Source organism: Streptomyces sp. NPDC002785, from assembly GCF_040295565.1.
GTDB lineage: Bacteria > Actinomycetota > Actinomycetes > Streptomycetales > Streptomycetaceae > Streptomyces.
On sequence record NZ_JBEOVN010000037.1, the window covers coordinates 1 to 46503 of the forward strand.

Genomic DNA, 46503 nt, shown 5'->3' on the forward strand with positions numbered 1-46503 from the left:
GGTGTTGCGGCCTCGGGGACCGGCACACGTTTGGGGGGCCCCCCGACTCGGCGGGGGGGCCCCCCTCACTCTAACGGCCGAGACCCTGGACCGGCAAGCACATGGGGGGCGGCGTCCACCCCCCATGTGCCGGCCGGTCCTACTTCGACATGTTCGGTGGCGGGGTGATCGGTGTCGTGGCCAGGGACTGCGGCGAGGTGGCAGACGCGTACGCCGAGGGGGCGGCCATGGCGGCCGTCGGGTCGGCCGGCGAGGCTTCGTCCGCCTGGGCCGGGACGCCGCCGACCATGCGGATGCCCGCCTCGTCGAAGGACCGCTTGATCCGCCAGCGCAGCTCGCGCTCCACGCTCAGCGCCTTGCCCGGCATCGTCTTCGCGCTCACCCGGACCGTCATCGAGTCCAGGAACACGGAGTCCAGGCCCAGGACCTCCACGGGGCCCCACAGCCGCTCGTTCCACGGGTCTTCCTTGGCCATCGCCGCGGCGGCCTCGGAGATCACCGTACGGACCTTGTCCAGGTTCTCCGTGGGGCGCACCGTCACATCGACGCCGGCCGTCGACCAGCCCTGGCTGAGGTTGCCGATTCGCTTCACCTCACCGTTGCGGACGTACCAGATCTCACCGTTGTCCCCGCGCAGCTTGGTGACCCGCAGGCCGACCTCGATGACCTCGCCGGAGGCGACGCCCGCGTCGATGGTGTCGCCGACGCCGTACTGGTCCTCCAGGATCATGAAGACACCGGAGAGGAAGTCGGTGACCAGGTTGCGCGCACCGAAACCGAGCGCCACACCGGCCACACCGGCGGAGGCCAGCAGCGGCGCCAGATCGATCTGGAACGCGCCCAGGATCATCAGGGCGGCCGTGCCGAGGATCAGGAACGACGCGACCGAGCGGAGTACGGAACCGATCGCCTCGGAGCGCTGACGGCGGCGTTCCGTATTGACCAGCAGCCCGCCGAGGGCGGTGCCCTCCACCGCCTGGGCGCTGCGGTTCATCCGGTCTATGAGCTTGGTGAGAGCACGGCGGATCGCGATGCGCAACACGATCGCGATCGCGGCGATGAGCACGATGCGCAGACCGGTGTTCAGCCAGGTGGACCAATTCTCCTCCACCCAGCCCGCGGCGTTGCCGGCCTGCTCGGCGGCCTCGTCCAGCGAGCCGCCGGGCCCGGGCGACGGAGCTGCGGCCAACAGGGCGGACGGGAACACGGTGGAACCTCCAGATGGACGGTGGCAGGCCAACCACACTAACGGGGTATCGGGAGTGTTCCGTTGCCACGATCGGGGGAGAGCGCGTCACACAGGGGGCGCGCAGGCGGCGTGTGGCCGATCGCACATCGGTGCGCGGCCACTGCGGCAGCGGTCCCGAAGCACCTGTTCCGGCGTGCGGCGACGGTGCGGGAAGCAGGGAGCGCAGAAAAATCCTCCCGGCCCGTTACCCGCACGTGGTGGCGCTTTGACCAGGCGTGAGTAGAGACTGAGATCGGATCGTCCCGGCGCGAGCCACGCGCCGCCGACGTACAAGGAGGCATCCACCGTGCCGCATGTCCTGGTTCTCAACGCGTCGTACGAGCCGCTCGGCGTCGTACCGCTTCGCCGCGCGCTCGTCCTCGTGCTCGAAAACAAGGCCGTCTGCCTCGAGGAATCCGGCGCCTTCATGCACAGTGCCACCCGGGCCGTCCCGGCCCCCAGCGTCGTCCGCCTGAAACGGTTCGTACGGGTCCCTTACCGGGGACCCGTACCACTGACCCGCAGGGCGCTGTTCGCCCGCGACGGGGGCCGCTGCATGTACTGCGGCGCCACCGCGACCAGCGTCGACCACGTCATTCCGCGCAGCCGCGGCGGACAGCATGCCTGGGACAACGTGGTGGCCGCCTGCCGTCGCTGCAACCACGTCAAGGCGGACCGGCACCTGCCGGAGCTCGGCTGGCGGCTGCATCAGCAGCCCGCCCCGCCGACGGGTCTCGCCTGGCGCATCATCGGGACGGGACATCGCGACCCGCGCTGGCTGCCGTACTTGCAACCATTCGGCGCGGACGACGCGATGGCCCGGATCGACGGCATCTCAGCCTGAGAGATCCGGGCCTTTGTCGTCCCCGGGGCCGGACGGGGCCTTTGGGGACGACATACGCGCGACCGGGGCGTTACTCCTTTGCCGCCACGGCGTACGCCTCCACCGACCAGAGCGAGTAGCCGAACTCGGTGCCCCTGGCATCGCCTTGCACCCTGAGGAAGCGGGTGTCCTTCGCGTCCATCCGGACCGACTCGCGCCCGCCCTTGCCGTCCCGTACGGTCGCCGCCGTGCGCCAGCTGCGGCCGTCCGCGGAGACCTGGATGCGGTAGCGGGAGGCGTACGCGTCCTGCCAGTGCAGCACCACCTGGCCGACCCGGGCCGGCTGCGGCAGTTCCGCCTGCCACCAGGCGCCGTCCTCGGCCGGCGAGGACCAGCGGGTGCCCGGATCGCCGTCGGAGGCGGCCGTCGCCGGGAAGTCCGGGGTCTCGTCGCCGGACGAGGAGACGGTGGCGGTACGCATCAGGTCGGGGCCCGCGCTGCGCGGGTAGGCCCGGACGGTCAGCGTGCTGCGTTCGTCGCCGAAGCCGATCGGCACCTCGTACTCACCCGCCGGGGTGCCCGCCGGGACGGTGATCTCGACGGGGACGTCGGTACGCGAACCGCGCGGCACCCTCGTCCGCTTCGGGACGCTCACCTCGATGCCCTCGGGGGCCTGCGCGGTGAGCGCGCCCCGTACCTCGGCGGGGCGCCGGGCGGCCAGCCGCGCCTCGACCCGCTGCGGCTTGCCGCCGATCTCGGCATCCGTCTCGCCGCGTACGAGATCGAGCCGGGCGGCGGGCTCGTCGCCGAACCACGGCACGAGCGCGCGCACCTGCGGAGCCCGGCCCTGCGCACCCCCGGAGGCACCGGTTCCGATACTGCTTCCCGTCCGGCTTCCCGGGACGATCGGCGGCATCGTGCCGGTGATGACCGGCGGCGTCGACGGACCGCCCGTGGGCCAGCTGATCCGGATCGCGTCGGCCCGCAGACCCCTGGCCGGCATCTGGGTCCAGCCGGTCGCCGACACCGGGCCGAGGCTGCGCCAGCCCTCGCCGGGCACATGGGCCTCCAGCGTCGCACCGGCCACCGCACCGCCGCCGGGCACCGTCATCGCCGTCACGGTCTCCACCGGGCGGGAGCGGTTCAGCCGGACCGTATAGCTGCCCGGGGCCTCGGTCACCGTACCGGCGTCGCGGTCCGCGCCCGTCCAGGCGTCCGCCTCTCGGCGCACCCGGTCCAGGAACGGACCGAGGACACCCTTGCCGACCGTCGCACCGCTCGTCTTCGCGGCCTTGCGCACCGGCTCCAGCGCCAGCGACGCCTGCCACGCGGCAGCGCCGTCACCGCGCGACTGGGCCTGCAGCAGATCCACGGCCAGCTCGCCCGCCCGGCCGTACCGGGACAACTGCTCCGTCCATGGCCGCACTTCGCCGTCCAGGCGCCCGCCGGCCAGACCCTTCAGCCGCTGCGGTGTCTGCCGCATCACGGTGAACGCCTCCCGCAGCCTGCGCGCCGCATCGGCCTGCGCCGTGGCGTCGGTCGTCGTACGGGACTGCCAGAACGCGGCCAGCAGCGGCTGCAGATACGCCGACTCGTCACCGCCCAGCACGGACGTCGCACTGTTCCCGGCCAGCGCGCGCAGCGCGTCCCTGGTGCGGGCGTCGCCGCTCGCCAGATCGTCGATCGCCGCCTGCCAGGACTCCTGCGGCCGGTAGCCCTTCGGGTTCCAGGCGAAGTCGGCAGCCGTGAACAGCGGAATACGGGACGCGGACGGCTGCTCCATCGCATTGGCGAGCAGCGCCGCTGAACCCATCGCCACCGCCGGGTCCCGGCCGGTGTACGGGCCGAGGAAGATGCGGTCCTGCGCGTAGTCGTTGACCGGGTAGTTGTCCATCGTGACCAGCGGATGCCGGAACGCGGCGCGGGCACCGGCCAGTTCCCCGCCGGTGATGGTCCTCGGTACGACCCCGACACCGGTCCAGGCTATCTGGACCCGGTCGTCCAGCTCCTCGGCGAGAGCCCTGCGGTAGTCGGTCGACCCGTCCTGGTAGAACTCCGTCGGCATGACCGACAGCGGTTCCGCGTCCGGATAGCGGTCCGCGAGATGCTGCGCCACCTTGCTCGCCACCCGCGCCTGCGCCCTGGCCGCCGCCTCGGGGCCGCTGCCGAAGGTGTCGGCGTCGCTGTCGCAGTGCCACTCGCTGTAGCTGACGTCCTGGAACTGCAGCTGGAAGACGCGCACGCCCAGCGCCCACATCGCGTCGAGCTTCTTCGTCAGCGCCTTCACATCGTTGTCCGACGACAGGCACATGGCCTGTCCGGGGGCGACGGCCCAGCCGAGCGTCACATGCTCGGCGCGGGACCGCTCGGCCAGCGCCCGGAAGTCGGCGCGCCGGTCGGCGGGGTACGGATCGCGCCAACGGGCCTGCCGGTACGGGTCGTCGCCCGCCGCGTACAGATACCTGTTCTGCTTCGTACGCCCCATGAAGCCGATCTGCGCCAGCCGCTCCGCACGCGTCCACGGCTGCCCGTAGAAGCCCTCGGTCATCCCGCGGACGGCGGTGCCCGGCCAGTCCCTGACGGTGACCCCGGCGACGCTCTTGTCCCGGATCAGCTGACGCAGTGTCTGCACGCCGTGAAAAAGTCCGTCCTTGCCGACACCGTCCACGGCGACGGTGTCCCGGCCTGCGACCCGGCCCGCCGCGATCCGGTAGCCACCGGACGGCAGATCGTCGCGGCCGTCGGCGTGCAGCGTGCGCAGGGCGTCCTGGGCGCCGTTGCCGCCGAGCCGGATGACGGCTCCGCGGCCCGGCAACGCCTCGTGGACGGTCCGCACGCCCGCGTCCCGCAGGAGCTGCCGGAGTGCGTCGACGGCGTACGGATCCGCGTGCGCGTCGGCCACGAGGGTGACCTCGGCGGAGAGCGGTACGGACGGCCCGGACGCCTTGATGGACTGGGGCCGCGGCCACACGGCGGGCAGGGCGCCGTCGTCCGTGCGGTCGGTGGCGGTGACGGCGGAGGAGCCGGGCGCCAAAGGGGCCGCGACGGCAGCCGTCGTCCCTGTGGAGAGCAGCCCGCCGAGCACGGCGACCGCGACGGCCGTTGCCTGCTTTCTGCGCCTGAGCCGCATCGCTCTTCTCCCTCGCTCCCACCGGTGGGCTCCGAGCCCACCACCCGCACGCGAGGGTGTCAATGCGAGTGACTGGTGTGCCGCAAATGCCCGATGTGGGGTGTGTGGGGTGAGGGGTGGCCGGCTGTCTGCGGGCGACCACCCCTCAGGATGACGCCGGATGGCCGAAAACAGCGGACAACTTGGATCGGTCTTACGGAAAAACGGCCTCCGAGGAACGGAATGTGACCCAGAGCACGTTGAATTCGTTGTGATGATGCCTACGTCTGCGGTCGAGCCCGCTGGGTAGGTCTGCTGTGTCCTGTTCCTACACGGCCGGGAGGCCCCCATGCCCGCTGCCGCGCAGCTTCTGCTCTCCGCCCTCTCCGAACAGGCACCCGGCCCCGCCCCGCTGCCCGGTGCGCTCCCGGCCGCCGCGCCCGGCTCCGGTCCGCTGACGAGCGAGCCGCCGCTCGCCGATGCGATACCTCTCACCAGCGAGCCGCCGCTCGCCGACGCCACACCACTGACCAGCGAAGCCCCGCTCGCCGTCAACGCCCCGCTGACCAGCGAGCCGGCCACCTCCGGCGGCGCGTGGGGCATGGAGTCCCCAGGAGTCTGAATGGGCTTGTCCCGGCTCGCCGCACTGCACGGCGTCGCCACCTCCTACTCCCCGTCCGCCGATGTCACCGTGTCAGTTCCCGACGACACGGTCATCGCCGTGCTCGCCGCGCTCGGGGTGGACGCCGCCACGCCCGAAGCGGTGGCAGAAGCGCTTGCCGCCGCCGAGTCCTCGGCTCGCTCCCGGCTGCTTCCGCCGACGCTGGTGGTGTGGACGGGGGAGCCGCTGCCCCCGGCCCTGACCGCCCTGCCGCCCGGCACCACGCTCGACATCGGGCTCGAGGACGGCGGGTCGCCCCCGCCCCCGCGGATGCGCGTTCCGGTCGACCGACCGGATCCGGCCGATTCAGGACGGGGTGCCGCCGAAGCGGACACGGGTGCGGGCGCAGGCACCGGAACGGGCACGCTTCCGCCCCCCGACTGGTGGGCCGAGCCGCCGCTCGGGGTGCACCGATTGGTCGTACGCGCGCCGGGCGGCCGGTCCGAGACCGGCACGCTCGTCGTCGCCCCGCCCCGGGTGCCGCAGCCGCCCGCACGCAGTCACGGCTTCCTCGTCCAGCTCTACTCCCTGCTCTCCGCCCGCTCCTGGGGCATGGGCGACCTCGGGGACCTCGCCGACCTCGCCGCCTGGTCCGGGCGGACCCTCGGCGCCGGATTCGTCCAGGTGAACCCGCTCCATGCCGCCGTGCTCGGCAACCCCACCGACCCGTCCCCGTACCGCCCGTCGTCGCGGCGCTTCCCCGACCCCGTCCATCTGCACATCGAGTCCATCCCCGAGTACGGGCACGTACCGGACCGTGGCACCCTCGACGATCTGCGGCAGGATGCGGCGGCGCTCAGCGACACCGTCCTGAACAAGGGCGCCCTCATCGACCGGGACGCCGTCTGGGAACTCAAGCGCCAGGCCCTCGAACTCGTGACGAAGGTGCCTCTCACCCCGGGCCGCCGCGCCGCGTACTGCGACTTCCTGGCCGAGCAGGGACAGGCCCTGGAGGACCACGCCCTGTGGTGCGCCCTCGCCGAGGTCCACGGCTCCGACTGGCACACCTGGCCGGCCGCGCTCCGCGACCCCCGTTCCAAGGGGACCGCCCGCGCCCGCCGCGAACTGCTGAACCGCGTCGACTTCCACTGCCGGCTCGCCTGGCTGACCGACAGTCAGCTCGCCGCCGCCCAGCGCGCCGCCCTGGACGCCGCAATGGCCGTCGGTATCGTCCACGACCTCGCCGTCGGCGTGCACCCCGGCGGCGCCGACACCTGGGCCCAGCAGGATGCCTTCGCGCACGGCATGTCCGTCGGCGCGCCCCCGGACGCCTTCAACGCCCACGGCCAGGACTGGGGCCTGCCGCCCTGGCGCCCCGATGTCCTCGCCGCGTCCGGCTACGCCCCGTACCGCGGACTGCTGCGCGGACTCCTCGCCCACGCGGGCGCCCTGCGCATCGACCACGTCATGGGCCTGTTCCGGCTCTGGTGGGTGCCCGAGGGGCGCCCACCCACCGAGGGCACCTACGTCAGCCACGACGCCGAGGCGATGCTCGCCGTCCTCGTCCTGGAGGCGCACCGGGCCGGCGCGGTGGTCATGGGGGAGGACCTCGGCACCGTCGAGCCGGGGGTACGCGAGGCACTGGCCCGGCGCGGCGTGCTCGGCACGTCCGTGCTCTGGTTCGAACGGGACTGGGCGGGCACCGGCCGCCCGCTGGCCCCCGAGGAGTGGCGCAAGGGCTGCCTGGCCACCGTCACCACGCACGATCTGCCGTCCACCGCCGCCCGGCTGACCGGCGACCATGTGGCGCTGCGCCACCGGCTCGGCCTGCTCCCCCGCAGCCTCGCGGAGGAGCTGACCGCGGACGCGACCGACACCGCCGAGTGGCTGAGGTATCTGGCCAGGCTCGGCCTGCTTCCCGAGGGCGAGGGCGACGAGCAGGGCGCCGTCCGCGCCGTCCACCGCTTCCTGCTGCGCACCCCCGCCCGCATGGTCGGAGTCTGGCTTCCCGACACGCTCGGCGACCGCCGCCCGCAGAACCTCCCGGGCACCTGGGACCAGTACCCCAACTGGCGCCTGCCCGTCGCCGATGCGGAGGGCCACCCGGTCACCCTGGAGGAACTGGCGGCAGCGCCCCGTCTGCACCGACTGATGGAGGTCCTCAGACCCCGCGAGGACCGCCCGGAACCCCACCTGGAACCCCACCCCGGACCCCGTACGGCACCCCCGGGCGCGCGCCCGTCGTAGGCGTTCGCTACGTTTGCACCGTGGACAAGAAGAACGCAATGCGCGCCGGCGCCGTGGCGGCCGGTACGACGCTGATGATGCTGCTCATGTCGTCCCCCGCGCTTGCGCTGGTTCGTGACGACGGTGACGACCCGGGCCCCGGCCTGAGCGTGATGGAGACGATCGGTCTTTACGTCGTGGCACCCATCGCCCTGTACCTGGTCATCGCGGGCCTGGTCATGGTCTTCGACAGGTCCAAGAAGCAGGCCTAGCCACCCACACTCCTCCCGAGTGCGCCGCAGGTACCCCGTACCGTGCGGCGCACACGCATGTCCGGACCCGCATCCCCGGCCCGGATGCTTCGTCCCGGGCCCCGGATAGGTTGCGGCCATGATCGAGTGGGAGGCGCACAGCGCCTTTGGCTGGACGGCGATCCTGGCCATGGTCGAGGCGGGCATGGGCGTCGCCCTGATCCCGCGCATGGCATCGTCGGAACGGCACAGCCGGGGCGGCTGGTGATGCGCGCTCTCGACGCCGACCAGCCGCGGCGCCATGTGGTGGCGGCGGTGCGGCAGGGGGCCGAGCGAGGTCCGGCGGTGGCCCGGGTCCTCGCGGCGCTCACCGAAGCCGCCTCATCATTCACTTCACCTGAATAAGACCGACCGGCAAATGGGGGGCGGCGTCGCGGGGCTGAGTACGCACATCTGCCGCGTTGTCGTCAATCGCCATGGCTCCTTCCCCGAGCTCTCGGCTGCACTCGAGCAGGGGAGACCCCCATCTGCCTCAATCCTCCGCCTTGCAGCTGCACGCACCCAACCCCGCTCCTTCTCCCACCCCCCATGTGCCGGTCGGTCTAGATAATGCAAAAACTTTCGATGGACCTAATGGGTTGTCCGCGGCGACAGTAAGGACATGACCTTCGACCAGAATGAGAACCGGCACGAGGACCCCCACGCCAACGACGCGGCTCCGTACAGCGGCGGCGACCCGTACGCCGACTACCGCACCAACGACCTCCCCTTCACCGAACTCGTCGACCTCGCCGACCGCCGCCTCGGCGCGGGCGTGATCGCCGCCAACGACGAGTTCTTCGCCCAGCGCGAGAACCTCCTGGTCCGGGAGCGCGCGGTCTTCGACCCCGGGCACTTCGGCCACAAGGGCAAGATCATGGACGGCTGGGAGACCCGCCGCCGACGCGGCACGGACGCGGCCCACCCGTTCCCGGCCCCCGAGGAGCACGACTGGGCCCTCATCCGCCTCGGCGCCCCCGGAATCATCCGCGGCATCGTCGTCGACACGGCCCACTTCCGCGGCAACTACCCGCAGCGCGTCTCGATGCAGGCCACGGCGGTCGAGGGTTCGCCCGGCCCCGCCGAACTCCTCGCCGACGGCGTGAAGTGGGAGGAGATCGTCCCGCCGACCCCCGTACGCGGTCACGCCGCCAACGGCTTCGAGATCACCGACGACCGCCGCTTCACCCACGTCCGCCTCTGCCAGTACCCCGACGGCGGCATCGCCCGCCTCCGCGTCCACGGCGAGGTCCTCCCCGACCCGTCCTGGCTCGCGACGCTCGGCACCTTCGACCTGATCTCGGCCCTCAACGGCGGCAGTTACGAAGACGCCTCGGACCGTTTCTACTCCTCACCGACCCAGATCATCCTGCCCGGCACCTCCCGCAAGATGGACGACGGCTGGGAGAACCGCCGCCGCCGGGTCCGCGACACGAACGACTGGGTCCGTTTCCGCCTGGTCGCCCAGGGTGCGGTCCGCGCGGCCGAGATCGACACGGCCTACCTCAAGGGCAACGCGGCCGGCTGGATCGCCCTCCAGGGCCGCAACGGCGAGACCGGCGAATGGTTCGAGATCATCCCCCGCACCAGGCTCCAGCCCGACACCCTCCACCGCTTCCCCCTCCGCGCCCAGGTGATCGTCACCCACGTCCGCCTCGACGCCTTCCCGGACGGCGGAGTCGCCCGCATGCGCCTGCACGGCAGCCTGACGGAGAGCGGCGCGGCCGAACTGGCCCGGCGCTACGAGGAGTCGGGATCATAGCCCCGCGGTACGTTCCCTAACCCCCTGCTCCCACCCGTCGGACGGCTGCACCGAGACGCCCGCCTCCGTCGACGCCTCGCCGATCACCCGAGGTCCTTCAACTCCCCATGCGCCTTGCCGGTCCCCTGTGAGAAGGGGCGCCCCCATCGGAGGCGCCCCTTACTGCTTCACCGCTCAGCCGTTACGCCGTGGCCGCCGCCGCGTCCGCCGCCTGGGCCTTCAGCGCGCGCTCCACACCCGAACGCGATTCGGACATCAGCCGGCGCAGGGCCGCGTTCGGCTCCGCCGAGGACAGCCAGGCGTCCGTGGTGTCCAGGGTGGCCTGCGAGACCTGGACGCTCGGGTACAGGCCGACGGCGATCTGCTGCGCCATCTCGTGGCTGCGCGACTCCCAGACCCCCTTGACCGTGGCGAAGAACTTCTCCGTGTACGGGGCCAGCAGTTCGCGCTGGTCGGTCTGGACGAAGCCGTCGATGACCGCCTCCTGGAGGGAGTTCGGCAGCTTGTCGGACTCGACGACCGAGGCCCACGCCTCCGCCTTCGCCTCCTCGGTGGGGCGCGCCGCGCGGGCGGTCGCCGCGTGGCGCTCGCCCGCCGCCGTCTTGTCGCGCTCGTACTCGGCGGCGATCTCGTCCTCTTCGAGCAGACCGGTCGCGGCCAGCCGCTCGACGAACGCCCAGCGCAGCTCCGTGTCGACGGCCAGGCCCTCGACCGTCTCCTTGCCGTCGAGCAGCGACTGCAGCAGGTCCAGCTGCTGCGGGTTGCGTGCCGTCGCCGCGAAGGCGCGGGCCCAGGCCAGCTGGTGGTCGCTGCCCGGCTCCGCCGCGCGCAGGTGCGCGAGCGTCGCCTCGGTCCACTGCGTCAGTCCGGCCTCACGCCACTCCGGCGCCGCGTACAGGTCCAGCGCCAGCTTCACCTGACGGTGCAGCGACTGGACGACGCCGATGTCCGTCTCCTTGCCGATGCCCGCGAGCACCAGGGAGAGGTAGTCCCGGGTCGCCAGCTCGCCGTCGCGGGTCATGTCCCAGGCGGAGGCCCAGCACAGGGCTCGGGGGAGGGACTCGGTGAAGTCGCCGAGGTGTTCGGTGACGACGCGCAGCGACTCCTCGTCGAGACGGACCTTCGCGTACGAGAGGTCGTCGTCGTTGAGCAGGATCACGGCGGGGCGGGCCGTGCCGGCCGGGAACGGCACGGTCGTGCGTGCGCCGTCGACGTCCAGCTCGATCCGGTTCGTACGGACCAGCTTGCCGGAGCCGTCGAGGTCGTAGCAGCCGATCGCGATCCGGTGGGGCCGCAGCGTCGACTCGCCCTTCGCACCGGCGGGGAGGGCCGGGGCCTCCTGGAGGACCGTGAAGGACGTGACGTGGCCGTTCGCGTCCGTGGCGACCTCCGGGCGCAGGATGTTGATGCCGGCCGTCTCCAGCCACGCCTTCGACCAGGTCTTCAGGTCGCGGCCGGAGGTCTCCTCCAGCGCGCCCAGCAGGTCGGACAGACGGGTGTTGCCGAACGCGTGCGCCTTGAAGTACGCCTGGACGCCCTTGAAGAACGCGTCCATGCCGACGTACGCCACCAGCTGCTTCAGGACCGAGGCGCCCTTGGCGTACGTGATCCCGTCGAAGTTGACCAGCACATCGTCCAGGTCACGGATGTCCGCCATGATCGGGTGCGTGGAGGGCAGCTGGTCCTGGCGGTAGGCCCAGGTCTTCTCGGAGTTGGCGAACGTGGTCCAGGAGTTCGGCCACTTCGAGCCCTCCGCGTACGCCTGGCAGGCGACCGAGGTGTACGTGGCGAACGACTCGTTCAGCCACAGGTCGTTCCACCACTCCATGGTGACGAGGTCGCCGAACCACATGTGTGCCAGCTCGTGCAGGATGGTCTCCGCGCGCCGCTCGTACGCCGCGTCCGTCACCTTCGAGCGGAACACGTACTGGTCGCGGATGGTGACGGCGCCCGCGTTCTCCATCGCACCGGCGTTGAACTCCGGGACGAACAGCTGGTCGTACTTGGCGAACGGGTAGTCGTAGTCGAACTTCTCCTGGAACCAGTCGAAGCCCTGCCGCGTCACGTCGAAGACCGCGTCCGCGTCGAGGAACTCGGCCAGCGACGGGCGGCAGTAGATGCCGAGCGGAACGGACTGGCCGTCCCTCTCGTAGCTGCTGTGCACCGAGTGGTACGGGCCGACGATCAGGGCCGTGATGTACGTCGAGATGCGCGGCGTCGGCTCGAAGGACCAGACATCGTCCTGCGGCTCGGGTGTCGGCGAGTTCGAGATGACTGTCCAGCCGTGCGGCGCCTTCACCGTGAACTGGAACGTCGCCTTGAGATCGGGCTGCTCGAAGCTCGCGAAGACGCGGCGCGCGTCCGGAACCTCGAACTGGGTGTAGAGGTACGCCTGCTGGTCGACCGGGTCGATGAAGCGGTGCAGGCCCTCGCCCGTGTTGGTGTACGAGCAGTCGGCGACGACCTTCAGCTCGTTGGAGCCCGCGACCAGATGCGCAAGCTTGATGCGCGAGTCGCGGAACACGGCCGCGACATCCAGCGACTTGCCGTTCAGCTCGACCTCGTGCACGGCCGGGGCGACCAGGTCGATGAAGGTCTCCGCACCGGCCTCGGCGGAGTCGAAGCGCACGGTGGTCACGGACCGGTAGGTTCCGCCTTCCTGCGCCCCGGAGAGGTCGAGATCGATCTCGTACGCGTCCACGGTCAGCAGGCGCGCCCGCTCCTGTGCCTCTTCGCGGGTCAGATTGGTGCCAGGCACGCGGTCATCTCCTTGGTATGTGACGTTTCCGGTCATCCTTCCACGTCGCACCCGGAGACGGAGTAGCTATAGGTAGGCTACTACGGTAGCATCAACAGTATGAAGATCAGTGTGAGCTTGCCGCAGGAGGATGTCGCCTTCGTCGACGAGTACGCCGTGAAGACCGAGGCGGATTCCCGGTCCGCGGTGATTCACGCCGCCATCGAGCTGCTGCGTGCCTCGAATCTGGAGGCTGACTACGAGGCGGCATTCGCGGAATGGGACGCGAGCGAGGATGCCGCGTTCTGGGACAAGTTCTCGGGTGACGGGCTGAGCGATGAGGCGCGGTGACATCTACCTGGTCGAGTACGAGCCGGTGCGGGGCGGTGAGGCCAGTCAAGCCCGCCCGGCGGTGATCGTCTCGAACGACGGGGCCAACGCCGTTGTCTCGCGGATGGGGCGCGGTGTGATCACCGTGGTGCCACTGACGTCGAACACCGCTCGGGTCTATCCCTTCCAGGTGCTGCTTCCCGCAGCGGAGTGCGGCCTGCCGAAGGACTCCAAGGTGCAGTGCGAGCAGGTGCGCGCCTTGGCTGAGGAGCAGTTCCTGCGGCACGTCGGTACCGTCCCCCGCCGGCGCATGGCCGAGATCGACGCCGCCCTGCGCCGGCATCTCGCTCTCTGACGATACGGACGGCATCCCGCCCTCTGACGCATACGAAAGGGCGGCCACCGAGCACCGGTGGCCGCCCCTTTCATGCGTGAGGCGTCAGCCGTTCAGCTCCGCCGCCACCAGCTCCGCGATCTGTACCGCGTTCAGCGCCGCGCCCTTGCGCAGGTTGTCGTTGGAGACGAAGAGCGCGAGGCCGTTCTCCGCGGTCTCATCGACCCGGATCCGGCCGACGAACGAGGCGTCCTTGCCGGCCGCCTGCAGCGGGGTGGGGATCTCGGAGATCTCGACGCCCGGGGCGTCCTTCAGCAGCTCGTATGCGCGCTCGACGCTGATCGGACGGGCGAAACGTGCGTTGACCTGGAGCGAGTGGCCGGAGAAGACCGGCACCCGGACGCAGGTGCCGGACACCTTCAGCTCCGGGATCTCCAGGATCTTGCGGGACTCATTGCGGAGCTTCTGCTCCTCGTCGGTCTCGAAGGAGCCGTCGTCGACGATCGAGCCGGCCAGCGGCAGCACGTTGAAGGCGATCGGACGCTTGTAGACGCCCGGCTCGGGGAAGTCGACGGCCTCGCCGTCGTGGGTGAGCTTGTCGGCTTCGGCGACGACCTTGGACGCCTGGCCGTGCAGCTCGGCGACACCGGCCACACCGGAGCCGGACACCGCCTGGTACGTGGCGACGGTCAGCGTCTGGAGGCCGGCCTCGTCATGCAGCGGGCGCAGCACGGGCATGGCGGCCATCGTGGTGCAGTTCGGGTTGGCGATGATGCCCTTGGGCCGGTTCGCGATCGCGTGCGCGTTGACCTCGGAGACGACCAGCGGGACCTCGGGGTCCTTGCGCCAGGCGGAGGAGTTGTCGATCACGACGGCGCCCTGCGAGGCGACCTTCTCGGCGAGCGCCTTCGACGTCGCGCCACCGGCCGAGAACAGCACGATGTCCAGCCCGGAGTAATCGGCCGTCGAGGCGTCCTCGACGGTGATCTCCCGGCCCTGCCACTCGATCGTGGAGCCCGCGGAGCGCGCGGACGCGAACAGCCGCAGCTCGTCGGCAGGGAACTTCCGCTCGGCCAGGATCCTGCGCATGACTGTGCCGACCTGACCGGTGGCGCCGACGATTCCGACCTTCACAGGGACTCCTTCAAACGTACGAACTGGCACGGTTGCCGCTCCATGATGCGTATGTGAACGGCTTCCTTGTCCAATCCATTGTCCGCGCTACGGACAGTGCCCGCCCGGCCGGACGGGCAGAGCAGTGGGGCGGGGCTCCACAGAGCGCCCGCCCCACTGTCGTACGGATCACATGCACGGATCACACGGCGACCGCGGTCACCGCTACGGCGTGAACCGCTACGGCGTGACCTTCTCGATCACGACGCTGCCGGTGCCCGCCGCGGTCCCGCGGCTGTTCACCAGGTGGACCTCGCCGAAGAACTGCCGGCCCTCGGGGGCCGCCCCGGCGACCGAGACCTCGGCACCGATCTGGGCCGAAGCGCCGTTGGCCAGCTTCACGGCCTTCGACTCGTCGACCTTGATCGTGCCGAGCGACGGCGTGTAGTACACGTCGCGGTAGTTGTACGTGCTGGTCCCGGCCGGGACGTCGTAGCCGTCGATCACGACGGTGTACGTACCGGCGGCGGGCTTCACCAGGCTGACCGACTCCTCGGACCCGGCCGTGGTGGACTTGCCGACCTGGGTGTTGCCCTTGAAGACGTACAGGTCCAGGTCCGCGTTGGCGTCCGACGTTCCGCCGATGGCGACGTCCAGCTTCTCGACGCCCTCACCGATGGTGACCGTGTACTCCTGCTCGTCGCCCGTCTTGATCGACGGCGTGGCGACCTTGGCCGAGCCCAGCGAGCCGCCCTTGAGCGCGCCCTCCAGGTCGCCGGCGTTGTTGGTGACCTTCCAGTCCACCGCGGCCGGCGTGCCGATCTTCGCCTCGGCGATGGTCTGCACCGCCGGGTCGAAGGTCGCACCGAGCAGCGAGACATCCAGCTTGTACGGGTTGTCCAGCAGCGGCGACGTGCGCCGTGCCTCGACCTCGATCTCCCAGACGCCCGCCTGCGGGTCCTTGTAGGAGCGCACGTCGGGGCGGCAGGTGTTGTCCGGGTTCTCGTAGTTCGGGTAGCAGAAGATCGTGGAGCTGTTCTCCGTCTGCACCCCGTACGGGTGGATGGAGATGAAGCGGGTCTGGCTGCCCGAGCGCAGCGCGCCCATCGCGACCTCAAGGGTCTTGGCGCCCTCCGGCACGTTCACGAAGTATGACGTGGTGCCGTTGCGCTGCACCGAGCCGGACGCCTTGAACGCGTAGGCGGGCTTCACGAGCGGCGTGGAGACGATGACCGTGGAGAGGATCTGATGGTCCACGCCGACGGTCTTGCTGTCGTCCACCTGCAGGATCGCGCTGTGCACGCCCGCGCTGCCCGGCTGCGCCTGGACCTTGACGGTGACCGGCTTGCCGAGCGGCAGGGAGACCGTGCTCGGGCCGGTCAGCTTGAAGGTGCCGTCGTTGTTCTTCCACGACAGCTGGTGCTTGACGGCCTTGTCCGGACCCGTGGTGCGGGTGATCGTGACGTCGTACGACTTCTTCTGGCCGGCCTTCAGACCGCCCTCGCGGTCGTACAGACCGGTACCGAAGCCGGGGGTCTTCAGCGCGAAGTCGATCGCGGTGTCGACCGGGGCCTTCACCGAGTACTCGTGCGCCGGGGCGCCCTGCTTCTCGATCTGCTTCCAGGCACCGACGATGTCGATCAGACCGGAGCCCTGGGCGTGCGCGGGCACACCCTTGATGTGGGTGGCGGTGCTGGTCAGCGCCGTACGCAGATCGGCCGGCGGCAGCTCGATGTGCTTCTGCTTCGCGGCCGACAGCAGCAGCGCGGTCGCGCCCGCGGCCTGCGGCGAGGACATCGAGGTGCCCTGCAGCATGGAGTAGCCCGCCGGCAGGCTGTAGCCCGCTTCCTTGACCGGGCCGCCGGGCAGCCAGGTCTGGGTGGTGTTGATGGACGCACCCGGGGCCGTCAGGATCGGCGCGAAGCCGCCGTCCTCACGCGGGCCGCGTGAGGAGAAGGGCAGCATGTCGTACTTCTTGGTGACGTTCGAGCCGTAGTTGGCGGCCCACGTCTCCTTGGAGATCGACGCACCGACGGAGATGACGTGGTCGGCGAGGCCGGGGTCACCGATGGTGTTCACACCGGGGCCGTCGTTTCCGGCCGAGATGACCAGCTGGACGCCGTAGATGTCGATGAGCCGCTTGTAGAGCTCGGAACGGGCGTTGTTGCCGTCGTTGAGCGGCGGCAGGCCACCGATCGACATGTTGACGACATCGACACCGCGGTTCACGACGAGGTCGATCATGCCCTCGGTGAGCGCGATGTTGGTGCAGCCGCCGGACCAGGTGCAGGCACGCGAGGAGACGATCTTCGCGCCGGGTGCGGCACCGTTCATCTCGCCGCCGAACAGACCGTTCGCGGCGGTGATGCCCGCGACGTGGGTGCCGTGCTCGGACTCGATGACACCGATGCTGACGTAGTCGGCCTTGTCGCCGGCCGCGTTGTGGACGACGTTCTTGCGGGTCTCGACGCTGAACGGGATGCGCTCGACGACGTCGGTCCGCGGGTCGTCCTTGCCGAAGTAGGAGACCTGGTGCTTCTCCTTGTACGGCTTCAGGGCGGTGTCGTCGGTGAAGTCACCGTTGTTGTTCAGGTCGACGCGCGTGGTGTTGGTGACCGGGTCGTAGAGCACGGCCCACACGTCGGTGGTGTCACCGTCGCGGTTCAGGTCGCCCGCCATGTCGCCGCCCTTGGTGGCGGCCTCGGCGAACAGCTTGATCTTGAAGTCGCCCTCGGGCGCCTTGTACGTACGGCCCTGGTACGTGAACGTCGGGCCGGACACGGCGTCCGTCATCTTCAGCCAGGTGCCGTCACCGTCGCTGACCGGGTCCGTGGCCGTCACCCAGTCGACGATCTTGCGCTCACCGGTGGTGGTCTTCTGGAGCGCCGGGTGACCGAGGTCCACACCCGAGTCCAGGACGCCGATGGTCACGCCCCGGCCGTCGGCCTTCGGGTGCTGCTTGACGAAGTCGACCGCACCCGTCTCGAAGGACGGGTTGTACGGGTTCTTCGCCGGCGTCTTCTTGCCGGGCGCCGGGTAGCTGCCCGTGGACTTCGTCGTCGCCCCGGCGACCCGGTCGGCCGCGGGCGTCGGGTCGTCCAGCTTGATCTCCTGCTTGAGATCGATGCCGTGGACGGACGACAGCTTGGAGGCCGCCTTGATGGTCGCCTCGGCGGACGCGGTGGGCACGGTGGCCCGTACGTATCCGAGCTTGTCGTACGCGCGTCCCAGCACGGACCCCTTGACGGCGTCCAGCTGCTTGGTGACCTGCTCGGTCGCGCCGGGAGCGGTAGCGACCATCATCGTGACGTTCTTCTCGCCCTTGGCCTTGGCCTTGGCCAGAAGGCCGGCGTCGGCCGCGCCGAGCTTGTCGGCCGTCGCGCCCTTGGCGGCGGACTTGACCGGAGCGGGGGCAGGGTCATCGGCGGCGAAGACCGGGGCGGCGCCGGTGGCGGCCAGCGCGGCCACCAGACCGGCGGCAGCCGCGACTCGGGCCGCGCGTCTTGCCCCGGGTATGGAACTGGGGGACTCGGTGGTCATCAGCATCCCTGAAGTGAAAGAGAGAGTCCGGAATTCGGTACCGGATGACCGCTCACCCTTTCGTAAATGACAGGGGTTGTGGAGAGTTGACGTGGGCGAGATTTGGACATGGCGGACTTCCGCCAGTGGGGCTGATGTGCCATCAGGGACGAAACGGTGAATAAGACCAACTGGTAAATGGGGGAGCGGCGTCGCACCCCCCGTGTTCCGGTCGGTCTGGGACCGACCGGTAAATGGCCTCTGTGGCCCGCCTTCAACGGGGCAGGATCATCACATACGCGGCCGGTTCACGATCGGCCGCCTCCATCAGCGCCGTACGCACCACGATCGCCTGCTGTTCCCCCGCGTCGCGGAGCTTCTTCGGGGAGAGGTGGACGACGGTGACGCCGAGCCGCTCCAGGTGCTCCCGCTTGGCGGCGTACGCGGACCACTGCGCGTCGTGCTCCGCCCGGCGCCGGTCGTCGTCGAGCCTGCTGTGCCGCGGCGCCCTGGTGTCGAGCACCACGGCGACCGCCTCCTCGGGCCAGTAGGCGTCCACTCCGCCGAGGTGCGGGCCACCGGGCAGCCGCAGGTCCACGTTCCAGAGCGGCTCCGGCAGGCCGTGCGACCGCACCGTGTCGTACAGCCGGTTCTCCGCCAGCGCCCGGCCCTCGGCGAGCAACGCGTCGACGGCGTCCATCAGTTGGGGACGGCCCAGCAGTTCGGCCCGGCTCAGCTCGCGTACGACGGCGGCCGGCTCGCAATGCCCGCCGCGGACCGCCTCGGTGAGCAGATGGCGTACGGCCGAGGCGTCCCCGAGCCCGGCGACCGCGTCCGCGAGAGCCCGCTCCACCGGGGCCACGGGCAGGCCCTGCACCTGCTCGGGGCAGGGCGGTTCGGCGGCCCGCACCAGATGTACGTACCCCACCGACCGCAGTCGCCGGGTACGCGGCACCAGCACATCGATCCTGACCGGCGACGCGGGCGGCGAGGCTGCCGCGAACCCGTGCAGGGCGAGCGCGGCAAGCCCGGTGACCACGGCCTCGCCGTACCCGGGTTCCGTGTCCGGTCCCGGCTGCGCGGGCACGCCCCGGCGGCCGGAAGCCGGTCGCCGGCCCGCGTACAGCAAGGCGGACCGCAGCCGTTCCTCGTCGGTGACCGGTCCCGGGTGCAGGACATACACGCCGGGCAGCGGCTGCTGCCACGGCCCACCGGTCCTGCACCGCGCGGCTGCCTCCGCGGCGGACACGCCGTGCGCCCTCAACTGTGCTGCGGACAGCACGCGCTGACGGACGTCGTCGGCGATACGGAGGTGACTGGGGGAGAGCGGGGGGTTCTGGGTCATGTTCCGGGGTTTCCCGCACGCGGTCGTGCCACTAACCCCTGTTACACGCCCGTTGACAATTCAGGACAACACCGCCCTGAAGTGCGCACGTTCGACGAACGAAAAGGACCGTCCCGGCGATTTTCAGCCTGTCCGGGTGGGCGCGCCCACGGGTCCCCATCCCGGACGGGCCAGGAAATCAAGCCCGTCCGGCGAAGGAGAACAAAGCCGGGGCGCGCGGCCCGGGGTATCCGTCAGGCCCCGGCCCCCGCTGCCGCCGCCGCGTCGCACCCCTGTGCCCGCAACGCCCGAGCCAGATCGTCCCGTGCCTCCAGCACCAGCCTGCGCAGCGCCGGTGCCGCATCCGCATGCGCGGTCAGCCACGTGTCCGTAGCCGCCAGCGTCGACGGGTCGTCCTGCAGGGCCGGGAACAGGCCCCTCACCACAGCCATCCCGATCTGGATCGACCGCTCGGCCCACACCCGCTCGATCGCGGCGAAGTACTTCTCCGCGTACGGCGCCAGCAACTCCCGCTGCGAAGACTGCTCGAACCCGGTGATCGTCGCCTCCACCAACGCGTTGGACAGCGCCTCCGACTCCACGACGCCCGCCCAGGCCTGCGCCTTCACCGCAGCCGAGGGCCGCGAGGCCAGGCACCGCACCTGGTGCCGCTTCCCGGACGCCGTGTCGTCGCGGGCCAGTTCGGCGTCGATCACCGACTCGTCGGCCACCCCGTGCGCGGCCAGCGGGGACAGGAATGCCCACCGCAGCTCCTGGTCGACGTCCAGCCCGTCGATCCGGGCCGAACCTTCGAGCAGCCCGGACAGCAGCTGGAAGTCCGTGTCCGAGTCGGCGACCGACGCGAAGAACCGCGCCCACGCCAGCTGGTGCTCGCTGCCCGGCTCGGCGATCCGCAGCTCCGCCAGCGCACCCTCGGCGAGCGCCCTGCCGCCCTCCTCGCGCCACTCGGGCGCCGCGTAGTGCACAAGTGCGGTCCGGGTCCAGGCATGCAGCATCTGCAGGACGCCGATGTCGGACTCCCGGCCGGAGAAGGCCAGCACCAGGGAGACGAAGTCGCGGGACGGCATCAGCCCGTCCCGGGTGAGGTTCCACAGCGCGGACCAGCACAGCGCCCGCGCCAGGGGATCGGTCATGTCACCCAGGTGCGCCCGCAGCGTGGCCAGGGACACCTCGTCGAAGCGGACCTTGCAGTACGTGAGGTCGTCGTCGTTGACCAGGATCAGCTCGGGCCGCTCCGCTCCGGCCAGCTCCCCGACCACCGTGCGCGGCCCCGCCACATCGATCTCGGCGCGCGCGTACCGCACCAGGTCGCCGTCGGCGGCCCGCCGGTACAGGCCGACCGCGACCCGGTGCGGCCGCAGCTCCGGGTGGGAGTCGGCCGCCTCCTGGAGGACCGCCAGCTCCGTGATCCGGTCCGCCGAGTCGTACGTCGCCACCGGGGTCAGTGAGTTGACGCCCGCGGTCTGCAGCCACGACCGGGACCAGGCGGTCATGTCACGCCCGGACGTCTCGGCCAGGACGGACAGCAGATCGCCCAACTGCGTATTGCCGTAGGCGTGCTTCTTGAAGTAGCGCCGGGCGCCCTCCAGGAACGCGTCCCGCCCCACGTACGCCACCAGCTGCTTCAGCACCGAGGCGCCCTTGGCGTACGTGATGCCGTCGAAGTTGAGCTTGGCGTCCTCCAGGTCACGGATGTCGGCCGTGATCGGGTGCGTGGACGGCAGCTGGTCGGCGCGGTACGCCCACGACTTGCGGTTGTTGGCGAAGGTGATCCAGCCGTTCTTGAAACGGGTCGACTCCACCATGGAGAACGCGCCCATGAAGTCGGCGAACGACTCCTTCAGCCACAGGTCGTCCCACCACTGCATGGTGACGAGGTCGCCGAACCACATGTGCGCCATCTCGTGCAGGATGACGTTGGCGCGGCTCTCGTACGACGCCTGTGTCACCTTGCCGCGGAAGATGTACTCCTCGCGGAACGTGACACAGCCCGGGTTCTCCATCGCGCCGAGGTTGTACTCGGGCACGAACGCCTGGTCGTACTTGCCGAACGGGTACGGGTAGTCGAAGTTGTCGTGGAAGAAGTCCAGGCCCTGCTTGGTGATGAGGAAGACGTCGTCCGCGTCGAAGTGCCGGGCGAGCCCCTTGCGGCAGAGGGCGCCGAGCGGGATGTCCAGCGTGGTGCCGTCGTCGAACGTACGGCTGTAGGAGTCCGTCACATAGTGGTACGGGCCGGCGACGACCGCCGTGATGTACGTGGAGATCGGCTTCGTCTCGGCGAACCGCCGGACCCCGCCGTCCCGGGACTCCTCCGCCCCGTTGCTCCAGACCGTCCAGGCCTCGGGCGCCGTCACCTCGAAGCGGAAGGGTGCCTTCAGGTCGGGCTGCTCGAAGTTCGCGAAGACGCGCCGCGCGTCGGCCGGCTCGTACTGCGTGTAGAGGTAGACCTCGCCGTCCTCCGGGTCGACGAACCGGTGCATTCCCTCGCCGGTCCGGCTGTACGCGCACTGCGCGTCGACCACCAGGACGTTGTCGCCCTCCGGCAGCTCTTCCAGCGCCACCCGCGTCCCGTCGAAGACGACGGCGGGGTCGAGCGGCTGCCCGTTCAGCGTCACCGCGTTCACGCTCGGCGCCACCAGATCCGCGAAGGTCGACGCCCCCGCCCGCCCGTTGCGGAACCGGATCGTGGTCACCGAGCGGAAGGTCCGCGGACCGGAGGAGGCCCCGTCGTCGTCCCCGTCGGGCCCACCGACGGCGGAACGCAGATCGAGAGCGACCTCGTAGCCGTCGACGGTCAGCAGCTCGGCCCGCACACGGGCCTCGTCGCGGGACAGGTTCTCACCGGGCACGGCGCACTCCTTTGTGTCACGTTCGAATAGTTTGATCCTCCCATGTCGCCGCTCGGCCGGGCATGCGGGAATGGCCGGTGCGCCCCGAGGCGTTCTCGCGCACAGAGGCGAACGCCCTTACGAGGAGAGATATGTCTGACAGCAGCACGGCGCCCGGCAAGACCCCTGCCGATTTCTGGTTCGACCCGCTCTGCCCCTGGGCCTGGATGACCTCCCGCTGGATGCTGGAGGTGGAGAAGGTCCGCGACGTCGAGGTCCGCTGGCACGTGATGAGCCTCGCCGTCCTCAACGAGGACAAGCTCGACGAGCTGCCGGAGGAGTACCGCGACCTGATGGAGAAGGCGTGGGGCCCGGTCCGCGTCGTCATCGCCGCCCAGCAGAAGCACGGCGACGACATCGTCGGTCCCCTTTACACCGCGCTCGGCACCCGCTTCCACAACAAGGACGAGGGCCCCACCCGCGAGGCGATCGTGGCCGCGCTCGGCGACGTCGGCCTGCCGGCCGAGCTGGCGGACTTCGCGGACTCGGACGCGTACGACGCCGAGCTGCGCGCCTCCCACAAGGAGGGCATCGACAAGGTCGGCCAGGACGTCGGCACCCCGGTCATCGCCGTCCCGGGCCCGGACGGCGAGGAGGTCGCCTTCTTCGGCCCGGTCGTCACCCCCGCCCCGAAGGGCGAGGAGGCGGCGAAGCTGTGGGACGGCACGCTGCTGGTGGCGTCGGTCCCCGGCTTCTACGAGATCAAGCGGACCAGGACTGCCGGGCCCAACTTCGAGTGATCCCGCGCGGGCGGGGAGCCGGGCATCCCCGCGTCGCCGGGGAGCAGTAGATCAACCGGCCGCGGACTCAGGGTCCGATCGAGTCATCCCCGCATCTGCGGGGAAGCGCTTCTGGCGCAACGGGTGCGGGCCCCGCGAGTTACGGGCCGCCGGGTCCCGCATGCCCGCCTCACGCGTACAGCGCGTCCAGCTTCGGCAGCCGCAGCGCCACCCGCTCCGCGTCGTCGAAGTCGAAGTTCCACTCCGGGTCCAGGGCGGGGTAATCAATCGTGAACGAGCCGCCGGGCAGGTCCTCACCCGTCGCCGCCCGATGCGCGTCCCAGGCGATCCCGAGCATCCGCTCGCACCTCCGTCGGGGCGTCCTGCTCGTCCTTGCGCTGTGCTTCAGTGGGCACGAGCTGCGCGAGCGGCGCACCTCGTACCGGAGAAGAGGGGGAACACGGACATGAAAGTAAGACCGGCTCAGCGGGCGGAAGCCGCCGCGCTGACCGAAATCGCCCTGGCATCGAAGGCCCACTGGGGTTACGACGAGGCGTTCCTCGCCGCCTGCCGCGACGAACTCACCCTGCACCCGGCCGACATCGAGCGTCACCGGACGACAGTCGCCGAGGAGGACGGCCGCGTGCTCGGCTTCACCACGCTGGAGGGCGCCCCGCCCCAGGGCGTCCTCGGCATGATGTTCGTCGCCCCCGACGCGCTGGGCCGGGGCATCGGCCGGCTGCTCTTCGAGCACACCATGACGGAGGCCCGCCGCCTCGGTTTCGTACGCCTCACCATCGACGCCGACCCGAACGCGGAACCCTTCTATCTCGCGATGGGCGCGGTACGGGTCGGAGCGACCCCGTCGGGATCCATTCCCGGCCGCGAGCTGCCATTGCTGGAGTACGAGCTCACGCCGCGCTGAAGCTCGCTCTCGACCTCGGGTAATCAGCGGAATCGGCACACCCGCGCCGAACGACGGTCGGCCCCGTCGGTGAGCCGGGTAACAACAAAATCACGGCGACACGGTTGGGAACTCCGGCGACGGTCACAGCCGTAGGCTCGGCCGCGTTCGACCAAAAGCTCGACGGGGAGGAATTGGCATGACCGTGTCGAAGATGAAGGTGATGGGGGCGTGTGTGGCTGCTGTCGCATGCGTGGGGCTCGCGAGCTCGCCGGCCTCTGCCGGCGCCAATACTCCGCATGCCTACGGCATCGCCCACGCCGGCTGCGCCTACTCTTCCGAGGGCTGGTTCGTGGCCGATGGCGACAAGCTGTACATCAAGGACACGTGCGCTGACGGCTGGTCGGCGGTGCTGAAGGTCGACGTGGCGCCGATGAAGCCCACTGAGTCGGATTACGATCACCTGATCTCCAACACGGGGGGCGCGGGGACCACGAAGTTCGAAAACGGCTTCGACTTCCCTGAAGGAAGGAAGATCTGCGTCTCCGCAGGCATCTCGACCGGCGGTGAGATGGGTGGGTTCAAAGGCTGGCAGTGCGGGACCACGTGATCACCGGCAGGTGATCCCGGCGGCGGCGCGGTGCCGGTGAGTAGCGTCGTGTGACGCGCACCGGCCATCGCCGCAGGCGCGGGCGCTCGTGCCGAACACGATCCTGGGCCAACTGGTGGGCGAAGTGGCAGGCCGAGGGCAGGAGGCGCTGATGGCACGTCCGCATGGGACCCCCCCTCACGCCGCGCCGACCCCTTGCCGGGCGCCGGGGCCTCCTTCGACTTCGACCGGCTCGGGGCCCGTCGCCCGGCCGTCGCCAGGGCCAGGGTGACCGCGAGCGAGGCCGCCGCCATCACGGTCATAGCCGTCCCCGGTGAGGTCCGCTGGGCGACGGCGCCCGCGACCGCCGCCGCGACGCCCTGCATGGTGAGCATGCCGGAGGAGTGCAGCCCGAGGGCCTGACCGGTGATCTCGTCCGGGGTCAGGGCCATCAGCCTCTCCTGGAGCAGCAGACTCGCCGAGAACCCGACCGAGGCGAGCGCGGCCAGAGCGAACGCGAGCGGCAGCGCCGGACGCGCGGCGAAGAGCAGATACGGGGCCGCCAGGAGCAGCAGCATCGGCATGGCCAGCCGACCTCGCCACCGCTGTGCGACGAACCGGCCCGCCACGGTGTCCCCGATGAGCATCCCCAGCGCGGCACAGGCGAAGAGTAGCCCCGCGTGCTCAGGGGCGTACGGGACGAACAGTGACTCGCAGCCGACGATGAGCCCGTTCGGCACCCAGAGCGCGAGATAGGCCCGGCGGCGGGGCCGGGACGACCACAGAACGGCATTGATCCGCCACGTCTCGGCGACCGACGGCCGCCCGGCGGCGCGCGGCGGACGGCGGGCCAGCCCGCACCGGGCGACGGCCGCACCGGTCAGATACAGGCCGGCCGCGACCAGCAGCGTGCCGCGCGCGGACAGCGTCGTCACCAGGAGACCACCGAGCGCGAACCCCCCGATCTGCATCAGGCCGACGCACATGTTCAGTACCGAACGCCCCAGCAGATAACCGTCCTTGGGCAGTACCTCGTTCAGCAGCCCGTACCGCACCCCACCACCCACGGCGGCGACCACCCCCTCGGTCAGAATGATCGCGAAGACGACCGGCAGCGGAAGTCCGGGGACGGCGAGAACGGCGGTGGCCAGCCCGAAAGCGAGCGCCATGCCGGTCATCGCGGCCCGTGGCGGCAGCCGGTCCGCCGCCGACATCAGCACGGTCGCCCCGATCACCTGGACGAGCGAGGAGCCGAACATGGACAGGGCGGCGAGCAGCGGCGAGTCGGTCGCGGCGTAGACGAGGGTGCCGAGGGCCAGCCCGCTCATCGTCGATCCGGCGACCTGTACGGCACTGGTCGCGAAGAGTGGTCCGAACTGCGGCGCTCGGAAGAGTTCCCGGTAGGTGTGCATGCGGGGAGTCTCAAAGGACGCGCACGGCGACCGTTACTGTTTCGCGTGGAGGCGAAACGTCATGGGCCTGTGGCAGATCAACACGGACACGCTCGCGGGAAGCCGGTTCGTCGTCTCACCGCTGGCCGAGACCATCTCCGCCCTGAACTCCCTGGAACGCGGGCGACCCGACCACCCCGGCGAACAGACCTGGCTCGACGCCCATATGCCCGCCTACCGGGCACGGCAGACCGCCGACCCGGTCGCCGCCCGCCTCGTACCCGCGGCGCTCGGCGGCAGCTGGAACGCGGACTTCATCACCCCCACGCCGACGGGCGAGGGTGCGCCGTCCTTCGAGGAGGAGCTGTCTCCTGTCCGCGCGACCACGTCCGAGCGCGCCCGAGCGGATCTGGCGGTGTCCCTCGGCGGTCCCCTCCCGCCCCTCCTGGACCGCGACGACCTGGCGCAACGCGCCGCCGACGTACTGCACTGGGTCTGGCACCGGACCGTACTGCCGGACTGGCCGCGCCGCCGCCGGATCATCGAGGCGGACATCGTCGCGCGCACCGGACAGCTGAGCCACGGCGGCTGGGCCGCCGCCCTGAGCGGCCTGCGTCCGGGCATGCGGTGGCTCGGCGGGAGCCGGCTCCAGATCAACGCGCACGACTACCCGCCGAAGCAACTGTCCGGTGCACGGCTGCTGTTCGTGCCGGTCACCCAACGCATGGGCTGGGTCTCCTGGGACGACGAGGCCGAGCGGTACGCGGTCGTCTACCCGTGTTCCGGCGCCCTGGCCGATATGGGGCGGGCGCGGGTACCCGACAGCCTGGGCCGCCTGCTCGGCCCCGCGCGGGCGACGGTCCTCGTCCTCCTCTCCAGCCCGAAGAGCACCACCCAGTTGGTGGCCCTGACCGGCCAGGGACTGGGGTCGGTGGGCCGCCACCTCAAGGTCCTGCTGGACAGCGGCCTGGCGGGCCGTCGAAGGGCCGGGCGGTCGGTGCTGTATTTCCGTACGGACGTGGGTGATGCGCTGGCGCAGGCCCAGCGGGAGGGGGAGAAGGGGCGCGAACGTTCCAATCGCCCGGGGCAGGCATAAGCTGCTGGGCGGAATATCGGATCCGTGCGGTGAAGAGCGGCTCTGAAAATGTCGAACTCACCTGGAACCACATTGATCTGACGGCATATCGGGGGAGGGGCCATGGTGGATCAGGGCGACGGAGGAGACGAGCGGCGACAGGCGGTGGACCCGGCCGACCTGGGGACCGTCCTCGCCCGCTACCGGGAACGCCCGACGATGGGCAAGCTCGCCCTGGTCGTCGTACCGACTGCCGCCTTCCTGTTGTTCGGCGGGATTACCCAGCTCCATGCCGGGCATCGGGCACCTCATATTCGACGTCATCTGCGTTCTGCTTTTCGTCTGGGGAGTGTGTCGCCTGACGCGTTCCCTCGCCTCCTGGCTGATCCTGCACGAGGGCGGAATCGTCTACCGGGGCCGACGGAAGGTGCGATGGGCGCATCGCTGGGAGGACTTCAAGGACGTCGTCCTGTCCCGTGAGGTCACGCATTTCGGCGCATCATCCCGGCCGATCTCGGACAAGATCGTCGCGCGTCTGTGGACGGCGACCGGTCAGGGCGCCCGCGAGCTGTCCGGCAACTACTTCCTGGCCGACGTCGGCGCCGGCCTCCTGGGCACCTTTCTGCGCTCGCCGAGGAACCTGACGCCGATGTTCGGCGAGATCATCGACCGCGTCGTCGAGGCGCGTGTGCGGCACGATGTGCGCGAACTGGCCACCGAGGGCGGCGTGGTCCGGTACGGGGACCTTGAGATCGGTGGCGTCTTCCTGTACGTCAAGGGCGCCGCCGACGAGATCCCGTGGGACGAGGTCACCCGGGTGACCGTGGACGACCACCGGGTCGGCATCTCCGTTCCTCATCTGCGGCGCCGCATGGAGGGCATCAAGCTCCAGGCGGACGGCCGCCGGGAGAACTACCGGGTCGGCGGGGACAACACCCTGTACATCGAGACCAAGGGCCTGAGCCACTGCCGGAAGGCGACCGTCTGGGCCGTCATGTCCCACATCGCCGAGACCCTCGACACGCGATCGCGGTGACGGTGTCGGAGCAGGTGGGCAAGGTCCGCACGGGGCGCGCGGACCAGTCGACCACGGAGGCGCCCGCGCGTGCGGTGTAGGTGTACGGCTCGCCGGCCTTGAGCCGTATCACGGCCTCCCATTGATCGTGGTCCAGCCAGCGGAAGGTGCGCTCGCGGTCCTCCGCGTCGAAGCCGGAGAGCAGGGTCCGTACGGAGACCCGCATCCAGATCAGCGCCTGTGTGGGGGTGTCGGCGTGCTCGGCTTGTACGACGCCTCCCGCGACGGCGACCTCGCACCGCCAGATGGTCTTGAGGGGCTGCCTCACGACAACTCCGCTCGGCCGATGGCGAGATGGACCCAGACCGTCTTGCCGGGGTCGCGAGGCCGTACGCCCCACTTCGCGGCAAGGGCGTCGACGATGACCAGGCCCCGGCCGGAGAGATCGTCGAGTGGCGGGGTGCGGAGTTCGGGCATCCGCCACTGGTAGGAGTCGGACACCTCCAGTACGAGGGTGCCGTGGCGGCGACGTAAGCCCAGCTCGAAGTAGTCGCCGGTTCCCTTGGCGTGGTTGATGACGTTGGTGCTCAACTCGCTGACGATCAAGGCGGTTTCGTCGATGAGTCCGCCGAGTCTCCAGTCGGTGAGGACGCTCTCGGCGTGGTGCCGGGCGGCGGGGACGGAGTCCCTGCGGGCCCGGAATCTCTTGATGTGTGTGCGCCCGGACATGGGTCTCCCAAGGTCGTGGGTGGGCAGGCGGCGTGACGGTCACGGAGTGCGCCCGACGGGGTGCACTGCGTGATGCATCTCACGGTAGAGTGAGAATCTGCTTGGACGCAACTGGGGGATAGCGAGAATTTGCATCTCACTCACTGTCTCAAGCGCCTGGCGTGTAGCGTCCGTTGGCGTGCAAACTGGTCACACGCGGTAAGAGGAGGGGACATGCCCGCAGGTGGACGCCCCACTGTGCGCAGTAGGCGGCTCGGTGCGGCACTCAGGAGGTATCGCGAGGCGGCGAAGCTCGATCAACAGCACGCCGCCGATCACATCGTGGGGTCGAAGGCCAAGATCAGCCGGATCGAGGCCGGTCAGGTGTCGGCTCGTCCGGGCGATGTTCGGTTGCTCCTGGAGCTGTACGGAGTGCAAGACCGCGCGACCTACCAGCGCTTGGAGCAGTTGGCGCGTGACTCGAACAAGCGTGGCTGGTGGCTCAACTTCAGCTGGGTGACGAGGGAGGCGGGATTCGCCGACTTCATCACGCTGGAGACCGACGCCACCTTCATCCGGACATGGCAACCGCTCTTCATTCCTGGCCTGCTCCAAACCGACGACTACCTCCGGACGTTGATGAGTTCGGACCTCACCGTGCATACGGTCGAGTCGGTGGATGAGGCTGTTGCGATGAGGCGTATGCGGAGGAGCCTCATCGAGGAGGACGGTGCCCGGTTCGCAGCGGTCATCTGGGAGCCCGCGCTTACGGCACCCATGCCGTCACCCAAGGTGCACCGTGAGCAGCTTCTGCACATATTGAATGTGGCCCAGCGGCAGAACGTGCGCGTTCAGGTGCTCCCGACGTCCGAGTGGCGGGCGGCACACCTCTCGTCACACTTCGTCATGCTCAGCTTCGGTCCTGAGCCGGCACCAGAGGTTGTCGCCTACGACACGACGACCAGCACAGTCCTCCTCGAAGACCTTGAAGAGATGGCCGGCCACGCCCGGATCTTCGAGGCCCTGACTGCGGCGGCCCTGACCGCTGATCAGAGCCTTGCGTTCATCCGGAAGACTCTGCGTGACATCCCGGAGAACGAGAAGGAAGAGGAATGAAGCGCCACGAGATCGTGACTGCATTCAAGAAGGCCAGTGCCTCCCAGAGCGCAGGCCAGGACTGCGTCGAGGTCGCCCACACCGCCGACGGCGGCCGGGCCGTCCAGGACAGCAAGAACCGGGACGGCGGGCTCCAGTTCTACGCCCCCTCCGGGTGGGCCGCGTTCATCGACGGGGTGAAGGCCGGGGTCTTCGGGGGCTGACGCACCCCGGGGAGCCGGGCGGGTTGCACTAGACGTTCGCGAGGAGTCGCTCGAGCGGTCGGGGTACGTGCTTGAGGTCCAGGTGTGTGATCAGCGCCTGCGCGTACAGCGCCTTGCGGCCGCTGTGCGTGCCCATGAACCGGCGCAGCTGGTGTTCCACGGGGCGTTCCCGCTGTGCCGGCTGGCCCTGGAACGTACGGAAGGGGCGCATCTCGCCCTGGGCCCCGATCACCTGCTGTACGGCCTCGGCCCCGAGGGCGCGGATCAGTTCGTCCTCCAGGTCGGCGACGCACACCTGGAACCCGAGTGTCTCCAGCCCGGCGTGGGTGAGACCGGACCCGAGCCCCACCCGTTCCAGATGACGCCGGAAGTGCCGCTCCTCGCCGATGTCGCAGAGACCCGCCAGCGGGAGGCCGAGCCCCGGCGGGCCGCACACGTCGAGGAAGCGCCCGATGCTCGTCGCGCCTCCGAGCGGCACCACCGCGACGCCCTCCGCGCCGAGGTCGCGGCCGTACCGCGTGGCCAGCGCTTCGATCGCGACCTGGTCGCTGCTCCCCTCGACAAGCACGACCGTCCGCACTCCGCCAGCCAGCTCCCGCGCCACCGCGGCCGCCGCGTCCGACCCCGCTCCACCGGCCGCCCATGCGACTGTCGCCCGGCCAAATCGTCTCAACTCGTCCACGAGACCTCGCTTCCCGACGCCATCCTGCACGGCCGGGATTCCGCTCGCATCCACGTTTTCCCGGCCCACGTCGTCCAGTCGACCCCAGGGCCTTTCGTCAAACTGCCGTCTGCCGCACGGCGGGTGAGGTGGCGGAAAGGTTCGAAGCTGCCCCCGAGAAGGTGGTGGCCCAGATCAAGAGCTCGGAGGGCGGCGAGAAGCGTCGCCTCGCCGTGATCTACGACGATGGGACCGACACGGTCAAGCTCTACCTCGACGGCTCCGTCAAGGCGACCGCGAGCCTCCCGCACGGCCGGCACAGCACTGGTGCCCTCCAGGTCGGCCGGGCCAAAGCCGGTGACGGCTGGGGCGAGTACCTCCACGGCGACGTGGACGAGGTGCAGGCCTATTCCGGTGCGCTGCGGGACAAGGATGTGCCCTTCCTGGGCTCGGGTACGGATCCCTGCCTGTGCTGATCCGTCCGTACTGAGTCGAGCGGTCCGACCTCCCGACGGCCCATAGGAATCGAGGTTCCTGCGGGCCGTCGGGCTCCGGTCAACCGCCGGGTGTCACAACCAGAACCCGACGAAGCACTACCGGCAGCCTCGCCATCGCCGGGGCGGTGAGGTCCGGAGGCTTCACGCGCCGAGCCACTCCGCGACCTCGACCGTGTCCCCGACGCTCACCACGCCCTCGCCGACCACCGCGTTCTTCGCGCCGAAGCTCACCTTGTTCTTGTACTCCGGCTCGCGCCGGTACGTCGACAGGGTCCGGACCGGTTCCGGGCCCGCGCGGTGGCCGGTCTTCTGGTCGACCATGGGGACGGCGCACCGCATCGCCCGTACCGAGTAGGCGAGTTCCACGGAGCCGAGGGTCATCCGGCGCACCCGGTCCTCGAAGTGCGGTTCGTCGTTGCCGGTCAGGACGATGTTGGGGCGGAAACGGTCCATCGGTACCGGTTCGGCGTCGCCCCGGGCGGTGATGCGGGCGTTGAGGCCGTCCAGGGAGGCCGTCGAGGCGACCAGCACCGCGTGTGCGTCGGCGAAGTTGACCTTGCCCGGAGTGTCGCCCCAGCCGTCCCGGTCGAAGCCGGGGGCCACCCGTACCAGGCGGGACTTCGCACCGAGCGCGTCGGAGAACCATTCCGCGACCTCGTCCCCCTGGTCGGCCGCCACGCCGAGCGGGCGGTCGAACATGCTGACCTCGCGGCGCGGGCCGTCCCGGTCGACCTTCAGACGGAGTGGTTCGACGCCCTCGGCTGACAGCGCCAAAACCGCCCCTGCGTCCAGGACTTCGACGCGGATCGCGGCCATCGACGGATGCGTGCGCTGGCTGCGGAAGGCGCCGTCGGCCGCGTCCACCACCATGAACGTCCGGTCGTGTTCGAGGCCGGTCCCGAGGACCTGTGCGGAATCGACCACGGTTCCGGCGCAACCCTTGACCGGGTAATAGGTCAGTTCTCGAACGGTGATCGTCATGATGTCCTCTCCGGTGCAGCCGCTTCGAGGTCGTCGACGCTGCCGGACATGATGGTGCGGATGTGTCGGGTGAGGTGGTCGACGGGCCAGTCCCACCAGGAGATGGCGAGGAGCCGGGCGACGGTCTCCTCGTCGTACCGGGTGCGGATCAGTCTGGCCGGGTTCCCGCCGACGATGCCGTAGTCGGGTACGTCACCGGTGACGACCGCACCGGCGCCGATGATCGCGCCGTGCCCGATCCGTACGCCCGGCATCACCATGGAGTTGTAGCCGAACCAGACGTCGTTGCCGACGACCGTGTCGCCCCGGCCCGGCAGGCCGGTCAGGAGGTCGAAGTGCTCGGCCCAGGAGCCGCCCATGGTGGGGAAGGGGAACGTGGACGGGCCGTCCATCCGGTGGTTGGCGCCGTTCATGATGAACCGCACGCCGGTCCCCAGCGCACAGAACTTCCCGATGACGAGCTTCTCCGGGCCGTAGTGGTACAGCACGTTGCGGGTCTCGAACGCGGTCGGATCATCCGGGTCGTCGTAGTACGAGTAGTCCCCGACCTCGATCAGCTCGGACTTCACCAGGGGCTTCAGCTGCACGACCCGGGGCTGGCCCGGCATCGGGTGCAGGACGGTGGGGTCGGCAGGGAGGGCGCTCATGGCGCCCATCATCGCATTCGCCTCGCATGAGGGAAGTTTCTTTTGGAAACTCACTGAGTGGTCGGGGGTGAAGCCCCGCAGGGACTGCATCATGGCCAGGATGGCCAGCTCGGCGTCGGTGAGCTGTGGGGCGATCCCGGCGGCCGGCCGCGACGGGGCGAGATGCGGTGATGCCTTCAGCAGGTCGCCGGTCTTCATCTGGAGCGCGGCGCCCAGGGAACCCAACTCTGTCTTCACGCACCGGGTTTGGGCTCCCTCGCTCGTGCGCGCCGACGATACCTTCGAATCGATCTTCTAGGGCGCTGCCGTCCCGTTCGCCGACTGGACCCGACGCCACCATTGCCTCTTGTCCGTGTCGCGTACGACGACACCGAGCTTGGCGAGTTCCTCGCGCAGCTCCGCGACGTTCTTCTTGTCGTCCTTCTCCAGCGCCCGCTCCCGCGCTTTGAAGAGGGCGTTACTGCCGACGGGCTGGCCCGGCAAGTCCTCGACCCACCGCTGGTAGTCGCACTCGTAGGGGTCGCCGTCAGGGAGCCACGGATACCCGTGTGCCCGGAACGCATCCGCGATCAACTGGTTCCCGGGCAGGTCGGCACCCTCGCTCTTGTTCTGCACGGCCAGCTCCTCGCCTCGCACGCCGAGCACCACCAGCCGCTTGGCGTCGGCGAACACCCCGTGCACGGCGGTCCTCGACACCCGCTGCGTGGAGTTGCCGCGGGCGACCGTCACCCGATCGTTCTCGATGGTGACGGTCACGTAGTCGTCTTCGGCCAGGAGGACGATCACGATCCCGGCCGTCAGTCCCACCAGCAGGCTGACGACCGTCACCCACGGCTCGGGGGCGTTGTTGATGAGGTCGACTGGCCCCTCCCACGGCACCCAGGGCCACGAGGCAGCCCAGTTGGCCAGCAGCTTCACCAGCCATCCGGCCAGTGTGCCCAGGAGCGGGAAGCCCACTGCCACCAGCAGTCGGTCGGTCTTCTTGTGCCGTACCACGGTCACGTCGCGCACCTCACGCACCTCTCACTCACTGCTTGTCTCGCCCACGAGAAACTATCACTTTCAAACCGATCGTATCTGTCGCGATAGTCGTGATGAGTTAAGGTTCGGTAGCGAGGGCGGGACCGGAGCGCTCGTGGCCCTCATAGGCGGAGAGGTCGCCGGAGTCGCGGGCTACCGGCCCGACGGGCGCGCTCTGATCGGTGGTGGAGCACGGGATGGGCTGTCCGCGTACGGAACCGTCCGCGGGCCGCCCCGGGTCGCCCTGCTCGCACTCATGGAACGCCGCGGTGCCCCCGGCGAACTCCTGATGGACGGCATCGCCGTCGACGCCGGGCCCCGCGGGGCGGGGATCGGCGGCCTGCTGCTGCGGGAGGTCGCGGCGGTGGCGGCCGACGCTGCCGGCGCGCCCCCGCCTCCTGACCCCACCCCTGCCGCGCAACACGACAGAAGGACCCCCGCCTGTCATGTCCAGGCGGGGGTCCTCCTTCATCCGCCTGCCCGGTGAAGGTTGAGAAGACGATCACGAGGCAGGACGTTCATGCGCCTCCCGGTCAGGGGGCGAGCAGCAGCACGTCGGCGCGCTCCTTGGCGGCCGCGTAACGCTTCGCCACGTCCTGCCAGTTGACGACGCGCCACATGGCCTCGATGAAGTCGACCTTCTGGTTCTTGTACTGGAGGTAGAAGGCGTGCTCCCAGGCGTCGAAGACCAGGATCGGGACGGAGCCCTGGCCGACATTGCCCTGGTGGTCGTAGACCTGCTCGACGATCAGCTTGCCGCTGACCGGCTCGTACGCGAGGACGCCCCAACCGGAGCCCTGCGTGGTGGCCGAAGCCTTCGTCAGCTGGGACTTGAAACCGGCGAACGAGCCGAACGACTCCGTGATCGCGTCAGCGAGGTCACCGACACCGTCCGCCGCGAGGGGCTCACCGCCGCCGTCGCCGGTCATGTTGTGCCAGTAGATCGAGTGCAGGATGTGGCCGGAGAGGTGGAACGCGAGGTTCTTCTGGAGCCCGTTGATCGCTCCCCAGGCCTCCTTGTCGCGCGCCTCCTCCAGCTGCTCCAGGGTGTCGTTCGCACCCTTCACATAGGCGGCGTGGTGCTTGTCGTGGTGGAGCTCGATGATTTGCGGATTGATGACCGGTTCGAGCGCCGCGTAGTCGTAGGGGAGTTCCGGGAGCGTGTACGTGGCCATGTGGTCGAACCCTCCAGCTGCTGTCCTGTTGTTATTGCAACCTATGTGCAAGAGCAGGCTAACAGCAGGAAGTGATCGAAAGTGATCAGCCCTTCGGACTAGGACTCGGCCCTCCGGTCGGCCGATGGCGGGGCGGTGCGGCGTCGCTGCCAGGGCAGAGTCGCGTCGAGAACGTCGGCGAGTTCGGGGATCGTGGGCCTGGCGGCCGGGTCGGGCCGGAGACAACCGTCGATGGCCGCGGCGAGATCGCGCGGGAGGCGTCGGCGGGACCTGACTGGCGGCGCGGGTTCCTCAAGCTGCGGGTACCAGTCGTCCTGGCCGCCCATGTCGCCGCCGTCGCCGGTCTCGTCCACGGTCACGCCGCTGTCGAACGGCGCGTCGCCGGTGGCGAGTGGACGCCGATGGGCACTGGGGCACCGTCCGCTGCCAGTTGCAGCGTGCCGACGGCTCCACCGTGAAGGTCGGTTCCTTCGCCCTCAACCACAAGGGGTACGGCTCCTGGGGTGCGCCCTACCCGGCAGGCACATCGCCGGTCACCGGCCTGCGCCTGCTCAATTCGGACGGCTCCGTGCTCGCGAGTGCCACCTTCAATCAGCACTAGGGACCGCGTCCCCGCACCGGGAACGTGTCGTCACGCGCGGGCCCGCGCCCGGGCCTCGGCGAGCCGGGTCAGATGGTCCTCGTACGCCTTCGCGTAGAACGCCGCCCGCGCCGGGTCCGGTTCGATCACCGACGTCGGGGCCGTCCAGGCGGCCGTGTCCAGCTCCGCGCCGAAGCGCCGCGCCGCCGCGAGCACCGCGCCCCGCGCACCCACCTCGCCCTCCACGATCCGCACCGGGCGGCCCAGTACATCGGCGAACAGGCGCATCCAGGCGGGGGAGCGGGTGCCGCCGCCGCACAGGGCGAGGGTGCCGGTGAGGCCCGCGGCCTCCAGGCAGTGGCGGGCGGCGAAGCCGATGCCCTCGCAGACCGCGCGGATCAGATCCGCCGGGGTGGTTTCCAGGGACACACCGGTCAGCTCGGCGCGCAGCCGCGGTTCGACGAACGGGGCGCGTTCGCCGGACGGGGCGAAGTAGGGGAGTACGCGGACACCGTTCGCGCCGGGCGAGGTGGCGGCGAGAAGCGTGTCGACCTCCGTGTGGCGTACGCCTGTGGTGGTCAGGATCCAGTCGAGGGCCGCGGTGCCGACCATCGCGGGCATGGCGCGCAGCCAGTGCCCCGGGCGGTCGGTGGAGATGTGCAGACCCGCCGGCTCGCCGTTCAGATCGAGCTGCTGCGTGGCCACCAGCGCGGCCAGACAGGTGCCGACGATCAGCAGACCGTCACCGGGACGGGTGACGCCCGCGCCGAGAGCGGAGGCCGGCAGATCGTACGGGCCGTTGGATATCCGTACCCCGGACGGGAGTTCGGCGGTGGCGACCGGGTCGCTGACCGGGGCGAGGAGCGAGGCCCGGTGGCCGAGGCCGAGCGCGGACACGACATCACAGGAGTACGTACGGGTCATCGGGTCCAGAAACGGCATCGACGCATCGGAGACATCCGTGGCCCGGACCCCCGTCAGCCGTTGGAACACCATGTCCTTGCAGTACAGGGCGGTCGTCGCCGCGTCGAGCGAGGCCGGGTCGTGACGGTCGAGCCAGGCCAGCACCGGGCCCGGACAGCCCGGGAACATCGCGCTGCCGGTGCGCCGGTAGACAGCTTCGAAGACACCGGACGCCAGCCAGCCGTCGACCAGTTCATGGGCTCGGCCGTCCATCCACGAGATCGCCGTACGGACCGGGCGGCCCGCCGCGTCGACCAGCCAGACGCCGTCGCCCTGACCGGTGAGACCGGCGAACGCGACCCCGTCGGAGCCCAGCGCGGAAAGGACCTCGCAGACCGCCCCGTACACCTCGTCCATGTCCTGCTCCACGAAACCGCCGTGGATCGTGAGCCCCACCGGGCGGGATTCGACGGCCAGCGCGCGGCCCTGCGGGTCGAAGGCCGCGGCCTTGACCACGGATGTGCCGACATCGATGCCGATGTATCTCGTCATGGGTCCGGCTCCCCTCACAGAGCGTGGGCGAGCGGTTCGCCCCGCACATAGCGCGCCACCTCGGCCGCCGCGATCCGGGCGGCCTTCTGCGCGACGGACCGGCTGGCGCCCGCCACATGCGGGGTCATCAGCAGATGCGGGGTGCGAAAGAGCCGCGACGTGGGCGGGGGCGGCTCCTGCTCGTACGTGTCGAGCGCCGCGGCCCGCAACTGCCCCGAGTCCAGGGCGTCGCACAGCGCGTCCGTGTCCAGCAGCCCGCCCCGGGCCGCGTTCACCAGGACCGCGCCGCGCGGCAGCAGGGCCAGTTCGCGGGCGCCGATGAGATGCCGGGTCTGCGGGGTCAGCCTGGCGTGCAGGGTGAGGACGCGGGAGCGGTCCAGGAGCGCCTCCAGCGAGGGGGCGCGCATGCCGTGGACGTCGCCGCGCACATACGGGTCGTACACCTCGACCTCGGCGCCGAACGCACAGAGGACCCGGGCCACCCGGCTGCCCACGGCGCCGTAACCGATCAGGCCGACGGGGACGTCCTCCAGCTCCAGGCCGCAGTTCTCGTACGTGTAGTGGGAGGCGTCCCAGCGGCCGTCGGCGGCGAGGGAGCGGTGAGCCTCGGGGATGCGGCGCAGGGCGCAGAGCATCAGCCCCACGGTGAACTCGGCGGTCGCCGCCGCGTTGCGTCCGGGCGCGAAGCACACCCGCACACCCCGGGCCCGTGCCGCGGCCGCGTTCACATTGACCGGGCCGCCGCGGCAGACCACGACCAGCCGCAGATCGGGTGCGGCGGCCAGGACCCGCTCCGTGAACGGGCCCATCTGCGTCACGCACACCTCGACCCCGTCCAGGGCGCGGATCAGCGCGTCCTCGCAGTCGCTCGCCTCGTCGACCTCGGAGACCTTGCCGAAGGGCTCCAGGGGCCAGGGGAGGGTGAGTTCGGTGAGACAGAGCTCCGGGCCGAGAGCGTGGCGCAGGGCCTCGGCGATCAGGGAGTTGCGGACGAACTGGTCACCGGCGACCAGAATCCTCATCGCGGGGCGGACCGTCACGGGGCGGGTCATCGCAGAGCCTCTCCTGTCCGGGCGTCGAAGACATGGATGTGCCGGGGATCGGCGGTGATGCGTACGGTGTCGTCCCGGTCGAGCCGTACCTCCGGACCGGTCGCGACAACCAGCGGCTCCGTCACCCCGTCGAGCGAGAGCGTGGCGATGCCGAATTCCAGCAGGGGTTCATGGGCGGCGACCCGGCCCCGTACACCCGTGTCGTCCAGGCGCAGATCCTCCGGGCGGACGCCGAGCACCACCGCTCGCCCCGCCGCGGGCCGCTGCGGTACGGGCATGCGCACGGAGTCCGAGAGGCGCACCCCGCCCGCCCCGTCGGCCGTCCCCGGCAGCAGATTGATCGCCGGCTCCCCGACGAAGTCGGCGACGAACAGATTGACCGGGGCGTCGTAGATCTCCTCGGGCGTTCCGAGCTGCTGGATCTCGCCGTCCCGCATCACCGCGATCCGGTCGGCGAGCGACAGCGCCTCCTCCTGGTCGTGCGTGACGAGGATGGTGGTGTGGCCGCTGTCCCGCTGGATGCGTTTCAACTCGCGCCGAGTGGTGTCCCGTTGGGTCGCGTCCAGATGGGAGAGCGGTTCGTCGAGCAGCAGCACGTCGGGGGTGCGGATCAGGGCGCGGGCCAGGGCGACCCGCTGCTTCTGGCCGCTGGAGAGTCCGGCAGGGCGGGCGCCCAGGAGGTCCGTGATCCCGATGCGTTCAGCCATGTCGGCGACCCGGCGGCGGATCTCGGCCCGCCCGCCCCGGCGCCGGGCGGCGAGTCCGAAGCCGAGATTCTCCGCGACGGTCAGCGGCGGATACAGGGCGTAGTTCTCGAACGCCACCCCGATATTGCGCTGTTGGGCCGGGAGCGGCACCACCGACGAGCCGCCGATGAGGATGTCGCCGCCGGTGACCGACTCCAGCCCGGCGATCATCCGCAGCGTTGTGGACTTGCCGCAGCCGGACGGGCCGAGCAGCCCCAGCAGCTCGCCGGAGCGCAGCTCGATGTCGATGGAGCGGACAGCTTCGACGGCGGCCCGGCCGCGTCCGGTGTAGGTCTTGCGCAGTGCGCGCAGGGTCAGTTCAGTCATCCGTCATCGCCGCCTCCCGCTCCGGGTTCCCGGCCGGTGCCGCAGACCTCGTAGGGCACCTTGTGCTCGTCGAGTTCGCGCAGTGCACGTCTCGACGCCCCGTCGTCGACCAGCAGCAGATCGAAGCGGGAGAGCGGGGCGAGCCGGTGCAGGGCGACCCGGCCCAGCTTGGAGTGGTCGAGCAGCAGCACATTGCGGCGCGCCGAGTCGAGCATCGCCCGCTTCACGGAGACGATGTGCTGCTCCTGGTGGTAGGCGTAACCGCCGGACACGGCGGAGGTGGAGGTGAAGCAGATGTCGACCTGGAGCGACTGCACCGCCTCCACGCACGAGACGCCGAGGAAGGAGGAGTGCAGCGGGTCGAAGTCGCCGCCGAGGCCCATCAGATGGATGCCGCGCTCCTGCGACAGCAGGTTGATCGCTTCGAGGAAGTTGGTGACGACGGTCAGCGGGGTGATGGAGCGCAGCCTGCGCGCGATCTCCAGCGTGGACGTCGAATCGTCGAGCATCACCGCCATGCCCGGCTCGATGAGCTGCAGGGCCCGTTCGGCGACGGCGGCCTTCTCGGCGCGCATCGTCTTCAGCCGGTAGGAGACGTTCGACTCGAAGACGCCGGACGGCTGGGCGGTGACACCGCCGCGGAACTTGCGGACGATGCCCTGCCGTTCCAGCTCGTCAAGGTCCCGGTGGATGGTCATCAGGCTGACGTCGAAACGCTCCGCCAGCTCGGCGGCGCTCACCTCGCCCTGCGCGAGGACGTACTCGGCTATGGATGCCTGGCGCGGGGCGGGGCCCCGCTGGGGAACGTTGCTCACGTGCTGATCCTTCGTCCTGGGCGTGCCGGCCGGTCGGCCTCGAACAGCAGCAGACTCTCAGGCGGTACGGAGAGCCGGACCGGATGGTCGGCGCTCAGGCCCGCCGCGTCGGCGCGCGGGACGACCAGGGACAGCTGCTGTCCGCCGATCCTGACCGTGACTTCGGTGGCCCGGCCCAGCAGCTCGGTGACGTGAACGGTGCCGGTCAGCTCCAGGGCCCGGCCCTTGCCGGTCGGCTTCACACCTGAGCCGTCGCCGGGCCCCCGCAGCCCGATGTCCCTCGGCCGTACACCCAGTTGGACCGCGGTGCCCGGCGGCGCGGGAACGGTCAGCGGCAGCTCGTACGCCCCGTCCGGCGACCGGAAGTGTCCCTCGGCCGTCACCGTGCCCGGCAGCAGATTGATCCGGGGTCTGCCGAAGGACCGGGCGACGAAAGTGTCGTAGGGGCGGTACCACAGCTCCTCGCGGGTGCCGGTCTGCACCATGCGGCCGTCCCTGATCACCCCGATCCGGTCCCCGAGCGCCAGCGCCTCCACCGAGTCGTGGGTGACGTACAGCGTGGTCGTGCGCCGGACCGAGCCGATCGCCTTCAGTTCCGCGCGCATCGCCTGTCGCAGCTTCGCGTCCAGGTGCGACAGCGGCTCGTCGAGGAGGAACGCCCTGGCCGGCCGGACCAGCACCCGGCCGAGCGCCACCCGCTGGCGCTGTCCGTTGGAGAGACGGCCCACGGGACGGTCCAACAGGGCGCCGATACCGAGGAGTCCGGCGACCTCCCCGATCCGCTCGCGCGCCTCCTGCGCGGGGAGGCGGTGGCGCGGCGAGCGGAGCGGGGAAGCGAGATTGTCGTACGCGGTGCGGTGCGGGTAGAGGGCGTACGACTCGAAGCACATGGCCACGCCCCGGTCGTACGGCTCCACGCCCGCCATGTCCACCCCGCCCAGCTCGACCGCACCGGCGTCCGGCTCCTCCAGGCCCGCGATCGTCTTGAGCGTGGTCGTCTTCCCTGCGCCCGACGGACCGAGCAGACAGAAGAACTCACCCTCGGCCACCTCCAGGTCCAGGCCGTCGAGCGCGGTGTTCTTCCCGTACCTCTTGTGCACGGAACGCAACGCGATGGCTGCCGGGCCGGTCACGACTTCACCGCCCCGAACGACAGGCCGCGCACCAGATACCGCTGGATGGTGAGCGCCAGCAGCAGCGGCGGTATCACCGAGACCAGGGCGGCCGCGGCCGTCAGGTTGTACTTGGGCCGGTCGCCGCCGAGGAAGGACAGCGCGCCGACCGTCACCGTCTGCGCGTTCGACGAGGTGAGGATCAGCGGGAAGACGAAGTTGTTCCACGCGAAGATGAACGCCAGCAGCGAGACGGCCGCTATGCCCGGCTTCACCTGCGCATCCACGGGCCGAGATCCTCCAGCCAGCCCGGCGGACCGTACTGCCACACCATGTACGCGCCGAGCATGAACACGTCGTAGGAGGCGCGTCCGCTGGAGAGGTCGACGGTGAGCTTGTCGAAGTAGTTGTCCTCGGGGAAGACGTCGTACTCGACCTTGATGCCGGTCTTCTCGGTGAACGCCTTCAGATCGGCGATCAGGGCATCGGTGTACGGGTGTTTGTTGAGCAGGGCCTTGACCGTCCTGCCCTTGGCCCGCTTCCAGTCGAAGGAACCGGTGACGTCGTCGGCCGCGGAGCCGCCGCCGTTGCCGTTGTCGCCGCCGAAGCCCGCGCCGCAGGCGGTGAGCAGCGGGGCGGCGGACGCGGCTGCCGCCGCGCCGATGACGAGGAACCGTCGCCGGTCGTGCGCGTGCATGTCCATCCGTGACCTCCACGGTCCGGCCGGAGACGGGTGCGGGCGTTGCCCGTTCACACGTTGTGTCGACTGGTTAACAGAGCTTGGAACAACGGAAGTTGGCCGTCAATCCCTCGCGCAACGGAAATTCTCGGTGCAGAGTGAGAAGTTCACAGGGAGGGCCGATATGTGGATGGGCATCGATCTCGGCACGCAGAGCGTCCGTGCGGTGGTGGCAGGAGACCGCGGCGAGATCCTCGGCAGCGGATCCGCCCCGCTCGCGGGCAGACGCGACGGCGTACGGCATGAGCAGCGGCCCCTCGACTGGTGGACGGCCGTGTGCGCGGCCAGCCGCCAGGCACTGCGTGACTGCCCCGCACCGCGTGCGCTGGCCGTCTGCGCCACCTCGGGCACCGTTCTGCTCGGCGACCCGGCCGGCCGGCCGCTGACCCCGGGGGTGATGTACGACGACGGGCGCGCCGTGACCGAGGCGGCCAGGGCCCGGACCCCGCCGAGCTGGGCGCTGCCCAAGGTGATGTGGCTGCTGCGGGAGTACGGCGGAGGCGCGGGCGGGGCCGTACGCGTCATGCATCAGGCCGATCTGATCCTGGCGCGGCTCGCCGGAACCCCTCTGCCCACCGACTCCAGCCACGCCCTGAAGACCGGCTACGACCTGGAGCGGGAGTGCTGGCCGCGGCGGAGATTCGGCAAGCTGGGCCTGCCCGACGGGCTGTTCCCGGACGTGGTGCGGCCGGGAACGCGGATCGGTGAGGTGGGGCGGGCGGCGGCGGAGGAGACCGGGATTCCGGCGGGCACGCTCCTGGTGGCCGGGATGACGGACGGGTGCGCGGCGCAGATCGCCTCCGGCGCGCTCACCGTGGGCTCCTGGAATTCGGTGCTCGGTACGACGCTGGTGCTCAAGGGGGTCACCTCGTCGCCGGTCGTGGACCGGGCCGGGGTGGTCTACAACCACCGTGCCCCGGACGGGCGCTGGCTGCCGGGCGGCGCCTCGGGCGTCGGTGGCGGGGCGCTGACCGCCGCCTTCCCGGACGTGGACCCGGCACGGATGGACGCACTGTCCCGCGACCACGAGCCGGCGCGCGTGGTGGCGTACCCACTGGTGGCGACGGGCGAACGCTTCCCGTTCGTCGCGCCCGAGGCCACCGGGTTCCTGCTCGGCGAGCCTGCTTCCGACGCCGAGCACTGGGCGGCCCTGCTGACCGGGGTGGGCCTGGTCGAACGGCTCTGCCTCGACTACCTCGACCTGCTCGGCGCCCAGCTGTACGGCCGGCTCACCTTCACCGGCGGCGCGGTCCGCAGCGGCTACTGGAGCCGGCTGCGCGCCGACATCCTGGGCCGGCCCGTGTACATCCCGCAGTACAGCGAACCCGCGCTCGGCATGGCCGTCCTCGCCGCGTACGGTGCGCGCGCCACGACCACGCTGCAGGAGGCCGCGGGCCGGATGGTGCGGCTGCGGCACGTGCTGCACCCGCACCCGGTGCGTACGGCGTGGTACACCGAGCCGTACCTCACGCTGGTGGACGAACTGGAGCGACGCGGCTGGCTCCCCGGCCCGGTCGCCGCCCACGCCCGTACCCGAACGGAGAAATCATGACCGCCGCCCGTCCGAGCGCTGTCCTGCTGCTCGCCCGCCATGGTCAGACCGTCTGGCACGCGGAGAACCGCTACGCCGGGGTCAGCGACATCGGCCTCACCGACGAAGGACGCCGCCAGGCCGCGCAGCTGGGCGAGTGGGCGGCCCGGCACCCGGTCGACGCGATCTGGACGTCGACGCTCACGCGCGCGATCGAGACGGCGGAGCCCGCGTGCTGGGCCCTCGGTCTCGTCCCCCGGCGCGCATACGACCTGCGCGAATGCGATTTCGGCGAGGTGGAGGGGCGCACCCTGGCGGAGTTCGCGGCCGAACACCCGGAGCGGGCCGGGGAGTACCGCGCCGACCCGGTGGTCCACCCGTTCCCCGGCGCCGAGGACCCCCGGTCGGCGGCGGCCCGGGGGACGGCGGCGCTGCGCCGGATCGCGGACGGGCACCCGGGGCAGCGGGTCCTCGTCGTCGCGCACAACACCCTGCTGCGGCTCGTGCTCTGCGAACTGCTGTCGATTCCGCTGGGCGCCTACCGCCGGGTCTTCCCACAGCTGCGGAACGGGGCGGTGAGCGAGGTGCGGATCGGGCAGGAGGGCGGGGCGCTGTTCTCCCTCAATGTGCCGTGCGCACCGGACGTCAGCCCTTGACGGCCACGGACCGCCGCTGCCTGGCGACACCGATGGCCGCCAGTACGACGGTCAGGGCGCCGGACGCCATTAGCTGGTCACGGGTGCCGGGCTGGCGCAGCATCAGGAAGAAGATGCCGAGCATCGCCAGGAGCGCCAGCACCGTCAGGACCGGGAAGAGCCACATCCGTACGACGAGCTTCTCCGGGGCCTCGCGCTCCATCCGGTCGCGCAGGATCAGCTGGGAGAGGGCGATGAAGATCCAGACGACGAGGATCACCGCGCCGATCATGTTGAGCAGCCACGGGAAGACGTCGTCGGGACGCCAGTAGCTGAGCAGCACGCACAGGAAGCCGAACACGGACGAGACCAGGACGGCCGTGCGCGGGACGCCCGAGGAGATCCTGCCGAGCCGCTTCGGGCCCTGGTCGCGGGCGACCAGCGAACAGGCCATGCGGGAGGCGCCGTAGATGTTGGCGTTCATCGCGGAGAGCAGGGCGACCAGGATGACCACGTTCATGATCTGCGCGGCGCCGCTGATGCCGAGGTGGTCCAGGGCCGCGTAGAACGGACCGACCTCCACGACCTTCGGGTCGTCCCACGGGACCAGCGTGACGACGACCGCCATCGAGCCGACGTAGAAGAGCGCGATCCGCCACATCGCCGTCCGCACGGCCTTCGCGACACCCTGCACCGGGTTCTCGGACTCGGCCGCGGCGATGGTGACGGTCTCCAGACCGCCGTACGCGAAGACGGAGGCGAGCAGCCCGATCACCAGGCCCTCGGCGCCGTTCGGCATGAAGCCGCCCTCGCCGCGGAGGTTGGCGGTGCCGGGGGCGTCCGTACCGGGCAGGACACCGAGGATCGCCAGCACACCCAGCACCAGGAAGAGTGTGATCGCCACGACCTTGAGCGTGGCGAACCAGAACTCGAACTCGCCGAACTTCTTCACCGAGGCCAGGTTCGTGCCCAGGAAGACCACCATGAACAGTGCGACCCAGGCCCACTCCGGCGTGCCGGGCAGCCAGCCGGTGACGATCTTCGCGGCACCGATGCCCTCCAGGCCGACGGCGACACAGAGCAGCACCCAGAACGCCCAGCCCACGGTGAACCCCGCCCACGGCCCGATCGCCCGCTCCGCATGGACGGAGAAGGAACCGGAGGCCGGGTTCGCGGCCGACATCTCGCCGAGCATCCGCATCACGAGCATGACCAGCAGCCCGGAGACGGCGTACGCGATGATGATCGACGGGCCCGCGGCGGCGATACCCGCGCCCGAGCCGACGAAGAGCCCGGCGCCGATGACACCGCCGAGGGCGATCATCGAAAGATGGCGCTGCTTGAGCCCGTGGGTGAGGGCCGAATCGGCCTTGGCATCGGAGACGGCGACCGGGGAGCTGGTGGGCGGAGACGCGGAATTCCGAGACATGGACAAGCTCTGTTCGGTAGGCGAAACGTGGGGGGACGTGCGCGCACAGTCTGAACACGCACCCCGTTCACAGGGAACCGCCGTCCGCCATGCGGGCATGATGCTCACACAAGGTGCACACCCGTGGCACGGGGCGACGGCCGGTGCGGTCCTCGGCCGGTGCGGTCGCCGACCGGACCCTGGGCGGTTCCTGGACGGGTTTTGGCGAGAACCTACAGTCTCTCCCGGTGGCCTCTCCCAGCAAAATATGAGCCGATCCGCCCCCGCCTCAGTGACGAGCATCACGCCGTCACATGATTGTGTCAGCTCCTTTGTGTGAACCCCACCAATGCCTCAACCACCCCTTTGTGGGCCACTGATGGTGATCGAGCGTTAACCCTTGGGCTAACGTCAGCCTTCAGTCTGTCCCCACCTGCCCTCACCCCGCGGAGTCCCGATGAGCACTGCTGCCGCCGCCCCTGTCCGTCCCGGAGTGGTCCTCGCCGACCTGCTGCCCGCCGCCAGGCACCGTTACGCCGTAGACACGGCCCTGGTCCTCGGTGGCGCCGCGCTCACCGGCATCGCCGCCCAGATCGCCGTCCCGGTCCCCGGCTCCCCGGTCCCGGTCACCGGCCAGACGTTCGCCGCGCTCCTCGTCGGCACCGCGCTCGGCGCCCGTCGCGGCTTCCTCTCCCTCGCCGTGTACGCGCTCATCGGCATGGCCGGCATGCCGTGGTTCGCGGGCGGCAGCTCAGGCGCGGGCGGCGCCTCGTTCGGCTACGTCCTCGGCATGCTGCTCGCCGCCACCGTGGTCGGCGGCCTCGCCCGCCGCGGCGGCGACCGCTCCGTGCTGCGCACCGCGGGCACGATGGTGCTCGGCTCCGCGATCATCTACGCGGTCGGCGTCCCGTACCTGGCGCTGTCCACCGGCATGTCCGCGAGCGCCGCGATCGCGGCCGGCCTGGTGCCGTTCCTCGTCGGCGACGCGCTGAAGGCGGCGCTGGCGATGGGCGCGCTGCCCGCGTCCTGGAAGCTCATCGGCCGTCGCGGCTGATGCCGTAGCTCCCTTTGAAGAGGCTCGCCGGTCCGGTGTCGTG

At 70.4% G+C, this 46503-nt stretch carries 43 protein-coding genes and 2 pseudogenes; 20 read left to right on the forward strand and 25 right to left on the reverse strand.

What is annotated here, in order from left to right; genetic code table 11:
* Positions 1–139 precede the first annotated feature (139 nt).
* Entirely contained in the window at positions 140–1207 is a 1068-nt protein-coding gene (locus tag ABTZ94_RS12230) for a mechanosensitive ion channel family protein (RefSeq protein ID WP_351200154.1), read from the reverse strand.
* 328 nt (positions 1208–1535) lie between these two features.
* On the opposite strand from ABTZ94_RS12230, the gene ABTZ94_RS12235 reads away from it, so the two are divergent.
* The gene (locus ABTZ94_RS12235; RefSeq protein ID WP_351087030.1) at positions 1536–2072 is read left to right on the forward strand and encodes an HNH endonuclease; all 537 of its coding nucleotides are present in this window, start codon (positions 1536–1538) and stop codon (positions 2070–2072) included.
* Positions 2073–2142: 70 nt separating this feature from the next.
* Here ABTZ94_RS12235 and ABTZ94_RS12240 read toward each other — a convergent pair whose 3' ends face one another.
* Positions 2143–5181: a glycoside hydrolase family 84 protein gene (locus ABTZ94_RS12240; protein ID WP_351200156.1), complete on the reverse strand. Its 3039-nt coding sequence runs from the start codon at positions 5179–5181 to the stop codon at positions 2143–2145.
* Between the two features lie 328 nt (positions 5182–5509).
* Between ABTZ94_RS12240 and ABTZ94_RS12245 the strand changes: the two genes are divergently transcribed.
* The 5 genes and pseudogenes from ABTZ94_RS12245 (at position 5510) to alc (ending at position 10039) form a co-directional block, all read left to right on the forward strand.
* Positions 5510–5782, forward strand: a complete 273-nt coding sequence (locus tag ABTZ94_RS12245) for a hypothetical protein (RefSeq protein ID WP_351200158.1) — start codon at positions 5510–5512, stop codon at positions 5780–5782.
* On the forward strand, positions 5783–8008 hold the full coding sequence (malQ, locus tag ABTZ94_RS12250) for a 4-alpha-glucanotransferase (protein WP_351200159.1): 2226 nt from the start codon (positions 5783–5785) through the stop codon (positions 8006–8008).
* A gap of 38 nt (positions 8009–8046) precedes the next feature.
* A complete protein-coding gene (locus tag ABTZ94_RS12255) occupies positions 8047–8259 on the forward strand; it encodes a hypothetical protein (protein WP_502967230.1) in 213 nt (70 codons plus the stop codon).
* Positions 8260–8389: 130 nt separating this feature from the next.
* Positions 8390–8643: pseudogene (locus ABTZ94_RS12260) on the forward strand (LysR family transcriptional regulator substrate-binding protein); the annotation flags it as partial.
* A 256-nt stretch (positions 8644–8899) separates the two neighbouring features.
* Positions 8900–10039 carry an allantoicase gene (gene alc / locus ABTZ94_RS12265; RefSeq protein WP_351200163.1) on the forward strand — a complete coding sequence of 380 codons (1140 nt, stop codon included), beginning with the start codon at positions 8900–8902 and terminating at the stop codon, positions 10037–10039.
* Between the two features lie 181 nt (positions 10040–10220).
* On the opposite strand, the gene pepN (ABTZ94_RS12270) is transcribed toward alc, so the two are convergent.
* Positions 10221–12797: an aminopeptidase N gene (gene pepN, locus ABTZ94_RS12270; protein WP_351200165.1), complete on the reverse strand. Its 2577-nt coding sequence runs from the start codon at positions 12795–12797 to the stop codon at positions 10221–10223.
* Between the two features lie 99 nt (positions 12798–12896).
* Here pepN (ABTZ94_RS12270) and ABTZ94_RS12275 point away from each other — a divergent pair, with 99 nt between their 5' ends.
* A complete protein-coding gene (locus ABTZ94_RS12275) occupies positions 12897–13127 on the forward strand; it encodes a ribbon-helix-helix domain-containing protein (protein WP_351200167.1) in 231 nt (76 codons plus the stop codon).
* Positions 13114–13461, forward strand: coding sequence for a type II toxin-antitoxin system PemK/MazF family toxin (locus ABTZ94_RS12280; RefSeq protein WP_351200169.1), 348 nt, complete (start codon positions 13114–13116; stop codon positions 13459–13461). Before ABTZ94_RS12275 ends, ABTZ94_RS12280 begins: the two co-directional genes overlap by 14 nt.
* A gap of 84 nt (positions 13462–13545) precedes the next feature.
* Here the strand turns inward: ABTZ94_RS12280 and ABTZ94_RS12285 are convergent, their stop codons facing one another.
* The 4 genes from ABTZ94_RS12285 to pepN (ABTZ94_RS12300) form a co-directional block, all read right to left on the reverse strand.
* A complete protein-coding gene (locus tag ABTZ94_RS12285; RefSeq protein WP_351200171.1) occupies positions 13546–14574 on the reverse strand; it encodes an aspartate-semialdehyde dehydrogenase in 1029 nt (342 codons plus the stop codon).
* Positions 14575–14793: 219 nt separating this feature from the next.
* Positions 14794–18099: a S8 family serine peptidase gene (locus tag ABTZ94_RS12290; RefSeq protein WP_351200173.1), complete on the reverse strand. Its 3306-nt coding sequence runs from the start codon at positions 18097–18099 to the stop codon at positions 14794–14796.
* A 247-nt stretch (positions 18100–18346) separates the two neighbouring features.
* Positions 18347–19417: a hypothetical protein gene (locus tag ABTZ94_RS12295; protein WP_351200175.1), complete on the reverse strand. Its 1071-nt coding sequence runs from the start codon at positions 19415–19417 to the stop codon at positions 18347–18349.
* 233 nt (positions 19418–19650) lie between these two features.
* Positions 19651–22266: an aminopeptidase N gene (gene pepN, locus ABTZ94_RS12300; RefSeq protein ID WP_351200177.1), complete on the reverse strand. Its 2616-nt coding sequence runs from the start codon at positions 22264–22266 to the stop codon at positions 19651–19653.
* A 131-nt stretch (positions 22267–22397) separates the two neighbouring features.
* On the opposite strand from pepN (ABTZ94_RS12300), the gene ABTZ94_RS12305 reads away from it, so the two are divergent.
* Positions 22398–23045, forward strand: a complete 648-nt coding sequence (locus ABTZ94_RS12305; RefSeq protein ID WP_351200179.1) for a mycothiol-dependent nitroreductase Rv2466c family protein — start codon at positions 22398–22400, stop codon at positions 23043–23045.
* 169 nt (positions 23046–23214) lie between these two features.
* Here ABTZ94_RS12305 and ABTZ94_RS12310 read toward each other — a convergent pair whose 3' ends face one another.
* Positions 23215–23382, reverse strand: a complete 168-nt coding sequence (locus ABTZ94_RS12310; RefSeq protein ID WP_351200181.1) for a hypothetical protein — start codon at positions 23380–23382, stop codon at positions 23215–23217.
* 108 nt (positions 23383–23490) lie between these two features.
* Here ABTZ94_RS12310 and ABTZ94_RS12315 point away from each other — a divergent pair, with 108 nt between their 5' ends.
* Positions 23491–23949, forward strand: a complete 459-nt coding sequence (locus ABTZ94_RS12315) for a GNAT family N-acetyltransferase (RefSeq protein WP_351200183.1) — start codon at positions 23491–23493, stop codon at positions 23947–23949.
* 789 nt (positions 23950–24738) lie between these two features.
* Here the strand turns inward: ABTZ94_RS12315 and ABTZ94_RS12320 are convergent.
* Positions 24739–25929: pseudogene (locus tag ABTZ94_RS12320) on the reverse strand (MFS transporter); the annotation flags it as partial.
* A gap of 61 nt (positions 25930–25990) precedes the next feature.
* Here ABTZ94_RS12320 and ABTZ94_RS12325 point away from each other — a divergent pair.
* On the forward strand, positions 25991–27004 hold the full coding sequence (locus ABTZ94_RS12325; RefSeq protein ID WP_351200185.1) for an ArsR/SmtB family transcription factor: 1014 nt from the start codon (positions 25991–25993) through the stop codon (positions 27002–27004).
* A 268-nt stretch (positions 27005–27272) separates the two neighbouring features.
* Positions 27273–28019, forward strand: coding sequence for a hypothetical protein (locus ABTZ94_RS12330; protein WP_351200186.1), 747 nt, complete (start codon positions 27273–27275; stop codon positions 28017–28019).
* On the opposite strand, the gene ABTZ94_RS12335 is transcribed toward ABTZ94_RS12330, so the two are convergent.
* Positions 27976–28326, reverse strand: a complete 351-nt coding sequence (locus tag ABTZ94_RS12335; RefSeq protein ID WP_351200188.1) for a hypothetical protein — start codon at positions 28324–28326, stop codon at positions 27976–27978. The genes ABTZ94_RS12330 and ABTZ94_RS12335 overlap by 44 nt on opposite strands.
* Positions 28323–28727 (reverse strand): ATP-binding protein, encoded by a 405-nt coding sequence (locus ABTZ94_RS12340; protein WP_351200190.1) that lies wholly within the window; start codon positions 28725–28727, stop codon positions 28323–28325. Before ABTZ94_RS12340 ends, ABTZ94_RS12335 begins: the two co-directional genes overlap by 4 nt.
* Positions 28728–28940: 213 nt before the next feature.
* Between ABTZ94_RS12340 and ABTZ94_RS12345 the strand changes: the two genes are divergently transcribed.
* Positions 28941–29822 (forward strand): helix-turn-helix domain-containing protein, encoded by an 882-nt coding sequence (locus tag ABTZ94_RS12345; RefSeq protein WP_351200228.1) that lies wholly within the window; start codon positions 28941–28943, stop codon positions 29820–29822.
* Positions 29819–30025, forward strand: a complete 207-nt coding sequence (locus tag ABTZ94_RS12350; protein ID WP_351200192.1) for a DUF397 domain-containing protein — start codon at positions 29819–29821, stop codon at positions 30023–30025. Before ABTZ94_RS12345 ends, ABTZ94_RS12350 begins: the two co-directional genes overlap by 4 nt.
* A 28-nt stretch (positions 30026–30053) precedes the next feature.
* On the opposite strand, the gene ABTZ94_RS12355 is transcribed toward ABTZ94_RS12350, so the two are convergent.
* Complete coding sequence (locus ABTZ94_RS12355; RefSeq protein ID WP_351200194.1) at positions 30054–30707, reverse strand: TOPRIM nucleotidyl transferase/hydrolase domain-containing protein; 654 nt, start codon at positions 30705–30707, stop codon at positions 30054–30056.
* 128 nt (positions 30708–30835) lie between these two features.
* On the opposite strand from ABTZ94_RS12355, the gene ABTZ94_RS12360 reads away from it, so the two are divergent.
* Entirely contained in the window at positions 30836–31162 is a 327-nt protein-coding gene (locus ABTZ94_RS12360) for a LamG-like jellyroll fold domain-containing protein (protein WP_351200196.1), read from the forward strand.
* 162 nt (positions 31163–31324) lie between these two features.
* On the opposite strand, the gene ABTZ94_RS12365 is transcribed toward ABTZ94_RS12360, so the two are convergent.
* From ABTZ94_RS12365 to ABTZ94_RS12375, 3 genes are all read right to left on the reverse strand, one after another.
* Positions 31325–32164, reverse strand: a complete 840-nt coding sequence (locus tag ABTZ94_RS12365; RefSeq protein WP_351200198.1) for an MOSC domain-containing protein — start codon at positions 32162–32164, stop codon at positions 31325–31327.
* Positions 32161–32811 (reverse strand): CatB-related O-acetyltransferase, encoded by a 651-nt coding sequence (locus tag ABTZ94_RS12370; RefSeq protein ID WP_351200230.1) that lies wholly within the window; start codon positions 32809–32811, stop codon positions 32161–32163. Before ABTZ94_RS12370 ends, ABTZ94_RS12365 begins: the two co-directional genes overlap by 4 nt.
* A 294-nt stretch (positions 32812–33105) precedes the next feature.
* Positions 33106–33822, reverse strand: coding sequence for a YqeB family protein (locus ABTZ94_RS12375; RefSeq protein ID WP_351200234.1), 717 nt, complete (start codon positions 33820–33822; stop codon positions 33106–33108).
* Here ABTZ94_RS12375 and ABTZ94_RS12380 point away from each other — a divergent pair.
* On the forward strand, positions 33746–34318 hold the full coding sequence (locus ABTZ94_RS12380) for a GNAT family N-acetyltransferase (RefSeq protein WP_351200200.1): 573 nt from the start codon (positions 33746–33748) through the stop codon (positions 34316–34318). The genes ABTZ94_RS12375 and ABTZ94_RS12380 overlap by 77 nt on opposite strands.
* A gap of 46 nt (positions 34319–34364) precedes the next feature.
* Here the strand turns inward: ABTZ94_RS12380 and ABTZ94_RS12385 are convergent, their stop codons facing one another.
* Both ABTZ94_RS12385 and ABTZ94_RS12390 read right to left on the reverse strand, forming a co-directional pair.
* A complete protein-coding gene (locus ABTZ94_RS12385) occupies positions 34365–35006 on the reverse strand; it encodes a superoxide dismutase (protein ID WP_351200202.1) in 642 nt (213 codons plus the stop codon).
* A gap of 98 nt (positions 35007–35104) precedes the next feature.
* A complete protein-coding gene (locus ABTZ94_RS12390) occupies positions 35105–35365 on the reverse strand; it encodes a hypothetical protein (RefSeq protein ID WP_351200204.1) in 261 nt (86 codons plus the stop codon).
* Positions 35366–35397: 32 nt separating this feature from the next.
* Between ABTZ94_RS12390 and ABTZ94_RS12395 the strand changes: the two genes are divergently transcribed.
* The gene (locus tag ABTZ94_RS12395) at positions 35398–35607 is read left to right on the forward strand and encodes a hypothetical protein (RefSeq protein ID WP_351200206.1); all 210 of its coding nucleotides are present in this window, start codon (positions 35398–35400) and stop codon (positions 35605–35607) included.
* A gap of 30 nt (positions 35608–35637) precedes the next feature.
* Here ABTZ94_RS12395 and ABTZ94_RS12400 read toward each other — a convergent pair whose 3' ends face one another.
* The 7 genes from ABTZ94_RS12400 to ABTZ94_RS12430 are packed head-to-tail and all read right to left on the reverse strand — an operon-like array spanning position 35638 to position 41796.
* Positions 35638–37041 carry an FGGY family carbohydrate kinase gene (locus ABTZ94_RS12400; protein WP_351200208.1) on the reverse strand — a complete coding sequence of 468 codons (1404 nt, stop codon included), beginning with the start codon at positions 37039–37041 and terminating at the stop codon, positions 35638–35640.
* A 14-nt stretch (positions 37042–37055) separates the two neighbouring features.
* Positions 37056–38063, reverse strand: coding sequence for an NAD(P)-dependent oxidoreductase (locus ABTZ94_RS12405; protein WP_351200232.1), 1008 nt, complete (start codon positions 38061–38063; stop codon positions 37056–37058).
* Positions 38064–38089: 26 nt separating this feature from the next.
* Positions 38090–39166, reverse strand: a complete 1077-nt coding sequence (locus ABTZ94_RS12410; protein WP_351200210.1) for an ABC transporter ATP-binding protein — start codon at positions 39164–39166, stop codon at positions 38090–38092.
* The gene (locus tag ABTZ94_RS12415; protein ID WP_351200212.1) at positions 39163–39981 is read right to left on the reverse strand and encodes a DeoR/GlpR family DNA-binding transcription regulator; all 819 of its coding nucleotides are present in this window, start codon (positions 39979–39981) and stop codon (positions 39163–39165) included. Before ABTZ94_RS12415 ends, ABTZ94_RS12410 begins: the two co-directional genes overlap by 4 nt.
* Positions 39978–41114: an ABC transporter ATP-binding protein gene (locus tag ABTZ94_RS12420; protein WP_351200214.1), complete on the reverse strand. Its 1137-nt coding sequence runs from the start codon at positions 41112–41114 to the stop codon at positions 39978–39980. Before ABTZ94_RS12420 ends, ABTZ94_RS12415 begins: the two co-directional genes overlap by 4 nt.
* A complete protein-coding gene (locus ABTZ94_RS12425; protein ID WP_351200216.1) occupies positions 41111–41380 on the reverse strand; it encodes an ABC transporter permease family protein in 270 nt (89 codons plus the stop codon). The genes ABTZ94_RS12420 and ABTZ94_RS12425 overlap by 4 nt, the downstream gene beginning before the upstream one ends.
* Positions 41365–41796, reverse strand: a complete 432-nt coding sequence (locus ABTZ94_RS12430) for an extracellular solute-binding protein (RefSeq protein ID WP_351200218.1) — start codon at positions 41794–41796, stop codon at positions 41365–41367. The genes ABTZ94_RS12425 and ABTZ94_RS12430 overlap by 16 nt, the downstream gene beginning before the upstream one ends.
* Before the next feature lie 160 nt (positions 41797–41956).
* On the opposite strand from ABTZ94_RS12430, the gene ABTZ94_RS12435 reads away from it, so the two are divergent.
* Together ABTZ94_RS12435 and ABTZ94_RS12440 are read left to right on the forward strand one after the other, a co-directional pair.
* Complete coding sequence (locus ABTZ94_RS12435) at positions 41957–43384, forward strand: FGGY-family carbohydrate kinase (RefSeq protein ID WP_351200220.1); 1428 nt, start codon at positions 41957–41959, stop codon at positions 43382–43384.
* Positions 43381–44019, forward strand: coding sequence for a histidine phosphatase family protein (locus tag ABTZ94_RS12440; protein ID WP_351200222.1), 639 nt, complete (start codon positions 43381–43383; stop codon positions 44017–44019). The genes ABTZ94_RS12435 and ABTZ94_RS12440 overlap by 4 nt, the downstream gene beginning before the upstream one ends.
* Here ABTZ94_RS12440 and ABTZ94_RS12445 read toward each other — a convergent pair.
* Entirely contained in the window at positions 44009–45427 is a 1419-nt protein-coding gene (locus tag ABTZ94_RS12445; RefSeq protein WP_351200224.1) for an amino acid permease, read from the reverse strand. The two genes, ABTZ94_RS12440 and ABTZ94_RS12445, sit on opposite strands and share 11 nt — an antisense overlap.
* 436 nt (positions 45428–45863) lie before the next feature.
* Here ABTZ94_RS12445 and ABTZ94_RS12450 point away from each other — a divergent pair, with 436 nt between their 5' ends.
* Positions 45864–46460 (forward strand): biotin transporter BioY, encoded by a 597-nt coding sequence (locus ABTZ94_RS12450; protein WP_351200226.1) that lies wholly within the window; start codon positions 45864–45866, stop codon positions 46458–46460.
* Positions 46461–46503: the final 43 nt, after the last annotated feature.

Bases quoted from the DNA above. Each gene is read 5' to 3' on its own strand.
- ABTZ94_RS12240 (WP_351200156.1), bottom strand. From the start codon at position 5,181: ATGCGGCTCAGGCGCAGAAAGCAGGCAACGGCCGTCGCGGTCGCCGTG.
- ABTZ94_RS12370 (WP_351200230.1), bottom strand. From the start codon at position 32,811: ATGAGCGCCCTCCCTGCCGACCCCACCGTCCTGCACCCGATGCCGGGC.
- ABTZ94_RS12325 (WP_351200185.1), top strand. From the start codon at position 25,991: ATGGGCCTGTGGCAGATCAACACGGACACGCTCGCGGGAAGCCGGTTC.
- ABTZ94_RS12340 (WP_351200190.1), bottom strand. From the start codon at position 28,727: ATGTCCGGGCGCACACACATCAAGAGATTCCGGGCCCGCAGGGACTCC.
- ABTZ94_RS12280 (WP_351200169.1), top strand. From the start codon at position 13,114: ATGAGGCGCGGTGACATCTACCTGGTCGAGTACGAGCCGGTGCGGGGC.
- ABTZ94_RS12405 (WP_351200232.1), bottom strand. From the start codon at position 38,063: ATGAGGATTCTGGTCGCCGGTGACCAGTTCGTCCGCAACTCCCTGATC.
- ABTZ94_RS12440 (WP_351200222.1), top strand. From the start codon at position 43,381: ATGACCGCCGCCCGTCCGAGCGCTGTCCTGCTGCTCGCCCGCCATGGT.
- ABTZ94_RS12385 (WP_351200202.1), bottom strand. From the start codon at position 35,006: ATGGCCACGTACACGCTCCCGGAACTCCCCTACGACTACGCGGCGCTC.
- ABTZ94_RS12345 (WP_351200228.1), top strand. From the start codon at position 28,941: ATGCCCGCAGGTGGACGCCCCACTGTGCGCAGTAGGCGGCTCGGTGCG.
- ABTZ94_RS12445 (WP_351200224.1), bottom strand. From the start codon at position 45,427: ATGTCTCGGAATTCCGCGTCTCCGCCCACCAGCTCCCCGGTCGCCGTC.
- ABTZ94_RS12330 (WP_351200186.1), top strand. From the start codon at position 27,273: ATGCCGGGCATCGGGCACCTCATATTCGACGTCATCTGCGTTCTGCTT.
- ABTZ94_RS12450 (WP_351200226.1), top strand. From the start codon at position 45,864: ATGAGCACTGCTGCCGCCGCCCCTGTCCGTCCCGGAGTGGTCCTCGCC.
- ABTZ94_RS12255 (WP_502967230.1), top strand. From the start codon at position 8,047: ATGCGCGCCGGCGCCGTGGCGGCCGGTACGACGCTGATGATGCTGCTC.
- ABTZ94_RS12245 (WP_351200158.1), top strand. From the start codon at position 5,510: ATGCCCGCTGCCGCGCAGCTTCTGCTCTCCGCCCTCTCCGAACAGGCA.
- ABTZ94_RS12365 (WP_351200198.1), bottom strand. From the start codon at position 32,164: ATGACGATCACCGTTCGAGAACTGACCTATTACCCGGTCAAGGGTTGC.
- malQ (WP_351200159.1), top strand. From the start codon at position 5,783: ATGGGCTTGTCCCGGCTCGCCGCACTGCACGGCGTCGCCACCTCCTAC.
- ABTZ94_RS12310 (WP_351200181.1), bottom strand. From the start codon at position 23,382: ATGCTCGGGATCGCCTGGGACGCGCATCGGGCGGCGACGGGTGAGGAC.
- ABTZ94_RS12435 (WP_351200220.1), top strand. From the start codon at position 41,957: ATGTGGATGGGCATCGATCTCGGCACGCAGAGCGTCCGTGCGGTGGTG.
- ABTZ94_RS12400 (WP_351200208.1), bottom strand. From the start codon at position 37,041: ATGACGAGATACATCGGCATCGATGTCGGCACATCCGTGGTCAAGGCC.
- ABTZ94_RS12295 (WP_351200175.1), bottom strand. From the start codon at position 19,417: ATGACCCAGAACCCCCCGCTCTCCCCCAGTCACCTCCGTATCGCCGAC.
- ABTZ94_RS12315 (WP_351200183.1), top strand. From the start codon at position 23,491: ATGAAAGTAAGACCGGCTCAGCGGGCGGAAGCCGCCGCGCTGACCGAA.
- ABTZ94_RS12410 (WP_351200210.1), bottom strand. From the start codon at position 39,166: ATGACTGAACTGACCCTGCGCGCACTGCGCAAGACCTACACCGGACGC.
- ABTZ94_RS12290 (WP_351200173.1), bottom strand. From the start codon at position 18,099: ATGCTGATGACCACCGAGTCCCCCAGTTCCATACCCGGGGCAAGACGC.
- ABTZ94_RS12430 (WP_351200218.1), bottom strand. From the start codon at position 41,796: ATGGACATGCACGCGCACGACCGGCGACGGTTCCTCGTCATCGGCGCG.
- alc (WP_351200163.1), top strand. From the start codon at position 8,900: ATGACCTTCGACCAGAATGAGAACCGGCACGAGGACCCCCACGCCAAC.
- ABTZ94_RS12305 (WP_351200179.1), top strand. From the start codon at position 22,398: ATGTCTGACAGCAGCACGGCGCCCGGCAAGACCCCTGCCGATTTCTGG.
- ABTZ94_RS12350 (WP_351200192.1), top strand. From the start codon at position 29,819: ATGAAGCGCCACGAGATCGTGACTGCATTCAAGAAGGCCAGTGCCTCC.
- ABTZ94_RS12275 (WP_351200167.1), top strand. From the start codon at position 12,897: ATGAAGATCAGTGTGAGCTTGCCGCAGGAGGATGTCGCCTTCGTCGAC.